This is a genomic window from Nonomuraea sp. NPDC051941 (assembly GCF_044593615.1).
In genome coordinates, this window is record NZ_JBIUCF010000007.1 from 1 (window position 1) to 56179 (window position 56179).

Genomic DNA, 56179 nt, shown 5'->3' on the forward strand with positions numbered 1-56179 from the left:
TTCGCCACCGCCGCCAAACTCGCCGCCTGGTCGGGACTGGCCCCGGGAAATCATGAGTCGGCCGGCAAACGCAAATCCGGACGACGTCGTCACGGCAACCAGCATCTGCAGCCGGTCCTGGTCGAGGCCGCCTGGTCGGCGGTGCGACATACCGGCTACCTGCGCTCGCTCTATCACCGGCATGTGATGAAGAACGGCGGCTACCGCAGCAGCGTGGCCAAGAAGAAGGCGGTCGTCACCGTCGCCCACGCCATGATGGTCATCATCTGGCACGTCCTGGCCACCGGCACGCCCTACCACGAGCTCGGCGAGGACTACTTCACCACCCGCAAAGACCCCGAGAAGGAAACCCGGCGGCTCATCGCCAAACTCGAAGCTCTCGGCCATAAGGTCACCCTCGAACCAGCGGCCGCCTGACGCCTGCCTCGCCACTAAACCCTGACCGACGATCACCGGCCAGGGTTCGCTGCCGCCTGCTTGGCTGAGGTGGATTCACGTGTCAGCCGGACGGCGCGTACGGCGGGAAGAGCCGCTCGGCGGACGCGCCCGGCGAGGCCACCTGGCCGTCGTCCAGCCGGGCGGGGCGGCGCAGGATCCAGCCACACACTCGACTGGCCCGCAGCAGCGTCACGCCGGACACCGTCAACACACTCCAGCGGAGCAGGCGCGCGTCGGGCACCGCGACCACCGCCGTTACCGGCACCGTCCAGCCCGCCGCGCGCAGCAGCTCGACGATGCGGCGCGCCTCGAACGCCGCCGCCTTCACCAGCGTGTCGGCCGGGCGTCGGCCGATCCACAACTGGCCTTGGCGGCCGGAGATGCGCGTGTTGCGGTGCCGCGTTTCGAGCTGATCACGATCACGCCGGCCCGACCGATGACCAGATGGTTACAGTATTCGCCCGCGCCCGCGGCAGCTGCCGGTCATGCGGCACCAGCCGCACGGACAAGGCCCGGCCGCGTGGTCGTCGCCGACCGCGTAGCGGTGATCGGCGGTGGCCTCGACACCGATGGTGAAGCATGACCTGATGCTCAGCGTTGGTTGATGTTTCGAGTCCTAGACTGGGCGATATAACCGACGCGTGGGGCGAGGATTTCATGGAAATGCACCGCATCGGAAGAATAGTGCGTAGTGTGGGTATTTCGACCGTTCGGTATGGACTTGTGATCAACCTTCTGGAGATCGGGCGAATAAAATTTGAAGACTACGAGGTAGAAAATATTCGTCCCCTCGTAACCTCAAGCCCTCCGCTCTCGTGGCTTATCGCCAGATTGGGGGAGAAGAAGGTCGCTAGGTTGATCGGCGTCACTGAAATCGTTCTGGGCTCGCTGATCGGAGCAAAACCTCTTGCGCCGAGAGCGTCAGCCCTCGGCAGCCTCGCCGCCGTCGGCATGTTCGCCACCACTCTCAGCTTCCTGGCTACGATGCCCGAGGCGTGGCAAGAGACCCCCGGGGAACCGAAGCTCTCCCTCGCGGGGCAGTTCCTGGTGAAGGACGTCGTGCTCCTCGGAGCCTCCTTGCTGACGGCCGCGGACGCCCTGCAAGCCGCCGGTGGCGCGGGCTCGTAGGACGGACCCAGCCATGAGGATGTGCTGGTCATGCCGCCCGGCCGTCCTCACGCCCCAGAATTCTCGGAGCGGCTTCGAACACGGTGACCTGTGAACCGAACCTGCGGAAGATTGAGGCGAACTCGATGCTCTGGTATCCGCCGCCCACATCAGCCGGGACGGGTCGGCCGAGTGGCTGTGCTTCCCCCGGTTCGACGGGCCGTCCGTCTTCGCCCGCCTGCTGGACGACGAGGCCGGGCACTGGGCGATCCGCCCGACCGTCCCGTATGAGACGACGCGCCGCTACCTACCCCAGACGATGGTGCTGGAGACCACCTTCCGCACCGGGCGCGGCACGGTCGTTCTCACCGACGCCCTGCTCACCGGCCCGGACGACGGCGGCCACCGGCTTGGCGTCGGTGTGCCGCACCTGCTCGCCCGACGGGTGTCCGGCGTCGGCGGCGAGGTGCCGATGGAGGTGGAATACCGGCCCCGGCCGGAGTACGGCCTGATGTACCCGATCCTGTCCGTCGTCGACGGCGGCGTGACCGCCCGCGGCGGCGCCGAGTCGCTCGTGCTGACCACGCCGGTCCCCCTCGGCATCGGCGACTGCAGCGGATACGGCGTGTTCACGGTGCGAGAGGGCGAAACACGGCACTTCGGGATGCACCGCTCGACGCTGCAGGAGACTCCCGCGCGGGTGTGGGACCAGGCGGAACTGGCGGCCCGGCTGGACGACACGATCGTCGCCTGGCAGTCGTGGTCCAGCCTCCACCAGGCCTACGACGGTCCGTGGCGCGACCAGGTGCACCACAGCGGGCGGGTGCTGCAGGCGCTGTCCTTCCAGCCCAGCGGCGCGATCGTCGCGGCCGCCACGACATCGCTGCCCGAATGGGCCGGCGGCGAGCGCAACTGGGACTACCGGTACACGTGGGTACGGGATGCGTCACTGACCATGGGCGCCCTGTGGGTCGCGGCCTGCCCCGACGAGGCGAGCGACTTCATCGCCTTCCTCACCACCGCCGCCCCATCCCTGGGCAAGGACCGCGCGCTGCAGATCATGTTCAGCGTCCGCGGCGAGCACGACCTGAGCGAGCGCACCCTTCCGCACCCGCGCGGCTGGCGCGGCAGCCGACCGGTACGCGTCGGAAACGACGCGTGGAACCAGCGGCAGATCGACGTGTACGGCGAGCTGCTCGATGCGGCCGTGCGCCTCGAACGGCAGATCGGCGACATCGACGACGACGTCCGGCGCTTCCTCCTCGTCTGTGCCGACACCGCGGCCGAGCGCTGGATGGAAAAGGACCAGGGCATCTGGGAGACACGGGGGGAGCCGCGGCACTTCCTGTACTCCAAGCTCATGTGCTGGGTGGCGCTGGACCGCGGCATCGCCCTCGCCGGCCTCCTACGGGCGCAGGAGCGTGTCGAGTCCTGGCGGCGGACCCGCGCCGAGATCCGCGAAACCCTGCTGCGCGAGGGCTGGAACGACCGGGTGGGTGCGTTCACGCAGGCCTTCGGCTCCGACGAGCTGGACGCCAGCGTCCTCATGGTGCCGATCACCGGCTTCCTTCCCGCGGGTGACCCGCGAGTGCCTTCCACGATCGACGCCGTCGCGGACCGGCTCACCGACGACCAGGGCCTGGTCTACCGCTACCGCACCGCGGACGGTATCGACGGCCTCGCTGGTGAGGAGGGCACCTTCCTGTTGTGCTCGTTCTGGCTGGCGCGGGCGCTCGCCATGTCCGGGCAGGTCGGCCAGGCCAGGGAGACATTCGAGCGAGCCGCCGCGTACGCCAACGACGTGGGTCTGCTGTCGGAGCAGGTCGACCCCGGGAGCGGCGAGCTGCTCGGCAACTTCCCGCAGGCGTTCAGCCACATCGGGCTCATCAACACCGCCTGGGCCATCGACGAAGCCGAACGAACCGCACGGGCCGGCGGGGCGGCCGGTGCGAGCAGCGGGAACGGCGATGGCCGGATGGCGTGAGATCACCGCCGAGTTCGTCGGCACGGCGCTCCTGCTCCTGCTCGTCGTCAGCGCGATCGTCGCAGGCTTCGCGCCCGGCTCGCCGCTCGTCGATACGGTGCCGAACGAGGACCTGCGGAGGCTCCTGACGGGCGTCCTGACCGCCACCGCGGCGGCGGGGATCATCTACTCGCCACTTGGCCGGATCAGCGGCGGCCACCTGAATCCCTCGGTCACGACCGCGTTCTGGGTGCTGGACAAGATGACGTCAGGTTCGGCGCTGAAGTACGTCTCAGCGCAGGTGGCGGGCGCGATCACCGGTGCGCTGGCGGCGCTTCTGGTGTGGGACGGCGCGGCGGCCAGCGTGCGGGTCGGCGCGACTGTACCCAGGCTCGGCGGCGCGGCCACCGCGCTGGTCGCCGAGGCCGTGATGACGTTCCTGCTCCTCACGCTGATCCTCACCTTCGTCGACCGCCCGCGCCTGATGCCGTACACCGCGGCCGCCGCGTCATCGCTCGTGGCCGTACTGGTGTTCACCGAGGGGCCGGTGTCCGGCACCAGCCTGAACCCCGCCCGCAGCATCGGCCCCGCGCTGGTCGGCGCCACCTGGACGGGACTGTGGGTATACCTCGTGGCACCGACACTCGGCGCGGTGACCGCGGCGCTGCTGCACCGGCGCCTGTGGGGGGCCGTGGCCTGCGCGAAGCTCATGCACGACCAGGCCTACCCATGCCGCTTCCTGAACTGCGCCTACACCTCACCCGACGACCGCATCCGGCGGCCCGTCCGCACCCGCATCGGCCGGTGGCGACCGGGCGCCCGTCACCCTCGCTCACGGAGGGAGCACCGAAGGTGAAGGCGATCGCCGTATATCCCGGGAAGGCAGACAGCGCCCACATCACGGACGTACCCAGGCCGGCCGCAGCGCCGTTCTTCCTCGTCGCCGCGCTGGCGCCGGGCATGCCGAGCGCGGACACGACGGGATCGTGAATGTGACCACGATGGTCGCCGGTTCGGCGTCGCCGGGATAGGCCTGTACGGGGCGAGCAAGGCCGCGCCGGAGCTGCTCACCAAGTCCTGGGCCGCCGAGTACGGGCCACGTGGCGTAACGCGTCAACACGGTCAGCCCCGGGCCTACCCGTACGGAGGGCACCCCCGCGAGCTCTGACATGCCCATGAGGGTCGCCGCCGTCCTCACCTTACCCACCAGGCAGCACAAAATAAAGGACTATTTCGTCCATATGCGAGAGAAGCTGCTCAGGAGCCCTCATCGGCGGCGTAGGCGCGGATATGGTCGATCGCCATGTCCAGGGAGAGCTTCATGGGGCCCGGGTCGCGGGCCGTCTGAGCGAGCAGATAGCCGCCCTGCACGGCGGCCATCATCCCGGTAGCCAGCCCCGCGGGATCCGCGTCCGGCCGCAGGGCGCCGGAGTCTCGAGCTCTCTCCAGGCCGGCTCGGAGCAGCCCCTCCCACTCCTCGAAGTGCTGGGCGAGTGTCTTGCGGATCCCCTCGTCCTGGTCGGCGAGCTCGCTCGCCAGCGAGCCCAGGGGGCAACCGTACGCGCCCTCACGTAGGGCGACGCGTTCGACCAGCGCGTCCCGCCATCGCTCCAATCCCCGCACGGACTTCAAACGCGTGAGGTATTGCTGGTGCCACTCCAGAACCTCGGAGGCTTGCAGCGCGACGACATCACGCATCAGGGCATCCTTGTCAGGATAGTGACGATACAGCTGTGACTTGCTCGCCCCGCTGGCTGTCCGGACATCGTCGAGGGTTGTTGCGGCCACGCCACGGACATACATCATGTCCGTGGCCGCTCTCAGGATGCGGTTGCGCGTGGCCCGCCCACGCTCGGTCAGCCGAGCATCGTTCTTGTCCCGCGCCTGATCCGCCACGGGATCCAGCCTAGTGCGAGCGAATCCTAAAAACTCCAATTATGGACTTCAAGGTTCTTTTTGGAAAAGCTCTACAGAGAACGACCGCAGGTGATCTCCGGCAGACGGGCCAATCCGCGGGGCGGATAACGAGAGGAGCTCGTGGTCGGCGTGTTCCTCGGCTACATCTCCACTCGTGGCCGGGCTGTGCTCGATCGGGAGCTCTATCTGCCCAGGGAATCGTGGATCGCGTCACCGGAGCGCCGCGCGGCCGCACGCGTCCCCGAACAGGTCGACTTCGCCACCAAACCTCAGCTCCTACGGGCCATGATCGAACGGGCGCTCGCCGCCGGCGTGCTGTTCGGCTGGGTGACCGCCCATGAAGCCTACGGCCACAAGTGTGTACTTGTGCGGGCCAACGGTTCAGGATGTGCCGCATGTCCGGACATCTGAGGTCAGCGGTCGCATTTGATCAACTATGGCGTTGGCTTGAGATCGGGCACGGACTCGATGTGACGCTTGTGCGCAATGTCACCGACCTGGACGACAAGATCCTGGCCGCAAGCAAGGTGGCTCGCATCCCGTGGTGGGCATGGGCGTACCGGAACGAGAGAGCGTTCGCACACGCCTACCAGACAATCGGCGTCCGCGCTCCAACGTACGAGCCGCGAGCTACTGGCCACATCGCTGACATGCTCGAGTTCATCGGCAGACTCGTCGACGCGGGCTTTCCGGACCTGACCCTTCTACCCGAACCTGAGATCGCAGTCACAGCGAGTTCTCAGGAACCCGGGACCAAAACGATTCTCTGCGATGTTACTTCCAGTGACGCCGTAGCCAGCGACGTCAGAAGAGGAGATATCGTGTCGCACGACTACAGCAAGACTCCGGAGGCGCTGAGCCGCCTCGCCGACAGCCAGTTCCGCGTCACTCAGAAGGACGGGACGGAGCCGGCGTTCCACAACGAGTACTGGAACAACCATGAGCCGGGGATCTACGTGGATGTGGTCTCCGGGCAGCCTCTGTTCTCGTCGACCGACAAGTACGACAGCGGTACCGGATGGCCGAGCTTCACCAAGCCGATCGTGGCGGACGCTGTTCGCTCGGAGACGGACAGGTCGTTCGGGATGACTCGCACGGAGGTGCGGTCCACCGGAGCTGACAGTCACCTCGGGCACGTGTTCGATGACGGTCCTGCCGATGCCGGGGGCCAGAGGTACTGCATGAACTCGGCGGCGCTGCGCTTCGTCCCGGTCTCCGAGCTCGAGACGCAGGGCTACGGTGAGTACCGCTCGCTGTTCGAGACGGCCGACACCACCAGCACAGAGGAGCACGCATCATGACCAGCGGAATTCATGACACCGGACAGATCACCCGCGAACCGGGTACCGAGACGGCCATCCTGGCCGGCGGGTGTTTCTGGGGCATGGAGGACCTCATTCGTCGGCAGCCAGGCGTGCTGGACACGCGCGTCGGATACACCGGCGGAGACAACGATCACGCCACGTATCGCAACCACCCCGGCCACGCCGAGGCGGTCGAGATCGTCTTCGATCCGGCGCAGACGACCTACCGTGACATCCTGGCGTTCTTCTTCCAGATCCATGACCCGTCGACGTTGAACCGTCAGGGCAACGACATCGGCACGAGCTACCGCTCGGCGATCTTCCCGCTCACCCCCGAACAGGAGAAGGTTGCACGTGACACGATCGCCGATGTCGATGGGTCGGGCCTGTGGCCGGGTAAGGCCGTGACGACGATCGAGCCCGCAGGGCCGTTCTGGGAGGCCGAACCCGAGCACCAGGACTACCTGATCGCGTACCCGAACGGCTACACGTGCCACTTCCCGCGTCCGGACTGGGTACTGCCCAGGCGCGCTGCGACCTCAGCCTGAGGGCTCTATTGCGAGGGCGCGTTCACCACTGAGGTGATGAGCGCGCCCTCACCGGTTCCGTCACGAACGGCGTCGATCGTGTGCCCGATGGTGGTGTCGTCTCCGAGGCTGGCCACGGTCCCTAGAATGACGAGTCAGTCCTTTCCGCGTTCAGCGCTTGCCCGCCGGAAGTATCAGGTCGAGACGGAAGCCGTCCGGCAACCGCTCCGCGTGGACCGCACAATATCGTTCGGATGCAGAGCGACGCCGACGTGCCTGGCACCCTTGGGGCTGGCATGGGATCTCACGGAATTCGACGAAGAGCTCACCCGCTTGGCTGGTTGGCAGCCTGATCCCGCACAGCGGCTCTACCGCGAGCAGGACTGTTAGTGTCAGGCTGTCCGCGATGTGAAGGAGAGCTTGCAACGCCTCGACAGAAAACGCGAAATTGACCACGCGGATGGAGACAAAGGGCAGGTCTCTTCCATCAAACCAGGACGACGCTGACCAGATGGGAAGAAGTAGTAGGCGCCATATTGTGCGCGCAGGACGCCGACCGACTCCGGCTGGGCGAAAGGCTCACGCGGGCTGGGCCGCACGACCAAGAAAGACCTCGGCGCCTTCTACGACGAGTACATCGCCCTGTTCCTGCGCTACAGCCGTAAGGCCGAAGAGGCCCGCCCGACGCCCGCCCCGTCTACGTCCGTTTCTTCACCCTGCCCGTGGACGAGGAGCGAGGTCGGCTTCGACCACCGCTCGACGGCACTCTCCCCAACCTGATCCGGCGTCGCTACGCTCTGGTTCGATCAAGTGGAGGAAAGGCGGTCATGACCAGGACCTGTACATTTTGCGGCATCGTTGCTGGGGAGATCCCCGCGGAGATCGTCTACTCCGACGAGCACGTGGTCGCCTTCCTTGACATCTCGCAGGCGACTCGCGGTCACACCTTGGTCGTCCCCCGCGAGCACTGTCGCGACCTGACCGACATCGGTCCGGACCGCGCGGGCCTGCTGATGCGGGGTGCTGTGCACACGGCCGCCCTGCTGCGGCGCGCGCTGGAACCGGGCGGGATGAACATCTGGCACGCCACCGGCCCTACGGCCTGGCAGACCGTGTTCCACTTCCACCTTCACCTGCTTCCCCGCTACACCCCCGAGGATCTCAGGCAGGCATGGACGCATCGGGAACTGCCGCTGTCGTCGCTGTCGCCACTGGCCGATCACATCAGAACCGCCGCTGTGTCCTGAAGCGACGTCATTCCGGGCGTCGTCCGCGTGGTTTGCCCCACGTTGACGGCGCAGGGGATGACAGTTGGAATCAGCGACGACCTTGATCCGAGCATGCAGCTCGCGCCGCGAAGATCATTGAGTTGCGTACGGGTTGGAGCACGTGTGGCTGGCTATTCTAGCCGCACACGATCCAACGCCGGGCTGATTCCCGCCACAATCCACACCGGCCCACACCCGAAGACGATCACACCCCGCGATCACCCAGCATTGGAATGCGCAAGGCGTGAATGCCTACGAATCACTGTGATGACGTCGATGATTCTCGGCGTTTCGCGGTTGATCAGATGTGCCCTCGTTGTGTCCTTCAGCTAGAGGCCTGGATGGCGTCGCCACTCGGCCGTTTACAAGAGAAGCATACGAAGAGAGGCAGCGGTCTTGCGGCCTGATCGATCCACCGCGGTGATCACGAGAATCGTTGATGCTGGCAGTGGCTTCCTAGTACGGCAGCCGCCATTCGTTAGTTGAGCTGGATATATGCGGTGCTCAGGCGGGCTCGGTGATGAAACCAGCGGGCGCGGGCTTGATGGCGGCGTCGCCAGGCCGACCAGTGGGCGGCGTGTTCCAGCGTCGGTGTGCGGCCGGTGACGGCGTTGAACAGTCGCTTGACCTCGGCAACCGTCAACGGAATCAGGCCAGGGTCGGCGGGCGGTGCTTCGTCGGGATGAGTGGGGCGGTTGACCTGGGTGTCGGTTCCGTGCCGGGCTGCAGCGGCGGTGACCGCGCAGACGGCCAGGGCGGCCATGACCAGCACGAGGTGTCGCAGCAGTGCCTGGTGGAGGCGGACCTGGGACTGGTCCAGGCCGAACAGGTCCTTGCCGGCTTGGAAGCTTTCCTCCACCGGCCATCTCAGTCCGGCGGCGGAGACGAGCCGGGCCAGGGTGACCGGCTGGCCGGCGGGCACGAAGCAGAAGTGAAAGGCCACCTCGCCGGTGGTGCGGTGCTTGCGGACCAGCAGGAAGTGGGCAGGGCTGGCGGTGGCGATCCACGCCCAGGCGTAAGTGCGTTCGCCCTTGGAGCCGGCCCCGGCTGAGCGGATGGTCCACCGGCGTTTCTGCCGCAGGTGCTTGGCCACGGCCTGGGCGCAGGTCAGGCAGGTGCCGCCGCCGAGGGTGAGGGTGAAGGTGGCGCGGATGCGCAGCACGTAGGCCTGACCGCGTTCTTCCAGGAAGGTGCGCAGCTTGGTGCAGGCGCCGTAGACCTCGTCCCCGGTCACGAAGTCCAGGCGCACGTTGTCGGCGTAGGCCTCGCGCAGCAGGTCGATGGCCAGTTCGCCCTTGGTGGCGAAGGTGAGATCCAGCGGCAGGCCGGTGGTGATCGCGGTGACCGGGTCGCTGATCTGCTCGGCGGGGATCCATTGCCGGGCGCCGATCAGCGCGTGCCCCGCCCTGGCACGCACGTAGGCGAGGTAGACGGTGTTGACGCCGTTGTCGATGCCGCCCGCGCAGCCCATGTGCTGGCGTTTCACGCCCGCCGTGGCTACGCCTTTCTTCTCCTGGCCGGACTCGTCCAGCACGCCGACGGTCAGGCTGCCCGATCGGGCGGCGGCATCGAGTCGGGCGACGGCGAAGCGGCGGACGGTGCTCATCGCGCCCGCGGTGTCCCACCGGGCGTGATTCAGCAGGCGCTGGGTGGCGTCCGGGCGGCGGTCACCGATCCACTCGGCGATCGTCCAGCCGTTGCGCCTAGGCAGCTCGGACATGACGGCTCGGACGTACTTGGCAGCCTGCAGCCGCGGTTCGATCCTGGGGAACCTCGGGGCCAGCGCGGTCATGAGGTCGTCGAGGTTCCGTTGCACACGCCTGGCCTCTACGATGAGGGCAGCAGCCGCTTTGGATCTTGTTCTCGTCACACAGACATGATCACGAGCGGCTGCTCTCGTTGTACGGGAATCCCATCAGAAGAGGGCATCGACCAGCCGCGTTTCATCCCAGCTCACACAGCGAATGGCGGCTGCCGTACTAGTCAAGGGAATACGCCTGCGTGTCTGCTACCGATCCGCATGGATCATCCATCCGAATACCGGGCCTGTGGATAAATGGATAGTCAGCAAAATGCAGGCTGTCGGGAACATGGTTGTGGTGGGCAACTCTGCGGCCACCAAGAAGAAATATAACTACCTTCTCAAGCATTCTCAAATCACTATCCAAACGGCGGGATGTGCCCGCAAGATCGGTGCTTCGGTTACGTGGGGTTGGGGCGCTAGAGCCACAACGGGCGGCCTTGCCGACGGGGATGACTGTAGCCAGGACGAATTTCAGGCCGGCGAGGGCCAGCCAGCCAATTATGCTGACGAGGACATCGTGATGGACTGCACCACGTGGACCTGCGTCTCCATCAAGGCGTACAAGCATAAAGTGAGGGCCAAGGCAATCGTCGCATACAGCAAGACTGACAAGCGACAAAAGTCCAATCGCGCCGAATCGGACTGGCGCTCGTACAAGGGCGGATACAATATTGTGTGACCTGTTGCTAGACTGTGATCAGGTCAAGTAGGCATGCAAGGGCTTGAGCAATATGGCGCTCAAGCCCTTGCATGGTCCCGCATCATTCAAGGAGCTCGATATTGGCGTGGGGCATGCCCTAGATATGTCCGTGGGACATTCCTAAGCGTGCTTAGGTAAGGCTGTCAATGGGCCAATGCGATCACGAGAGTTGATGTAGGTGTGAGACCGACAGGCCGCTTTCGCTCGGCCGGGGGCCTTCGAGACCTAAACTAGGAACCTGGATGTGTGTATAGGTCGCCTCGGCCTTCGGTATGGGATTGGATGCTGCAAAATGTGGCCGTGACATCGCGTTGAGTGAGGCGGCCAGGCTATCGGCTATAGAGAAGTCCGGCTGCTCTTCTGTCGAAGCTGATAACGAGGCCGAGCTGCTATTGTGAAGGCTTAACTCTGTCGAGGGATGGCCATCGGCTTCACAAGGTCCCATCGGGTTAGTATGCTCATGACCCATGTACGGACGAAACCTATTCTTGGTAGCTGGGACTGTAACCCTCTTTTACGTGATCGTTGGATCATTAGAGGCCGGCGACACCGATATGGGAAGATTCGTAGCCCTGGCATTAGTTGGCGTCGGGTTCATGGGCGGTGCGATAGCGATGGCGATTGGCGTGCGCAAGCAGATCCCGCACGTTCCGGAAAATGTAGAGGCTCGACATGATGGAGATATCACCGCATGACACCTGGCGTGAGGTGGTGAAGTTCACCTCGCCTCCGGACGCCGAAGCACGCCTACAGTTCGTCCGCGAGAAGCCTGCAGAGTAGAACGGGATTGGTGCAGGGCATGCCCGCGGGGTTGGCTGGGCTGCCCTGGGCCGACAACAATTCCCGTTCGCTGTGACGAGCTGGCCCAGCCCTGTCGTTCACCGGCCAAGTCCTGCCATACTGGCCAGCTTGAGAGTCTGATCGAGGGATTCATCGCAGGTGATCGGACGGGAAGGGAGTCACGGCGGAGAGCTCCGAGGTAGACGGAGCGTGCTCCTTGCCAGACTCCCGGCGCATGCTGTAGGGCTGCAGAGTACTCATGACCTGGGAAAATCCCGTCATGATCATCCCGACCATATCCCTGGATCATGGTCCTACGGCTGCGTACGGGCGCCCTCGGCTGCCTATCAAGGTCCACCAAGCAAAGGATCTGCGGCGGAGAAGCCGCAGGTCAGAGGGTGAAAAGCCTGATCGAGAAAAGTGCCCCCGGCAGGATTCGAACCTGCGGCACCCGCTTAGGAGAGCGGGAGTCGTTTGGAGTCCAGTATGTCTAGTAATGCGTGCTCAATCGCTGGATGTGGACGGCCACGATCTTGTCCAGGCGGGCGGCCACCCCGGTCCAGGCAAGCGGCTATGAGATCTCCAGGTTGGCGGACATGAACGGTTCTGCCGGGTGGTCAGGTCAGGGGTATGACGCCCTTGCCAGTGAGGGCTTCGGCCAGGTGGTGGGATTCACCGCTGGTCTTGACCATGTGTGCGTGGCGCATGAGGCGGTGGCGGTGGTCTTGGGGATGATCGTGTTGAACTCGGAGGGATGGATGTTGATGGTGATGGCGAGAGGTGGTGTTCGTAGGCGGCGTCGATCGGGTGGTAGAAGGCTTCGATTGTCTTATGGCTGAGCGGGAGCAGGCCGATGTCGTCGACCGCGAGGAGGTCGGATCGGCAGAGCTTGGCGATGGTGCGGGTGACGGAACGTCGGTCTTGGCTCGGCCGATGGTGACGGCCGCAACGACCCCGGGCACTCCAGGGCACCTGTTATCGGGATCGGGCGATCCTCGTGCGCTTCCGCGCTTTAAGCGCCACGTTTTCAGCAGCCTTCGATGATCGTTTAATCTTTTGGGGTGGCGGACATATCTCAAGATCTCGCATTGCCCACTGCCCTGGCCGAGGTGGCTCAGGTTGGCTTCGAGTGGGAGTGGGATGAGGAGGCCGACGAGGCTCGCGGCTGTGACTTCGAGCTATACGTTCAGTTCGAAGAGCCCGATCGGACGGCGTGGTGGTTCCAGCTGTGGACCGGCAACCAAGAGGTCGATGGTAGCGAGTTCCGCTTCTTCGGCGCCACCGGGACGGGTGACTACACCGGCTTCTGGCTGGTACGGCCTGATGTGGCGATCACCGACCAGCCCGTTGTCTACATCGGTTCCGAGGGTGAGCGCGGTGTGATTGCCCGGGATCTTGGTGATCTCCTCTGGCTGTTCGCCGCTGGTCTGGGCCCCGCGGAGGCATTCAGTGATCCCGACTTGCCTGCGGAGCCGAATGAGGCCTTCCATGCGATCGCTGAGCGACACGCACCCGGCCGCCGCCGTGCCCCCGCCCAGATCGTGGCTGCCGCACGAGCAGAGTTCCCGCATTTCTCGGAACTCGTCGATGCGATGTGCCGCTGAGTACGACTCGCTTGGCCTTGGTTCGGAGTAGGGATCAGGGCCGGTGGACACGTCGCTGCCCCGTTCGTCAGGACTTCTTGATCGCGGGGGCGGCCCGCCTGGTCGTGCGCTCCGAGTCACGAAAGCTCATCGCCGCCCTCGCTTGCTCCTACGAAGGGATGATTCCTTACCTATTCTCGGGACAGCGTCGAGGCAGGCCCTTTCTCCACAGGGCTGGATGAGGTGGCGGCCGGGGTCGTCAAGGTCGATCCCTTCGCGTCGGCGGGATCCGGGAAGCTCGTGAGCGCCGCAGGAAATCGGAGCGAGTGACATCCTGGTCGACAGCGTGGGCGCGGCCCTTGAACGGTGGCCTGAGCGTCATCCTCGTACGGGTGCTGGCCAAGGGGTGACCAGCCTGCTCCGCCGGGCCTCTGGAGGCTTCCTTGCCCTAACCGAGGGTGTCCGACGATGCCAGATTCGGTGCGGGCTCAAGCGTCCGCTGGTCTGGTCGTGAGCCGGTGGACGCCGAACAGGACGTAGCCCAGCACCACGAAGGCGGCCAGTGCCGCGGCTGCCAGCGACGCGACTGTCGGCCAGCCCAGTCGTTCAACGTTCAGGAACGGGTAGACGTAGCGGCGGGGCAGGTTGGGGGCGGCGAGCAGCACGAAGGCGCCGTACAGGAGCGGGTAGCCCAGCCAGGCGAACGGGGCGGCCCAGCGCACCCGGCGCGACCGGTCGAAGGCGGCCCAGTCGACCAGCGCCATGACGGGTGTCACGTAGTGCAGCAGGAAGTTGCCCAGCCCGCGCACGCTGCCGCCGTCGAGCAGCGCCAGTGGGTTCGCGAGGTCGCGCGAGATGTAGTTCACCAGGCATGTGACCAGCAGGTATAAGGTCACCGCGCCTTTGACGTCGGGGGAGGCCGACCGGCTGCGGTAGGAGATCAGCCGCCAGCCGTAGTAGAGCGCGAGCATGACGTTGCTCTGCACTGTGAAGTACGCCCAGGGGCGACCGATTGACGTCGCCAGGCATGCCAGGCCCGCCACGGTCGCCGTGAGCAGCAGGATCCGCCACGCTGTCATCCCGTCTTCGTCCTCCGTGGCCAGAGCGTGTGCGCGGTCCGGGTTGTTGCGGAGCCCACCGTGTACCGGAAGGGCTTGGGCGGGTTGAACGTGCTGTCCAGCAGTGGTCGCAGCGTGGCCGGGATATCGCTGAGCTGGGTGAACTCGATCATCCAGCCAGTGCCGGCCGCCACCCAGGGTTTCGCTTTGGGAAGGAGGGGCGGCGTCACCAGCGTGTAGATCAGCGCAGTGCAGGGGGCGTTGCCCGCGTACTTTGATGCGATGAGAGCGGGCAGGCGGGGCATCAGATCACGTTAGCGCTCAGAGCGATTGCGGGACACCTCCGCTCGCCTGCTCATAAGGGTGTCGCTGTCGAGTTGGTGGGCGTGGGCGTGCTACGTGCAGCGCCGCCTGCGTTCTCTGCCCTCGCCTGATTCTCGAGGTCGGCTATCTGCTGGTCTGGCAGAAGCTGACGGCGTTGCTGACCGCCCTGCCCATCGTGACACCCATCACCAAAGCCCCGCGCGACGCCGACGCGCCGACTGTTTGAGATGCCGACATGGCGAACTGGACCGGCCGGCGGCGGTGTCGCTGCCGGCCGTGAACGGCAGGCCCGCCGCCGTGGTGCTGACCGGGCGCCAAGACTACGCCCCGTCGACCGGCTGGTGCGGCTGGTGGAACGGGGTGCGGGGATTGTGCCGCTGGGATGAGCGGTGGGCGGATGAGAGAGGGAGACGCGGGCCGGGGGTCGGGTGTTCGTGGCGACGGTGCCGGCGTGCGTGCCTGGGGCCTAATCGGCTGAGGGGATACGGGACATCATGCGTTCCATGCCGTTGACCCAGTTGTCGCGCAGGGCCTGTGCGGCCTTGGGGAGGTCTCCGGCGATGAGGAGCTCGGCCACCAGGCGGTGCTCGGTCGCCTCCCGTTCGAGCGGAGTGTCGTCGCCCGCCAGCAGGTGGGCGTAGCGGCGCATCCCCGCCTTGACGCTGGTGATGAGGTCGAGCAGGCGCTCGTTGCGGCAGCCGCTCAGCAGCAGGTCGTGCCACTCGTCGTCGTGACGCTCTATCTCCTGCTGCTCCGCGATCCGGTCGGGGAACGCCTGGGCCATCGTCAGCAGCTCGGGCGCGATGCGGCGCAGGTGGTCGGGGTCGGAGCAGTCGAGTGCGAGCGACTCCAGCGCCGCGACGATCTCGCACAGCTCCCGGAACTCCTTGCGGCTCACCGGCGCGAACCTGAAGCCGCGGCCCTGGTTGCTCTCCAGCACGCCCTCGCCCGCGAGGGTGATGAGGGCCTCGCGCAGGGGGGTGCGGCTGACGCCCAGCTCCGCGGCCAGCGCGGCCTCGTTGACGTCGGTGCCCGCGACGAAGTCGCCCCGATCGAGCCTGGTCAGCAGCTCTTCCCTGATCTGCTCGCGAAGCGGTCGCCGCTCGATGGGCATGAGGCTCCTTCGGTTTTCGGCCGGGCCAAGCTTACCGCTTGACGCGATACAAAATACTGCACTATGAATTCTGAATACAAAATATCACGAGGAGGGAGCGGGAGTGAGCCTGACGCGCGTGCCGGGGCTGCTGTTCGGTGGCGACTACAACCCCGAGCAGTGGCCCGAGGAGGTCTGGGCCGAGGACATGCGGCTCATGGCCGAGGCCGGGGTGACCATGGTCACCGTCGCGGTCTTCTCATGGTCGCGGCTGGAGCCGCGGCCCGGCGCGTACGACTTCGGCTGGCTCGACCGCGTCCTGGACCTGCTGCATGAGCACGGCATCGCGGCCGACCTCGCCACCGCGACCGCGACCCCGCCGCCGTGGCTGGTCCGTGAGCACCCGGAGGTCATGCCGGTCGACGCGCAGGGGGTGCGGCTGGAGTTCGGCTCGCGCCAGGGTTACTGCCCCAGCTCGCCGGTCTTCCGCGAGCACGCCGTGCGGCTGGCCACCGCCATGGCCGAGCGGTACGGCGGCCACCCTGCCCTGGCCATGTGGCACGTCGGCAACGAGTACGCCGACCATACGCTGGAGTGCTTCTGCCCGGAGTCGGCCCGGCACTTCCGCGCCTGGCTGGAGGCCCGCCACGGCACGATCGAGTCGCTGAACGCCGCCTGGGGCACGTCCTGCTGGGGCCAGCACTACACCGCGTTCGGTCAGGTCGAGCCGCCGCGCAAGGCGCCAGGGCCGATCAACCCGGCTCAGCTCCTCGACTGGCGCCGGTTCTGCAGCGACGCGCTCCTGGAGCTGTTCACGGCCGAGCGTGACGTGCTGCGCGTGATGACCCCGGACGTTCCCGTCACCACGAACTTCATGAGCATCCTGCACGGCCTCGACTACTGGGCATGGGCCGAGGCCGAGGACCTGGTGAGCGACGACGCCTACCCCGACCCGGCCGACCCGGAGTCGCACGTGGCGGTCGCGCTCAGTTACGACCTGATGCGCTCGCTCAAACGGCGCCCCTGGCTGCTGCTGGAGTCGGCGCCGTCGGCGGTGTCGTGGCGCGAGGTGAACGTCCCCAAACCGCCCGGCATGATGCGGCTGCACAGCCTTCAGGCGCTGGCGCACGGCGCCGACGGCGTGATGTTCTTCCAGTGGCGTCAGGCCAGGTACGGCCCGGAGAAGTTCCACTCGGCACTCCTCCCGCACGGCGGCACGCGCACGCGCGGCTGGCAGGACACCCTCCGCCTCGGCTCCGACCTGCGGCGACTCGCGGAGGTCGCGGGCACGGACACGCAGGCCGAGGTGGCACTCGTGCTCGGCTGGGACAGCTGGTGGGGCCTGGAGGCGCCGGAGTCGATGCCGTCCGACCGGCTCAAGCTCAAGGACCTGCTGCTCGCCTGGTACGCGCCCCTGCACGCCCGCGGCATCACGGTCGATCTCGCGCCGCCGGACCGCGACCTGTCCGGCTACCGCGTGGTGATCGTCCCGAACCTCTACCTGTGCACACCCGAGCAGGCCGGGAGGCTGGCGTCGGTCACCGGAGAGCTGGTGATCGGCCCGTTCAGCGGTGTCGTGGACGTCACCGACCGCGTCCATGACGGCGGCGCGCCCGGCCCGCTGCGCGACCTGCTCGGCGTCGCGATCGACGAGTTCTGGCCCCTCGCCGATGGTGCGACCCAGCGGGTGCGGTACGCGGGGGGCGCCGGCGGCGTGGCCAGGACCTGGACGGAGTGGGTGCGCCTCGGCAGCGACGACCGACACGGTGACGGCCCCGCGGTGGTGCTGGCCGCGTACGAGGGCGGTGATCTCGACGGCCTGCCCGCGATCACCCGCAGGGGCAACGTCACCTACGTCAGCTGCCTGCTCGACGACACGACCCCCGTGCTCGACCAGGTGCTCGGCGGCGTCGCGGCCGTCGAGGTGCCCGCGGGCGTGGAGGCGGTCCGCCGCGGGCGCCACCTCTTCCTGCTCAACCACACGACCACCCCGCAGCGGGTCACCCTGCCGTACCCCGGCACGGACCTGCTCACCCAGACCGGCCTGCGCGGCGACATCGAGCTCGCCGCGCGCGACGCCGTAGTGCTCAGGATCGAAGGAGACACGTGACGCACCCGTACATCCCGAACGCCGAACCCGGCGTGCGGGCCGAGATGCTCGCCGCGATCGGCGCGTCGAGCGTCGAGGACTTCTACGCCGACATCCCCTCCGAGCTGCGCCTGGCCCGGCCGCTCGACCTGCCCGCGCCGTTCACGGCCGAGCACGACCTGGTACGCCACATGAAGGGCTTGCTGGACCGCGTCACCGACACGGAGCAGGCGCTGAGCTTCCTCGGCCACGGCTGCTACCCGCACCACGTCCCGGCCGTGTGCGACGAGGTGAACGGGAGGAGCGAGTTCCTCACCGCGTACGCGGGGGAGCCGTACGAGGACCACGGCCGTTTCCAGGCCCTGTTCGAGTACGTCAGCATGATGGGCGAACTGCTGGAGATGGACGTCGTCAACGTCCCGACCTACGACGGCTTCCAGGCGGCCGGCACCGCCCTGCGCATGGCGTGCCGCTACACCGAGCGCTCGAAGGTCTGCGTCAGCGCCGCCATCACCGCCGACAAACTGAGCAAGCTGCGCGACTTCCTCGCCCCGGACGTCGAGATCGTCCTGGCCGAGGTGGGGGAGGGCGGCGAGATCGCGGTCGAGGCGTTCGACGACTCCTACGCCGCGATCTACCTGGAGACCCCGAACGTCTACGGCGTCGTGGAGACCCGCGGTCGCGAGCTGGCGGACCTGGCCCACGCGCACGGCGCGCTGCTCGTGGTCGGCGCCGACCCGATCTCCCTCGGTGTGCTCGCCCCGCCCGCGTCCTACGGCGCGGACATCGTCTGCGGCGACATCCAGTCGCTCGGCATGCACCAGAGCTACGGCGGCGGCCACGCCGGCTACATCGCCACGCATGACCACGAGCCACTGGTCGCGGAGTTCCCGTCCCGGCTGTTCGGCATCGCGCCGACGAAGGTGCCCGGCGAGTACGGCTTCGGCGACGTCTACTACGACCGCACCTCCTTCGCGCACCGCGAGGAGGGCAAGGAATGGGTCGGCACCGCCGCCGCCCTCTGGGGCATCACGGCCGGGGTCTACCTGGCGCTCATGGGCCCCCAGGGCATGCGCGACCTGGGCGAGACGATCCTGGCCCGCACCCGCTACGCCATGGACGCCCTGGCCGCGTCGGTCACGGTGCGGCACCGCGACGCGATCCACTTCCGCGAGTTCGCCATCGAGGTGCCGTCCAGCGCGGCCCTGCTCGACGGGCTGCGCGAGCGCGGCATCTACGGCGGTGTCCCGCTCGACGACCGCACGGTCCTGGTCTGTGTGACCGAACGCCACTCCATCGCAAACATCGACCGGCTCGCCGCAGCCGTACAGGAGACGCTGTGAACACCACGGAGTCCTTCGCCGAGCTCCCCGTCGCGCCGAAGCCGCCGCTGCGCCGCTTCCACCAGGCGCGCTGGGACGAGCCGATCATCTTCGAGCTGTCGGCGCCCGGCCGCCGCGGCCTCGCCGTGCCCGAGCCCGGCGCGCCCCGCGTCGAGCTGCCGGACTCCGTGGGCCGCGCGCAGCCGCCGAAGCTGCCCGAGATGTCCCAGCTGCACGTGCTGCGGCACTACCTGCGGCTGTCGCAGGAGAACCTGGGCGTCGACCTCAACATCGACGTCGGGCAGGGCACCTGCACGATGAAGTACAGCCCCAAGGTCAACGACAGGTTCGCCGCCGCCATCGCCGAGCTGCACCCGCTCCAGCACGAGGACACCGTGCAAGGCGTGCTGGAGATCTACTGGCGGCTCGAACGCATGCTGGCGGAGATCTCCGGCATGGCGCGGGTCTCGCTCCAGCCGGGCTCCGGATCGGCGGCCATCTACGCCAACATCGCCATGATCCGCGCGTACCACGCGGCCCGCGGCGAGGCGGGTCGCGACCAGGTGATCACCACGATGTTCTCCCACCCGTCGAACGCGGCCTGCGCCAAGACCGCGGGCTACGAGGTCATCACCCTGATGCCGGACGCCGACGGCCTGCCCGACATCGAGGCGCTGCGCGCCGCAGTCGGCCCGCGCACCGCCGCACTGATGATCACCAACCCGGAGGACACCGGTATCTTCAACCCCCGGATCAGGGAGTTCGTGGACCTGGTGCACGAGGCGGGCGGCCTGGCCTGCTACGACCAGGCCAACGCCAACGGCATCCTCGGCATCACCCGCGCCCGCGACGCCGGATTCGACCTGTGCCACTTCAACCTGCACAAGACGTTCTCCACGCCGCACGCCTGCGGCGGCCCAGCGGCGGGGGCGTGCGGTGTCTCCGAGGACCTGGCGCCGTTCCTGCCCGGCCCGATCGTCGCCATCGACGGCGAGTCCTACCGCCTGGAGACGCCGCCCGCCTCCATCGGCAAGGTGCGGCCGTTCCTCGGCGTCACCCCGAACATCGTGCGCGCCTACGCCTGGATCATGGCGCTCGGCGCCGAGGGCCTGCGGCAGGTCGCCGAGACGGCCGTGCTCAACAACAACTACCTGATGCACAAGATCCTGCAGATCCCGGGCGCGTCCGCGCCGTGGGACCGGCGCAGGGTCGAGCAGGTGCGCTACTCGTGGCAGGAGCTGTCTGAGCAGACCGGGGTGCACTCGGAGGAGATCGGCGTCAGAGCGGCCGACTTCGGGGTGCACTACTGGACCAGCCACCACCCGTACGTGGTGCCCGAGCCGTTCACGCTGGAGCCCACGGAGTCGTACTCGAGGGAGGACCTCGACGAGTACGCGCTCATCCTGGCGCACGTGGCCGACGAGGCGCGGCGGGATCCCGAGTTCGTCAAGGGCGCGCCGTACAACCAGTCCGTCCACAAGATCGACATGACGTCGCTCGACGACCCCAAGGAGTGGGCGCCCACCTGGCGCGCCTACGTCCGCAAGCACCTGTCATGACGGGCGCGGCGGTGGTCGGGCTGGTCGTCAACCCGGTCGCCGGGCTCGGCGGCGCGGCCGGGCTCAAAGGCAGCGACGGCGTGGAGGTGCAGCGCGCGGCCCTGGCCATGGGCGCGACGCCCCGGGCCGGCGAGCGGGCGGCGCGGGCCGTCCGCACGCTGACGGCCCGCCGTCCCGGGACACGGGTCCTGACCGTGCCGGGCCGGATGGGCGAGGACAGCGTGCGCGCCTCCGGGGCCCCGTACGACCTGGTCCGGCCGCCGTCCGGCGGGTCCGCCGGGACGAGCGCGGAGGACACGCGGCGCGCCGTGGCCGCCCTGGCGGGGGTGGATCTGCTGCTGTTCGCGGGTGGCGACGGGACGGCGCGCGACGTGCTCGACGCGGTCCGCGCGCTCGGCGGCCAGGCGCCGCCCGTGCTGGGCGTCCCGGCCGGGGTGAAGGTGTACTCCGGCTGTTTCGCCGTCAGCCCGGCCGCCGCCGGATTCGTCGCGGCGGAGTTCGACCCGGCGCGTACGGCCGAGGCCGAGGTGGTGGATCTCGACGAGGACGCCTACCGCCGCGGCCTGGTCAGCCCCCGGTTGTACGGCAGCCTGCGCGTCCCCGCCGCCCGCGCCGCGCTGTCGGGGCGCAAGTCCGGATCGTCAGGCGTGGAGCCCGCCACCGCCGAGGGGGTCGCACGGGAGGTCGTGGCCAGAATGCGGCCCGGCGTCCGATACGTCCTCGGGCCTGGCGCCACCACGCGGGCCGTCGGCCGCGCGCTGGGCCTCGCCACCACGCTGCTCGGCGTGGACGTGGTCGAACGCCTCCACGAGGGCGGCCGCCTGGTGGCGGCGGATGTCGCGGAGGCCGAGCTGTTCGGCCTGGTCAGCGGCAGGGAGTCGGCGCTGGTTCTGTCGGTCATCGGCGGGCAGGGGTTCGTGCTGGGACGCGGGAACCAGCAGGTGTCGCCCCGGGTGCTCGACGCGGTGCTCGATGGGGGCGACTCCGGACGGCTCCTCGTCCTGGCCACCCAGCAGAAGCTCGCGTCGCTGAAAGGACGGCCGCTGCTGGCCGACAGCGGTGACGAGGACCTCGACAAGAAGCTCGGCGGGCACGTCCAGGTGATCACTGGATACCGCGAAAGCACGATTTATCGCATTTGTGCGGCAAGTGAGGAGTTCGACGGATGAAGACGCTCGACGGAAAGGTCGCGATCGTCACGGGCGGCGCCTCGGGCATCGGGCGGGCCACCGCCCTGCTCTTCGCCAGGGAGGGTGCCCGGGTGGTGGTCGCCGACATCGACGCGGCCGGCGCGGACGCCACCGTGGCGCGGATCGCCGAGGAGGCGGGAGACGCGATCGCGGTGCAGGCCGACGTCTCCGACCCCGAGGACTGCCGGCGCGTCGTCGGCGCCGCCGTCGAGACCTTCGGCGGCCTGCACGTCCTGTTCAACAACGCGGGCATCATCCGCCGCACCACCGCGCTCGACCTCGACGTCGAGGAGTGGGACCGCGTCATGGCGGTCAACGTCCGCTCGGTCTTCCTCATGTGCAAGCACGCCATCCCCGCGATGACCGACGGCGGCTCGATCGTGAACACGGGCTCCGGATGGGGCCTCAAGGGCGGCGGCAACGCCATCTCGTACTGCGCCTCCAAGGCCGCCGTGGTGAACATGACCCGCGCGCTCGCCATCGACCACGCCAAGGCCGGCATCCGGGTCAACTCCGTCAACCCCGGCGACACCGACACGCCCATGCTGCGCGACGAGGCCCGCCAGCTCGGCGAGGACTGGGCCGCCTTCCGGTCCGACGCGGCGGACCGGCCGATGGGCCGCGCGGGCACCCCGGACGAGATCGCCCAGGCCGTGCTCTTCCTGGCCGGTGACGCGGCCAGCTACATCACCGGCTCCGCCCTCGTCGTCGACGGCGGCGGGCTCGCCTGACCCACACCCCCCCACGCAACCCCCGTAAGGAGCCGACCATGAACCGTGCCCTGGCAGTCCTGGGCATCCTCGCCGTCGCGACGACCGCGTGCAGCGGCAGCGGCGGCGGGAACGTCCCAGGCATGAGCAGCGGATCCGGCCCGGCCACCGTCCGCTGGTCCACCTGGGGATCGGCCGAGGACATCAAGCTCTACGAGAAGTTCACCGAGGACTTCGAGAAGCGCCACCCCGACATCAAGCTCAAGCTGGAGCCGGTCGCCAAGTACGAGGACTACCACCCCAAGCTGCTGGCCCAGCTCACCAGCAAGACCGCCCCCGACGTGTTCTTCGTGGGCGACGACAACATCGGCAAGTTCGTCTCCGCCGGGGTGCTGACCCCGCTCAACGACAACCTGGCCGGCCCTTCCTCCAAGAGCAAGCCCGAGGAGTTCTTCGAGGGCATCTACGGCGGCGCCAGGAAGGACGGCCAGATCTACGGCGTCCCCAACGACACCAACCCCGAGGTGCTCTGGTTCGACAAGAAGGCGCTCAAGGACGCCGGGATCACCGAGGACCCCGCCGCGCTCAACGAGGCCGGGCGGTGGACCATGGCCACGTACCTCGACATGAACGCCAAGCTCAAGGCGGCGGGCAAGGCCGGGTCGATCTTCTGGAACTGGTACGGCTCCACGTACTCCATGATCAACGGCTTCGGCGGGAAGGTCTGGGACGGCGGCAAGTTCGTCGCCACCACCGATCCCAAGGCACGCCAGGCCCTGCAGGCCCTGGCCAAGGGCTACCAGGACAAGACCTTCCTCAGCGCCGACCTGCTGCCCGACAGCAACGGCCCGAGCACGCAGTTCCTCAAGCACAAGGCCGGCTTCTACGCCGGAGGCCGGTGGATGATCGACTCCCTGAAGAAGGGCGGCGAGCTGGACGACTACGACATCGTGCCGTTCCCCTCGCAGACCGGCCAGCCGATGCCCGGCGCGGTGGCCGCCTCCTACCTGGCGCTCAACAAGGACACCAAGCTGCCCGAGCAGGCGTTCACCTTCCTCACCGAGTTCGTCGGCAAGGAGGGCCAGCTCATCAGGCTCAAGGACGGCGGCGCCGTGCCGTCCGTGAAGGGCGCCGAGCAGATCGTCCTCGCCGACGGCTACCCCGCCCACGCCCAGACCTTCCTCGACGTGCGTGACACGGGCTTCGCGAACTACCCCGAGGAGGTCGCCGTGCCCGGCCTCACCGCCGACATCAACGAGCACCTGATGAAGGTGTGGACCGGCAAGGTCGGCTTCGACGAGGGCATGACCCAGCTCCAGAAGCTCGTCGACGGCAAGCTGGGCTAGCCGTGACCGTCCTCGCACGGGCCCGGCCCCGCACGCTCCACCGGGCGCGGCCCGTCCGCAACCGCGACGGCTGGTGGGCCGCGTTCTTCCTCGCGCCGCAGGTCGCCGCGCTGCTGGTGTTCCTCGTCTTCCCGCTCGGCTTCGCGGTCGTGCTGGCGTTCATGCGCTGGGACGGGCTCGGGCAGAAGGAATGGGTCGGCTTCGACAACTTCGCCGCCCAGCTCTCCGATCCCGAGTTCGGGCTGGCGGTGTGGAACACGGTCAAGCTGGCGCTGCTGACCGTGCCGTTCGGGCTCGTCTTCGCGCTGCTCATCGCGGTCGCGCTGAACAACGTCAAAGGCGGCGGCTTCTACCGGGTGCTGTACTTCCTCCCGGTGGTCACGAGCTCGGTGGCCGTCGCGCTGATGTGGCAGATCATCCTGGCCGGCAACGACTACGGCGTGCTGAACTCGTCGCTCGAGCGCTGGTTCGGCATCAGCGCCCCCGACTGGCTCGGCGACCCCGGCTGGGTGATCGTGGCCATCGCCGTCGTGACGATCTGGTCGTCGCTCGGCCTGAACGTGGTGATCTTCCTGGCCGGGCTCCAGACGATCCCGCCGCAGATCGTCGAGGCCGCCCGCGTGGACGGCGCGGGCAGCCTGCGGATCTTCCGCTCGGTCACGCTGCCGCTGCTCTCGCCGACGATCTTCTTCTCCACCGTCGTCGCGGTGATCAGCTCGTTCCAGGCCTTCGACCAGATCTACGTGCTGGTGGACCCGGAGGACAACGAGGGCGCGAGGACGATCGTCTACCAGGTCTACGAGCTGGGCTTCAAGGACTTCCAGTTCGGCATGAGCAGCGCCGCCGCGCTGATCCTCCTGGTCCTGACGCTGCTCGTGACGCTCGTCCAGTTCGCGGCGCAGAAGCGCCTCGTCCACTACGACTCGTGAGGGGGCCGGGATGCGACCCAGGCAGGTAGCCCTGCACGCCGGGCTCACCCTCGGCGGGCTGGCGATGCTGTTCCCGTTCGTCTGGATGCTGCTGACGTCGTTCAAGGGCGTGCGGCAGATGCTGAACAACCCGCTCGACTGGCTGCCCGACCCGTGGCGCTGGGAGAACTACCCCGACGCGCTCGGCGCGGTGCCGTTCGGCACCGCGTACTGGAACAGCTTCTACATCGCCGCGCTGAACGTCACGCTCACGCTGCTGACCTCGGCCATGGCCGCCTACGCCTTCGCCCGGATCAGGTTTCGCGGCTCCGGCGTGCTGTTCGTGGTGTTCCTGGCCACCCAGATGGTGCCCGCGCAGGTGACGGTCGTGCCGCTCTACCTGATGCTGGCCAGGTTCGGCTGGATCGACTCGCATCTGTCGCTCATCGTGCCGAGCATCGCGAACCCGTTCGCGGTGTTCCTGCTGCGCCAGTTCATCAGGGCCGTGCCGGTGGAGCTGGAGGAGGCCGCCAGGATCGACGGGGCGGGCCGCTGGCGCTGCTTCTGGAACGTCGTGCTGCCGAACATCCGCCCCGGCCTCGGCGCGCTCGGCATCATCGCCTTCCTCGCGTCCTGGAACTCCTTCTTCTTCCCCCTGATCTTCCTGAACTCGCCCGAGCTGGCCACGGTGCCGCTGCTGCTCAGCCAGTTCTCCGGCCAGCGCACGGCTGTGGACTACGGGCTCATCCTGGCCGCCTCCGCGATCGCCGTCGTGCCGACGCTCATCGCGTTCCTCATCGGCCAGCGGAAGATCATCAACTCGATGGCCGCTTCCGGCCTGGGAGGTCGCTGATGCCGGACCTACGCGAACGCCCGTTCACCGACCGCGGCTCGCGGCTGCTGGTGATGGCGGCGGACGACGGCTCGCTCTGGATCGCCAGAGCCCTGTACGAGACCAGGCTCGCCGACACGAAGGTGCTCACCGGCCTGCGGATCCTTTCGGGGAGCGGCGAACTGCCGGTGCTGCGGGTGCTGCCGGACCGCGTGGAGTTCGCGGGCGGCGTGGCCATGGCCTTCGCGGACCCGGACACCCTCGTCCTGACCGGCGCGGGCGCGCGGGCCGTGTGGGACGGCGGCGAGGCCGACATCGACGGCTGCGTCACCCTCGTCGGCCCGGATCGCGCGAGGCACGACGCGGCGGCGGTGCTCGACGCGGCCGCCGCACGGTGGCGCGACTGGTTCGCCCGCATGCCCGCCGTGCGTGCGGACCTGCGCGAACGAGCGGAGGACGCGTGGTGGACGCTGGCGGTGAACCTGGTACGGATCCAGGGCCGAGAGTCCCTCGTCCCCTCCAAGAACGGCTACGTCGGCCTGTGGAACTGGGACTCCTACTTCCACGCCATCGCGCTCAGGCACGCCGACCCCGCCCTGGCCAGGGAGCAGATCCGCATCCTGCTCGACCACCAGCGCCCCGACGGCCTGATCCCCGACGTCGTACACGACCACGGCGCGCTGGCCGAGACCACGGACCTGCCCCGCTCCGATCTGGCCAGGCTGGCCGAGCATGTCGGGGGCGGGCCGATCGGGGACGCCGTCCCCGTCACCAAACCGCCGCTCACCGCCTGGGCGGTGTGGAAGATCCACGAGGTGGACCCCGACCCCGCCTTCCTCGCCGAGGTGTACGAGCCGCTGGCCCGCTCCCAGGAGTGGTGGTTCACCCGCTCCGATCCGGACGGTGACGGGTTGGCCGAGTACCTGCACCCGTACTCGTCCGGCCTGGACGACAGCCCCATCTGGGACGGCGGCCCCCGCGCCGAGCCGCCCGACCTGAACGCCTACCTCACCCTCCAGTACGACCGCCTGGGCGACATCGCACAGGCGCTCGGCAAGGACGCCGCGCCGTGGCGGGCCAGGGCGCAGGCCCTGGTGGACCGGATGATCGCGCGCCGGTGGAACGGCACGAGGTTCGCCACCCTGGTCGGCGGTCGCGAGGTGGACGTGCGCACCCCGCTGGAGCTGATGCCGCTCTTCACCGGGAGGCTCCCCGCGGGGATCGCGGACCGGCTCGTCGCCGGCCTGCGCTCGCCGAGCTTCTGGGCCGAGCGCCCGGTGCCGACCGTCGCCTTCGACGACCCGAGATTCGACCCCGAGGCCATGTGGCGCGGACCTGTCTGGCTGAACGTCAACTATCTGCTCATCGACGGTCTGCGCCGCTCGGGGCATCAGGAGACGGCCGCCGAGCTGCGCGAGCGCACGCTGGCCATGGTCCGCGACGGTGGCGGCCTCCACGAGTACTGGAACCCGCTGACCGGCCGTCGCGCGGGCCGCGCGACGACCGCCTTCGGCTGGTCCGCCGCCCTCTTCCTGGACCTCGCCCAGGAGGGCTGATTTGATGGATCTTTGTTCACCGGGCCAGCTCGGGAGGATCCGTGGTGAGCAAGAAGGAGCGAGACGATCCGGACGACTTCGGAGGGATCGGTTTCGGCCGCATGGCCTTCCTCCTGGCCGTCGTGGCCTTGGGACGCCCCTGGGAGACGCTCAAGGAGCTCTTCGGGTTGATCCGTCGGCTGGGGCGTCGGGTGCTCAGGCTCGTACTGGCTCCCTTCCGGCTGGTTGCCTTGATCGTGTGGTCGCGTACGGCGGATCGACGCCCCACCTTCGAGGATCACCTGCACCGTGAGGACAGAGATCTCTCGTGACGATCAGCCGGCGGCGAAGTCCTGCGTCCAGTAGATCTGCCCCTGCGCGTCCTTGGCCGCGCCCACCCCGATGAGGGTGTACGAGCAGTTCATGATGTTCTTCCGGTGGCCGTCGCTGTTCATCCAGCCCTTGACCACCTCGGCCGCCGACCGCTGCCCCATGGCGATGTTCTCGGCCAGGGTCGAGCCGGTGAAGCCGGTCGCACGAATGCGGTCGACCATGTCGCGGCCGTCCTGGGAGTCGTGGTCGAAGTAGTTGTTCTTCGCCATGTCGGCCGAGTGCCCGAACGCCGCCCTGCGTAGCCGCGCGTCGTGTTTGAGGGGGTCGCAGCCGCCCTTGACCCGCTCGGCGTTGGTCAGCCGGACGACCTCCTTCTCCACTGCCGTGCCGACGGAGGTGGCGGTCTTCTTCGTCTCGGAAACCGGCGGCGCCGTATCCCGCGTCGTGGGGGTGGGAGTGGGAGTGGGGGTGGCGCAGGTCAGCTGTACGGCCTTGGACTTGGCGGTGCCGCCGCGGTAGTCGGTGGCGACCGCGTAGTACGTGCCCGGCTTGCAGGGCAGCTTCAGGGTGATGCGGTCCTTCCTGGCGGCGCCGCTCTTGACGACCGGATCGTCGCCGGGGACGGCGCGCATGACTCGGATGCGCAGCAGCGCCGGGCGCACACAGCCGCGGCGGACGGCCGAGGTCTGGATCCTGAGCGCGGAGATGCCCGGCCTGGCCACGCTCACGCGGCACTTGTCCGATTCGGAGGTCGGCTCGGGAGTCGCCTCCTCGGTCTGCGTCGGCGGGGTGGTCGGCGCGGTCATCTCGGGCGCCGCTCCGGCCGCCCCGCCGGTGGACGGGGCGCAAGCGGCGAGGCCGGCGACGACGGCGAGTACCCCAAGGGGTCGACGCATGAGGATTTCCTCCGGTGGAGGGAGACGCTGGTGGTCCCGCATTCTGCCTGATCCATTACCGACTTGTCATGACAATCCGGACATTTCGCCCTGTGAGTAATCTCAACCACCGGCGCCGATCAGCGTGCCGGGCGGGCCGCCTCCATCGCCGCGGCCACGGACGCGGCCGCACGCCCGATGGCCTTCGTCCCGGGCCGCGGGCCGCTGTAGCTGAGCGTGGCGGTGACGTTGGACATGCGGAACACCATGTTGGCCACGTACGTGCCGTTCGCCCGGTAGACGGACGCGAACGACTCCTCGCCGACCACCGGAGTCCGGGCGAACGCGATGTCCGGATGTTCGTCCCGCAGATCCTGAAAGGTCTGCTTGATGCCGACGAAGTTGGCCTTGGCCCCCTTGAGGGTGTCGACCCGGTAGAGGGAGACGGTCGCGTAGGAGCCGTTGGCGCCGAAGTACTGGCAGATCTTCCGGTCGAGATTGTCGCTCTGAAGCTTGCTGCCGAGCAGCGTGCGGACCTGCGCGGCGGTCAGCACCTTGCAGGAGTGCAGGCCGGTGCCGAAGAGCGGTTTCCCGGCCGGTGAGGACGACACGGGTTTGGACTGCGTTGTGGTGCCGCCGGCCGGCGTCGGCTCGGCGCCCGTACTCTCTCCGGGACGGGTCAGCCCCCAGATCACCGCACCCGCCGTCAGGGAGAGCGCGAGAGCCAGCGCGCCGCCCACGACGGCGAACCGGCGCCACGTGGGTGCGGGCCGCCGCCGGGACGTGGGGCGGGTGTCCGCGGGAACCTCGCCCTGGGCCACCGCCTGCAACCACGCCGCCGCCTGCGCGGGGCCGCAGCGTTGCCGGGGATCCTTCACCAGCAGCGCGGCGAGGACGGGCGTGAGCGAACCGGCCCGTTGCGGGGGAGCGGGCTCGTGCAGCAGCACGGCCGCCATCACGGCCGCCCCATTGGGGCCGGTGTAGGCGGTTCTGCCCTCCACCGCCGTGTACAGGGTGGCTCCCAGCGACCACAGGTCGGCCTCCGGGCCGTCGGCCTCGCCACGCAACCGCTCCGGCGCGATGTAGCCGGGCGAGCCGTTAAGCAGGCCGGTCTGCGTCAGCGCGGCGTCCCCCGCCACGGTGGCGATGCCGAAGTCGGTCAGCAGCACCCGACCGTCCTGGGTGAGCAGAACATTGCCCGGTTTGACGTCGCGGTGCAGGACTCCCATCGCGTGCGCGGCGGCCAGCGCGTCGAGCACGTGCCGCCCGACCCAGGCGGCCTGGGCGGGTGGCAGCGGCCCGTCCTCGCGTACGATCCGGTCGAGGGAACGGCCGTTGACCAGCTCCATCACGATCCACGGCCGACCGCTGTCCATGACGACGTCGTGCACCGTGACGATCGACGGATGCGAACGCAGCCGCGCCGCGGCCCGCGCCTCACGCAGGGTCCGCTCGGTCAGCTCGGCCCGGGACGCCTCGTCCAGATCGGCGGGCAGCCGTACTTCCTTGACGGCGACCTGCTGCCGCAGCAGTTCGTCCACGGCCAGCCACACCGTGCCCATGCCGCCCTGGCCGAGCTGCGACATCAGCGAATAGCGGCCTGCCAGCATCATCGTCATGCCGTCGCCATGCGGCAGGACGCGTCATCGTCGCATAAGTGGGCCTTCCGCGGTCTGGACCCGGTGGGCGCGTGTTTCTCCACTGGCTGTTCCTCCAGAGATGAGGTGTCGCATGGGTCGGCCGTACGAGCCGACTCCTGTGTCCAGGAGCCGGGCCTGCGGCGAAGCCCGTGGTGGGAAGGGCACAACGTAGCATGCGCGACGTGGCTTCTCCTTCCGCATGCCTTCCGTCCTGGACATCCTCCCGTTCGACGAACCCCCGATCCCGGATGTTCGTCAAACGGGAGGCCCATTCGCGTCCGGTCAGCTCATCGGACGGCGATTCCACCGGGCGGTCAGCTCGGTCAGGCTGCCACATCCCGTCTTCTCGAGGACGCGGGTGAGATGTTTCTCGACCGCGCTCTCGCTGACGTTCAGCCGCCGCGCGATGTGCTTGTGGCCCAGCCCGAGCACCACCAGTTCGGCCACGTCGCGCTCACCCGAGGTGAGGTCCCTCCCGCACGGAGGCCTGTACGAGGTTCGCGTCGAAGTACGGGATCAGCAACGGGCCCAGCGTGGCCGCCATCAGCAGGTCGCTCGGCTCGATAGCGCGTCGATCACCGTCGAACGGCACCCCCAGCGTGCTGACCGCGCCCGTGGCCGGGGACCTGACGACGATCTTCAGCATGTCGTCGATGCCGTTGCGGCGCAGGAACGTGTCGGCGAAGTCCCGCTCCGGCTCGCTCGCCCGCAGGCGGAGCCGTCCGAGGGTCGCCACACCGTGGCGGCTCAGGCAGGCGATCCCGTCGCGCGAGGCGAACGGATTGTTCCAGCGCCAGCGCTCGACGTATTCCTCCACGAAGTCCGGCCGGAACATGGTGAGGTACTGCTCCTCGCCGTCGCTTCCCAGCGCCAGATATGCGGGGTTCTCGGCCACGAACGCATCGATCCACCCGAGATGTACGGCCACAGCCTCGGCCAGCACCGGATAGAGCTCACCCTTCCGGGCCCCGGCCACTTGCTCGAGCACCTTGATGAGCCTTCGGTATGCCTGCTGTTCCACGGATCCGCCATCGCACTCGTTGATCGCTTCAGGGGAGCAGCCGGTATGGCGGGCTGCGGCGTTCTCGCCTGCTCAAGGATTCCGTAACGGGCGGCCGTTCATCTATTAGTTGGCCAAGGAATTCGCTTCAAAAGCCCATGTCACAGGGCACTTCCCGGTCGCGGGTGATGACAGATCCGACAAATGCCTCAATCTCGTCCGGCCGCCCTCGTCCCATCAACGAGGGCTCGTGCAAGGCAGTCGTCCCAGCGAGTTGGCGCCGATATACAGCTCTCTTTCCTCGGGGAGCAGTGTACGTCCGACCGTGGCGCAGGCGGCTTGCAGCATTTTGTCCTCGCCATACTCCCAAACCACCAGCCGCGCGCTTCTCTCCGGGCTGGGCTCCGTCACCGCGACAAGCCTTCTTCCCCGGCTCAAGAAGGCAAGCGCCGTCCTGACCTGACGTTGTTCCAGAGGCGCCTCTATCTTTCCGATATCCGATCCGGTATTGAGATCGGTCAAGACAATCGCTCCGTCCGAGCGCAGGCGGGCGACTGTTCCCGTCCGGCTGGCCCAGACCCCGTTCACGTAGTGCCCATTTTCGGGGAGCACCCGGATCAGCTTGGTCGTACGGGCGTCCCTGATCTCCAGATCGCCGGTCAGTCGTTGGATGAGGAGACGCCCCTGAGCGAAGGCGACACCCGCCATGGTGTCGCCCCGGACGATCAGTTCCTGGCCGGTAGCCATGTCGATGACGCGCAGAACATCCTGGTACGCTCCCGCCGTGGAACCTTCAACGGCCACTGTCATCGTCTGCGGGTCTATGTGAGCGGGCCCGCCGTAGTCACCCTCCTGGCTGAGGTTCTTCTGGCGGTCAGCAGATCGCGGGACTGCTCGGACGACGCGGCCCGTGCCGGGATCGATGAGGACGATGTCGCCTGAGTCATGAACGATGACGATGCCGCGCCCGTCCGATGTCCACGCCGCTCCGAGAATGGATTCCTGGCGCGTGTCCCAAACGCCGGCGATCGGCCAATCGGGAGCGTGCGTACGAATCTCGATTTTGCCGTTGTACTTGATCAGGAGGAGTCTCTTTCCGTCAGGACTCCATGCCGCGTGGGCATACGATCCTTTGATCTGCCTGCTTGAGAACGGAACGTTGCCGACGCCGGCGAGAATCGTCTGGCCCGATTCGCTGGTCACCAGAACGTCGTCCTCGCCCTCTCGCACCGCGAGAGCAGGTCCGCTGCACGCCATGCAGGACCACTTCAACGGGATGGGCATGCGTTGACTCAGGCGGGTCACCTGATTGAGCTCCCATATCGCCAGGGTTCGCCCTGAGGCGGACACCAGGCGATCCGAGCTGCCACCCAGGAAGGCGAGTCCCGCGTCGTCGATGGAACTGCTTCCCGTCAGGACCTCCAGGTTGGACGGCTCGGTTTTAGACGTGGTCGAGACATGAATTCTTCCGGTGTCGGCCACGGCCAGTCGCCTGCCGTCGGCGCTGATCGCGATCGCATTGGGGCTGGCTCCTGATGTGGCCCCGGCCAGGTCGCCGTTGGGGAGGTTCGATGTCGCGTCGGTTCGCCAGATCGGCGCCCGGGTCTGGCCCCACGCCGCTGCGAAGTGCCGGCCCCGCGGGGAGATGGCCGTCACCGACGGCGTGTCGGCGGGTACCCAACCGTGAGCGGAAGAACGGATGGTCACTGCCGGTAGTGACCGTCGGTCCCACTCGGTCAGGCCGTTATGGATGACCGCCTCGTCGTCCTCGGCGAAGACGATTTCGCTGGACCTGGACAAGTAGAGCTCGGACCTGGCCGTATGCGATCGGCCGAATTTCTCGTCGTGTACAACCACCCGTGACGAATAGACGGATGTGTCGCTCCCGGAGTAGGCGACGACAACGTATCGGTGCGTGGGACTGACGCCGACTGCGGCGGGCCGGAACCCGTCCGGCCCCGGAACGTTCCGAGCGCCGGTCTCCCTCCGCCACAGTCGCACCGCCGCCCCGTCCGTGAAGACGACCGTGTTGCCGATGGCGTCCACGCCGACGTCCGTGATCGGTCTGCTGAGCCGGCCGATGGCCTGGCCGACGGTCGTGCTGAGATCCCAGAGCTGTACGTTGCCGTCCTGCGCGCCGGTCACCAGGAAGCGGCCGTCGGCCGAAGAACCCAATGCCGTCACGCGCGATGAGGCGTAGAGATACTTGCTGAGATGCGGGCTGGAGGTGGTCGCCTGGAAGAGCGCGTCCTTCGTCTGAGGGTTCTGATCCAGTTCGTAGGCGGCCACCGCCAGGAGTTGGGCCGTGTCCAGGCGCGTCGTCAGCAGCGCCTCCGCTTTGGCGGCCAGCTGCCGGGCCAGATTGACCCGATCACGTGCCGCGACGTTGTTCCGCTGGTCGACGGCCACGACAGCGGCGGTGCTGGCCAGGAGCGAGAGCACGGCGAGGAAGACGACCATGGTGGTACGCCGCCTGGCGGTCCTGCGTTCCTGGGCCAAGGAGGCCGTCAGGAACGCCTTGACGACGGGGGCCAGATCGTCTGGAGCTGCCCTTGCCGCCCATCTGTTGGCGACAGCCAGGCGGCTGCCCCGATAGAGCCTCGACGAGTCGCGGAACTCTCGCTGCCACGCGGTCGCGGCCTCCTCCAGCTCTTGCTGGACGAGCTGCCCGGCGCGATCGCGGTCGATCCAACGCCGCAACTGCGGCCAGCTCCGCAGCAACGCCTCGTGCGTGATCTCCACGGCGTCGTGGTGCTGCGTGAGCAGCCGAGCCTCGGTGAACACGTCCACCACGATCGCGGCCAATCCGGGGTCGGCGCTGGTGCCGATCAGGTCCGTTCGGGACAGCCGCCGCCTGGAGTCATCCGTTCCGTTCCCGATCCTGGTCAGCCGCAGGAACAGCGAGCGCGCCATACGCTTCCCGGCCGCGTCCAGACTGTTGTAGGCACGATCGGCCGTCGTGGCGATGGCGTGCTGGATCCCGCCTGCGACCTCGTAGCCCCGCACTGTGAGAGTGGCGCCATTGCGCTGCTGCCAGCAGGCTCTCAGAGCGTGAGCCAGGAGGGGCAGCCTGCCCGCCTGATACCCGCCGAGCCCGTCGCCGTCCGCCCCCAGGTCACGCAGGAGCAGTTGCAGCAGGCCAGGTTCGACGTCCATTCCGACGTCCTGGGCGGGAAAGACGATGGCCTCACTGACTTCCTCAACCGTCATCGCGCCGACCACCAAGGGAGCGTCCTGCAAGGCCGTCTTGATGGCAGGGAAGTCGGCACACGCGGCGTAGAAGTCCGCCCGTACGCCGAGCACGACCAGCGCCGGTCCGTCGGCGCGCGGAGCGGCGATCCGGCTCAGCAGTTCGACGAAGGTGCGTCGCTGTTCGACGTCGCCGCAGAGCGTGAACAGCTCTTCGAACTGGTCCACCACCAGGACCAGGCCGTTGTCGCCGGCGAGCCGGTCGTCCAGCAGGGTGACGCACGATTGAGGGTTGCCGACCAACTCTTCGACCGAAGGAGGTTGCGCGAGGAGCGGCGCGAGGTGCGTGGCAAGCGCGTGTACAGGTCTGGCGGTGGGGGTGAAAAGGATCTTCGCCCATTCGGCCGAGCCCGGCAACGCCCCGTCCTCCAGCCTGGGCAGCAGGCCCGCTCTCAGGAGCGACGATTTCCCCGCTCCTGAGGAAGCCACGATCATCTGTGGCCCGCCCGTTCGCTGACGTCGATCGAGGCGATCGATCAGGTCGGCGGTGAGGCGGTCGCGGCCGAAGAACCATCGAGCGTGTTCTCGGGTGAACGGAGCCAGGCCCGGATAAGGGCACTCGCTGACGACGGATCCTGGCTCCGTACGGGTGCGTGCCCCGTCTCCGTAGTGGAAGTGCTGGTCTCGACCCGCTTGGTAGACCTTGCCCTGTCCGCTGGCGTGTGCTCGCAGTTGAACGTCCTCGCGATGCGCGGGCGCATCCGGCGGCACCTGGTCCGGGGAGTCCATGGGTGACCGCCTCTCTCGAAGTGGGGCATCACGCTAACGGTAGAGTCGCCGTACGAAATGTGCGCCGCCGGCCCGAAATGGCTGCAGGTAATTGCCATATTCATGGCGACCGATAATAAATCGGGAAAATGCGTCTCATGCGTCGCCAAAGCGAAACTCCCTCTCCTCTCGGCTGCCTTGTGGATACTCTCTAGCGTGCGGATCGAGCGGTCGGCGGGTGAGGGAGACTGCGTGCTGGACCAGCGGAATCATCAAGGGAAGTTCGCCGAGGACTATGTGAGGGTGCTCGCTTCGGCCGCGGGCCTTCTCGTCTACAAGGACGATCTCGACCATGATGGCATCGACCTGGGATTTCGATATGCCGGACGAACGGGGTACATCTCCTCGCCCGCTATCGAGGTACAGGTCAAGTCGTGGTCGAAGCCGCTGAGCAAGGGCCCGGATCTGCAGTTTCGCGGGCTTGACGAGGTGCAGTACAACAAGCTCGTCGCCGGTCCGTTTCTCGTTCCCCGTTACCTTTTCCTCGTCGTGGTCCCACCGGAGAGTGACCGATACGCACGCGTGGAGACCGAGGGGCTGACGTTGAGCCGGCTCTGCTACTACCGCGGGTTCGAGGGGGAGCAGCCCATCGCCTCTCCCAGCGCCAAACGGCAGGTCCCCATCCAGGTGCCGTTGGGGAACGTTCTCACGGTCCGCGCGTTACGCGAGCTCGTCGGAGCGCCCACGGGACCGCTCGCCTGATGAGGAACGTGTCAGTCGCCGATGTCAGCAGTTATCTGGCCGCTACCGGCTGGGTTCGCCAGCCGGAGGGCTGGAGGGGCGCGGCTGTCTGGGTGCATGAGGGCGATCACGAGATCCTGGTGCCCGGAGCGGACTATCTGGCCGACGGACCGCGGCGTCTCAAAGAGACCCTTTCGCTGCTGGCGAGGGTGGAGGGCCGCTCTGTCGAGGACATCGCATCCGACATCAGCTCGCCCATGGCCGATGTCCAGTGGTATCGCGCACCGATCGTCCCCATGGATGGGGAGTTCGGGCTGGTGGACGCGGTCACAGCCCTCAACAGCGCGCACGCCGCCCTGAGCGCGGCGGCGCGTGCCGCTCTGGACGGACCTCGGCCGGTGTTCGACGGCACGGCCCCCAAAGCAGTGCGTGACCTGCTCGCCCGCGTCTGGATCGGACCGATCGTGCCGTCGGCGGACCTCCTCACGGTACGCATCCCATTGGACGGGGAGAATTCCGGCGATCCTCCGCTGGCGCGCCGCACCTTGACCCTGCTGCAGCGCGCCACGCTGCTCCTGCGCGAAGCCAGCGCCGAGGTACGCAGAACCGGCGACATCAGCGTCTTCGACGACACGGTCCGGGACGGCGTGTCGGCCGACCTGTGCGTCGCGCTCGCGCGATTCGCCGGCACCGATCCCGGGACCCGGTTCGAGGTCGGCTTCCGCTGGGCCCGCGCGCTGCCCTCCGAGGTGCCCGCGCGGACGGTGGTCTTCGAGGCCGAGACCGGGACCCTGTTGCGCCGCGTCGCCCACAGGCTGCGGCGCCTCCACCGCGAGAGCGCCTCTGTCACAGGCCTCATCGGCACGCTCTTCGACAACGGCGGTGAGGACCGGTTCCGTGTCCACGTACGCGGCGAGGTGGCCATCGGGGACGGCGAGCCACGCGGCTCCATATGGGTGCGCCTGCCCGACGAGGCGGCCTACGACGTGGCCGTCGAAGCGCACCGCAACCGGACCCTCGTGCGTGCGGCCGGCACGCTCAAGGACGTCAACGGCCGCCGGGAACTCATAGCGACCAGCTTCCACACCGTTGTGGACGATCGATCCGAGGAGAGCTGATCATGAAGAACACCGCCTTCGGAACCCGGGAGCGGGCCTTGCTCCTGGGGCTGATGACGCTCGGCGGGACGGCGTCCAATCCGGAGCTGCGAGCCCATGTCGGGGACACGCTCGACGGAGAGCCCCGGCGCCGGGTGAACAAGCTCGGTCTCGTCACAAGCGAGAAGCCGGGCAGGTCCTACCACCACACGCTCACCGAGGACGGTTGGGCCTGGTGCGTGACAGAGCTGGAAGGCTCGGCTCCGGAACGCGGAGGATCGCTCGGCCGCACCCTTTACGGCGTCCTCCGCATGATCAAGGGTTACCTCGACGCCGCGGATCTGAGCCTGGCCGAGTTCGTCGTCAAGGCCCGCGAAGGCGGGGCCCCGGCTCCGGACGATCCGACCAAGGCGATCCGCGACGCCTACTGGCACCTGGCTCGCGAACCACAGGACTGGGTGCTCCTGACACATCTGCGCGCACAGTTGGGAGATGTCCCCCGGGAGGAGGTCGACGAGGCGCTGCGGCAACTGGAACGACTTCCGGACGTCCATCTCGTACCGGAGGCGGACCAGAAGACCCTGACCGACGAGGACAGGGAATCGGCCGTCGTCGTAGGCGGTGTGAGCAAGCATCTGCTGGCGATCGAGGCGCGATGAACGAGACCGAGGAACGGGCACTACGCGCGATCTCCAGGGTCCTCAACTGGGCGACCACGGCCGAGCATGCCTGGAACCCGCCACCCTTCCACATCGACGGGATGCATCCGCGGGCGGAACAGCTGATCCTCGACGGTATCGACGAGGCGTCCGCGGCCTCCCGGACCAGCCCGCTCGGCGTCGTGATCCAGGGTGAGGGAGGCGCCGGCAAGACTCACCTTCTCGGCTGGGTCAGAGGCAAGATCGCGCAGGCCGGCGGCTATTTCTTTCTCGTGGACTTCAGCGCCGGAGACGACTTCTGGCATCGGACCATGAGCGCGATGGTCGAGGACCTCGGCCGTTCGGCCGCGGGCCCGGACGCCCCGAGCCAGGCGATGGTGGCCCTGCGTGCCCTGGTCGTTCTCGCGGGAGCCGATGGCCGGATCGGGGCAGCCGCCGAGCGCGGGACGGGCATCACCCGCGAAGACCTCGACGCTCTGGTGAACGGTCTGGTGGCCCAGAACAGGCAGTTGCTACGGTGCCGCGACACCATCCGAGCGCTCGCCCTCTACGCCGTCGCCTCGGGCCCGGCCCTCGACGTCGCCCACGATCACCTGATGTCGACCGAGGAGGCCGAGGAAGGCGACCGCGCAGCCTGGGGACTGAGCAAAGGAGTCAAGAAACCGCATGACATCGCGGTCGAGCTGTCGATGATCCTCGCGCTGACCGGCCCCAGCGTCATCGCGGTGGATCAGATCGACGCGCTCCTCGAACACTCCCGCGCGGCCGGCACCCCGGACTCCGTCGCGCCGTCACCCGATGCCAAGCCACGCAAGGACGTGATCGACGAGGTCGCGAGCGGGCTCATGGCCCTGGTGCACGCCACCCAGAGAACGTTGTGCCTGGTGGCCTGCCTGCCCTCGTCGTGGAATCTGATCAGGAACCGGGCCATCGGCACGGCGCAGGACAGGTTCCGGCCTTCCTTGATCCTCACCACGATCGCGAGCGCGGACATTGCCCGGAACCTGGTTGAGCGAAGGTTCGCCGTGGCCTTCACGCATGCGGGCTTCACCCCTCCCTTTCCCGCCTGGCCCATCGCCCCTGCCGCGTTCGCGACAGCGCCGGGCCATACGCCGAGGACACTGCTCCGTCTCATCAGCGCACATGTCGCGACCTGTCGGGCGGAAGGTGAAGTACGTCCGCTGGAACGTTTCGATCGAGCCGAGCCGGTTCCCGCGGTGACGCCTGTTGCCGAGACCGCTCCCGCTGTGCCGGAGACGAACCTGGCCCGGCTCGACGCGCGGTTCGCCGACTTGTACGGACGGGCCGACGTATCCAACGCATTCGATCCGGAACACGAGGACGAACTCGCCCCTTCCTTGCTCACCGCAGGTCTCAACGCCTGGATCACCGAGCAGGACAAAGCGGGCGAGGCCTTCTCCGTCGATCCGCCGCCGGGCCGCCGGCCCAGCCTGCACGCGAGGTTGCGGCAGGCGCTGGACCCCAACTCCGAGGAGCAGCGCCACTGGACATTCCGGATGATCGGCGCGTCGCACCACATCGCAGCACTCAAACGGCTGAACGACGGCATCGCGGCGTCCGGCCTGGGGCCGGAGATGCCCGACCGGTGTTTCGTCGTGCTGCGGAATCTCGCATGGTCGGACGGGCCGGCCACGCAAGCCTGCCTGACACAGCTCAAGGAATGGGGCGGGCTGTCACTTGCCGTACGGGGTGACGACCTGCGCGTCTTCGAGGCGTTGCGGCAGATGGCGGCCGATGAGGACCCGGAGTTCGAGACCTGGCTGCGTGCGCGCCGTCCGGCCGGCGGCACCGAGTTGCTCAGCAGCCTGTTCGGCGCGCTGACATTCCCTGTTCCAGTACCGCCTCAGCCGTCGACGGCGGGATCCGAACGCCCGGCGAGGACCGTTCCGGAGGTCACGGGCGACCGCACCGCGGTCATCCCGGTCGGCAGGCGTCTGGACACCGGCGCCGATCTGGAACTGAAGCTGAGCCTCCTCACCCGCCACACGGCCGTGTTCGCCGGATCCGGCTCCGGCAAGACCGTGTTCCTGCGGCGGCTCATCGAGGAGTGCGCGCTGCACGGTGTGTCGTCGATAGTGCTCGACTCCAACAACGACCTAGCCCGGCTGGGCGATCCCTGGCCCAGCCCTCCTCCTGGTTGGAGCGACGAGGACGCGGACAAAGCAGCGCGCTACTTCGCCGAGACCGAGGTCGTGATCTGGACCCCGGGCCGTTCCCGTGGACGCCCGCTGACTTTCCAGCCGCTCCCCGATTTCGCGCCCGTGCTCGATGATCGTGATGAGCTGGACTCCGCCCTCGGCCTGGCCGTCGAAGCGCTCGCCTCCCGGGCGAACGTGGACGGGGCAAGCGCCAAGGCCCGCAAGGGGAAGGCCATCCTCCGCCAGGCGTTGGGTCACTTCGCCCGCTCGGGCGGCGGCGACTTCACCGCATTCCTCGGCCTTCTCGCCACCCTGCCGCTGGAGGTCAGCCAGATCGACCGCGCGGACCAGATCGCCGCCGAACTGGGGCAGCTCCTCACCGCCGCGACGATCAGCGATCCGCTCTTCGCGGGCAGCGGTGAGCCGGCCGACCCTGAGCAGTTGCTCAGCCCGTCCGGGGGCAAGCGGGCCCGCGTCTCCGTCATCAGCTTCATCGGTCTCAGTGACCAGGCGAGACCAGGGTTCGTCAATCAGCTCCAGATGGCCCTGTTCTCCTGGATCAAACGGAATCCGGCGCGCGGCCGCCCTCTCAACGGCCTGTACGTGATGGACGAGGCGCAGGCCCTCGTACCGGCGACACCGAAGACCGAAGCGCTGGCCAGCACGCTGACCTTGGCCTCACAGGCCCGCAAGTACGGCCTCGGCCTCGTCTTCGCCACCCAGACACCCCGCGGTCTGCACAACCACATCGCGGGGAACGCCACGACCCAGTTCATCGGGAGGATCAACAGCCCCACGCAGATCGACGTGGTCAAGGGGCTGGCGCGGGCCCGCGGAGGCCACGCCGACCGGGTCGGACGGCTGGATACCGGGCAGTTCTACGCCGCGAGCGACGGCATATCCGAGGTGCTCATCCGAGGAAGCCAGTGCCTGAGCCATCATCCCTCGGATCCACTCACCGAGCAGGAGATCATCGAGCGGGCATCCGGCTGACGCCGGACCGGCGCATGGCGCGGTGCTGGTCGTCAGACGCGCAGCAGGCCGTGGGAGAGCTGGTCGGCGGCCCAGTCCTCCCACTGCGCCGTGGTCCACCCGCATTCCCGCCTCATCACCAGAAACAGATCCGGCGACAGGATCCCGACGGTGACGTCGGTGGCTCGGTGCTCGGTCAGGTCGGGCCGCAGGGCCTGCAGGCGGCCCAGGATGGCGACGACCTGCCCGTGGGCGGTGTGCCGCTGCTCGCTGTTGGCAGTCCATTGGGCGGCCATGTCAGGGTCGCCGGCCGCCGCGTCGCGGACCACCGCCAGGACGGGGGCGACCCGGTCGAGGATGACCCCGCTCTGGTGCACCCATCCTTGTACGACCTCCCTCGGGTCCCGTGCCGCTTGCAAAGCGGCGAACCAGGGTCGTTGGAGGAGCGGAACGGGCTCGTCGTCCCCGGCGGAGGCGACGTCGACCACGTGCTTGAGCAGCTGGCTCTTGGTCCCGTAATGGAAGTACACCGTTTGCACCGACACCTCGGCCGCGTCGGCGACCAGCTGGAAGGTCGTTCCGGCGTAGCCCCGCACGACGAACAGCCCTTGGGCGGCGTTCACGATCCGGCTTCTGGTCTGTGCCGAGCGCCGCTTCGGAGTCTTGACGTCTTCCACCGATTTAGAGTACCACTTTAGAGTATGACCTTAGAGTGGCACTACAAAAGGGGTGAGGCATGGTGCTCTTAGGCGGGTTCCACCACGTCAAGCTGCCCGTCTCCAGCGTGCACAAGAGCCTGGAGTGGTACCGGCGCGTGCTCGGACTCGAGGTGGCGATCGAGTTCGTCGAGGACGGCGTGCTGCGTGGCGTGGCGCTGGCCGATACGGACCAGACGCTCATGATCGCGCTGCGTGAGGAGCCCGAGCGGGCCGCCGGGTTGAGCGGGTTCGATCCGGTCGCGTTGGCCGTGCCGACCCTGCAGGCGCTCCACGCCTGGTCCGATCACCTGGACGCGCTCAGTGTGGAGCACTCCGGCATCGCCGAAGGCAGCGTGGGATGGCTGATCGGCGGCATCATCGACCCCGACGGCATCGAGATCCGGCTCTACACCCAGCAGAGGCGGCCATGAGCGCGCTCCACCTGCCGGCCGGGGCCGGTGCCACCCATCGGTTCCTCGGCACCACGATGACCGTGAAGGCGGGGGAGTCGGAGACCGGCAAGGCCCTGACCCTGATCGAGCAGGAGTGCCCGCCGTACTTCGCCACTCCCTGGCATGTGCACCAGCACGACGACGAGGCGTTCTATGTGCTGTCGGGAACCGTCCAGCTGTACTGCGGCGACCAGACCTGGCAGGCCGGAGCCGGCGCCTTCGTCCTGCTGCCACGCCACCTGCCCCACGCCTTCGCCAACCGCCAGGACTCTCCGCTACGCCTGCTCCAACTGACCTGGCCGGCCGGCTTCGAACATTTCGCCGCCGACATCGCCGCCCGTGACACCGACCCTGGCCTGCTGGCCGAGGTGGCCGCCCGCCACGGCTACCAGATCATCGGTCCACCACCGGACACCACCCCGTGATCTGCCCGCGGCCCCGGCTCGCCGCCGCCGGCTACCAGAGCCGGTTCGAAGAACTCAAGGCCAAGGGCTTCTACCCGATCAACATCAACGCCGAACTGGGCCGTTACGCCGCCATCTGGACCAAGTGACACGCGGGTTTCGGCGCCAGAACCGAGGCGCCTGCCACGCATCCGTCAGCGGCCGGTGGATCCGTCGATCTGCTCGCGGAGGATGTCGGCGTGGCCGGCGTGCCGGCCGGTTTCCTCGATCATGTGCACCAGGACCCATCGCATCGATGGCGCCGGCCCCGGACGTGGGGGTCGCGGGGCGGGAAGGGCCAGGTCTGGGCAGGCGTCGATGACCTGGTTCGCTCGCTCGACGGTCTTGCGGTAGTCGGCGAGCACGCCGTCGACGGTGTCTTCCGCGGACGGTCGCATGGTGGCGCGCCAGTCGCCGACGTCCTCGCCGAGGAAGTAGAACCGTTCGACGAACGCCAGATGCTTGAGCAGCCCGAGAAGGTTGGTGCCCGAGGGCACTCCGCCGGTTCGGACCTGCGGTTCGGGTGCGCCCGCGACCTTGTCCGCGACCGCGTCGCGCAGGTAGTCGAGGAAGCCCCGCAGGGTGGCCTTCTCGTCGGCACCGGTCCGCGGAGGCGTGGTGTCCTTGGATCGCTGCGCGCGGCTTGCCGGCATCGAGTCGCTCCGTTTCGACGTGACGTCGTGTGGTGTGGTTCGGGCGGTCATCCGGCGGTTCGCTGGATGAGCAGGATGTGGTCGATGACGGTGGCCGTCTGGCCGGCGGGTCCGGTCGCCTCGCGGTGGGGCATGTCGGCGCGCAGGACGGTCCAGTGCGCGGGGTCGAGATCGAGTTCGGCGGCGATCTCGGTGGGTGTGGGGTGGTGGAGGTCGGGGTCCTGGTTCCACGACCAGGGCGCGGTGGAGCCGTGGTCGACGATCAGCAGCAGCCCGCCGGGGCGCAGGGCTTGCCCGGCGGTGCGCAGGACCTGGCTTCGGAGCAGCGGGAACGGGGTGTGGAAGTACTGGGCGGAGACGAGATCGAACCGACCGGCCGGGAAGCTTCGGGCCAGATCGTGCTGTTCGGTGGCGACCCGGTCGGCGATGCCGAGTTCGCGGGCGCGTTCCCGGACCCGTTCGACGGCGGTGACGGAGATGTCCACGGCGGTGACGTGCCAGCTCTGCCGGGCGAGCCAGATGGCGTCGCCGCCGGCGCCGCAGCCCAGATCCAGGGCGGCGCCGGGGCGCAGCGGCGCGGCGGTCTCGGCCAGCAGCGGGTTGACGCGCGCGTCCCAGGTACGGCGGGCGCGGTAGTGCCGCTCCCAGAACAGCTCGGCGTCCTGGTCGCTCGAGACGTCGGTGGTGGGGTGGCGGTGTCGGGTGGTGTCCACGTGAGTTGCCCTTCGTCGGCCGGCGTGATCCGGAAGCGCCGGTGGTGTACCGGCAGCATCGCCGCCGTCATCGCGGACTTGCAAGAAAAGTTGCGGATCCGCATTATCGGTGCCATGGACACCTCCGAAGACGTTCTGGCCGGAGTCGGGCCGCGCCTGCGTGCTCTGCGCCGGGTGCGGGGCACCACGCTGGCGGCGCTGGCGAACGAGACCGGCCTCACCGCGAGCACGCTGTCCCGTCTCGAGAACGGCAAGCTCCGCCCCACGCTGGAGCAGCTGCTGCCGCTGGCCCGGGCGCACGACGTACCGCTCGACGATCTCGTCGCGGCGCCGCCCACCGGTGACCCGCGCATCCACCTGCGGCCGGTGCGGCGATCCGGGCTGGTGATGGTGCCGTTGACCAGGCGCGCCGGCGGTGTCCAGGCCTACAAGGTGATCTATCCGCCCGCCGGCCGATCGGCCACGATGAAGCTGCAGACCCACGAGGGATATGAGTGGTTCTACGTCCTCAACGGACAGGTCAGGTTCGTGCTCGGGGAGCAGGAGTTCCTGGTCGGCGTGGGCGAGGCCGTGGAGTTCGACACCCGCATCCCGCACTGGATCGGCAGTGCCGACGAGCGGCCCGCGGAGCTGCTCACCCTGTTCGGCGCGCAAGGAGAGCGCGCCCATCTGGCGCCGTCCAGGCACTGACCGTCGCAGCCCTCGGCCGGCCGGTTACCCACCAGCCACCTGCGAGGTGACGCGCTCGATGGCCTGAACGGCGACATCGGGCTGGTCGAGGTAGATGTAGTGCCCGCTGCCGGTGGCCGTGCTCAGCTTGCTGCCGCTGGACACCGCGAGCCACTTGCGCTGGCCCGCGGACCACGCCTGCTCCAGGCGCTGTCCGTACGTGGGGATGGCCGCGAGGTACTGCTTCCCATGCTGGATCACCTCCACCGGGATGTTCCCGGCGGAGCGGACCTTCCCGTCGGTGATGACGAGCTTCTCCGGGTTCTGACCCTGGAATATCGCGAGGTTCTGCGCGCGCACCTCGGCCGCCGGACCCTTGGCGGACTCGGGGATCGCCTTCGTGATGTCGTCCACCATCGTGGGCGACGTGGTGTCCAGCAGGACCAGCCCTTTGACCCTGTCCTGATGGTCGGGGACGTACCTGGCGGCGATCAGCCCGCCCAGCGAGTGCCCCGCCAGGACGACCGGGCCGTCACCGGCGACCCGGTCGAGCACCCCGGTGAGGATCTTCCCGGTGCCGGCGAAGTCCTGAGGGCCATCCGGCTGGTCGCTCGCGCCCGCGCCGAGCCGGTCGTAGGAACAGACCCGGTTCTTCTTGCCCAGCGTCTTCTGGAGGGCGGCCATCTTGTCCAGCCCGTCACCCCCTCCGTGCATCAGTATGATGACCGGCCTGCCTTTCGCCGGGTCGCCCGAACAGGACACGTTCACCGACCGGCCCGCGACATCGATCTTCTTGGTTCCGGAGATCGGGCCGGCATCGGCTTTCTGCGTCGTGGGGGCGAGCGGGTCCCAGTTGTCCAGCGAGTCGCCGGCGCAGCCGGCGACCGCCGCGCCGACCACGGTGCTGCACAGCGCGGCCACAACGGCGGTCTTGTATGTGCGGAGCATGATGTCCTCCAGCGAGAGACGTCTTCACACGGCGGCTGAGGCGCCGTGCCACGTCGTAACGCTATGGAGTCGACGGTCCCGGAATCGTCACCACATGGTGGACATTCGCAGGTAGCTCGCAAGGGGGACACGTGGGCGACGGTGTGACCGCTAGGCTCGTCCGATGATCGATCTCCGCCGGGTCCAGGGCCTGTGGCAGCGGTGTGACGTCACGGTACGGGATTTACCGTTCGCGCTGCTGCTGACCGTCGCGTCACTCCTGCCGGAGTTCCAAGGCCACGGGACGCAGATCGGCGACCTGCCGCCCCGCCCCTACGACGCGCTGGCCGTCGTCGTGATCGCTCTCGAGTGTCTCCCGCTCACCGTGCGCCGGCGGTGGCCGGCCGCCGGTCTCGTCCTGGTGTCGCTCGGCTTCGCCCTCGACCAGCTCTTCGCCTATCACGCGCTGGCCGGAACCGCGCTGCCCATCGCGCTCATCAGCGCGGGCGCCCATCTGGAACGTGGCCGGCGCGTCACCGTGATCCTGCTCTCCGCCGCGTACCCGCCGCTGATGTTCGCGCTCGACCGGCTCGGCTCGAACGAGACGCCGGCCGACATCGCGCTGTTCTACCTGGCGCTGGTCCTCGCGTGGGGCATCGGGACCTGGCTGCGCTCCACCCGGGCCGCCGAGGCCGAACGCCGCCGCCACGTCGCCGAGGCCACCCGCGCCGCCGAACGCACCCGCATCGCCCGCGAACTCCACGACGTCGTGACCCACCACGTGACGGCGATGGTCGTACAGGCCGAGGCGGCACGCTACCTGACCGCCGCACCCGACCGCCTCGACGCGACCCTGACCGCCGTCACCGACACCGGCCGGCGGGCCATCAGCGATCTGCGGCACCTGCTCGACCTGCTCAAGGCCGACCACGACACCGATGCCGGTACGCCGTCCGCCGGCGATCTGCACACGCTCGTGGAGCAGACGCGTCAGGCCGGGCAGCCGGTGACGTTCACCGAGGAGGGGGAGCCCGCGGAGTCGGCAGGCAGCGCGGAGTTCGTGGCCTATAGGGTCGTGCAGGAAGCTCTGACAAATGCCCTCAAGTACGCCCACGGCAGCCACACCGAGGTTCGCGTGGGCTACGGCGAGAAGGAGATCACCGTGGAGGTCGGCACCGACGGCTCCGGCTCCCGCACCCGCTCTCCCGGCGGGAGCGGGCGGGGCCTGGCCGGGCTCCGCGACCGGGTCGACGCCCTGGGCGGCGAGTTCAGCGCCGGCCAGCGCGCGGGCGGCGGCTTCGACGTACGGGCCCGCATCCCCGCCGGGAGCGCGTCGTGACCGCGCCGATCCGGGTCCTGGTCTGCGACGACCAGGCGCTGATCCGCACCGGGTTCGCGACGATCATCGATGCGCAGCCCGACCTGGAGGTGGTGGGCGAGTGCGGGGACGGCCGCGCCGCGGTCGACCTCGCCCGCCGGCTGGACCCGGACATCGTGGTGATGGACGTACGGATGCCGGTGCTCGACGGCATCGGGGCGACCCGCCTGCTGGCCGGCGCCGGGGTGGCCGATCCCGTCAAGGTGCTCGTGGTGACGACGTTCAACCTGGACGAGTACGTGTACGAGGCGCTGCGCGCGGGAGCCAGCGGGTTCCTGCTCAAGGACGCCCCGCCGGCACAGCTGCTGCACGGCATCCGCACCGTCGCGACCGGCGCCGCGCTGCTGGCACCCGAGGTGACACGGCAGCTCGTCGGCAGGTACGCGTCGCGGATCCGCCCCGCCGAGGACACGCCGGACGACGCCGCGCTGACCCCACGCGAGCTGGAGGTGCTGCGCCTCATCGCCGACGGCCTGTCCAACAGCGAGGTGGCCGCGACGCTGGTGATCAGCCAGGAGACCGTCAAGACGTACGTGTCGCGCATCCTCACCAAGCTCGACCTGCGTGACCGCGTGCAGGCGGTGGTCTACGCCTACCGCAGGGGCTTGGTGACCTGAGCCCCGGTCAGTCGTCGATCGTGTGGTTCCGGCGCTGGACGTACAGGCGGTTGCCCTTCGGCCCCGTCCATTCCACCCGTACGACCCCGGGCACCGCCGTGTCGCCGACGCGCGACGGGTCGGACCAGTAGCCGAATCTGGGGTTGCGGAAGAACGTCGCCCACAGCTTGCCGCCGTGGTCCACGAAGAAGTTGTTGTGGCCGGCACCGACACCCACGGTCCACCGCTTCGAGTACGGTCCCTCGAACGTGTCCGAGACGGCGACGACCGCGTCGTAGTGGTACTGCGTGCGACCGGCGCCGGGCGGGTCGTAGGCGTACCGGGTGCTGCCGTCGGCATTGGTCGAGGATCGGTTCCAGGCGGCCTGGAGCAGGAAGTACTTGCCGCCGTGCTTGAACACGTACGCGCCTTCGAGATACGGCTCGGGCGCGTAGGGCACCTGCTGGAAGCTCGGGAGGTTGGTGGTCGGGACGATGTCCTCCATGTCGTCCCGGAACTTCGCGTACAGGTGGTTGTGCAGCACCAGCCAGGCGTCATCGCCCTCGGTGTAGAGGCTGCCGTCGATGTGGTGGTAGGCGCCGGGCAGGATGAAGCTGGGCCCGCCGATGAAGGAGTCGCCGAAGGGCTTGTCGTAGTTGCCCTGGACCAGCCGGTACGGGCCCTCAACCCCGCCCTCGCTCACCAGCATGAACGAGCCGACCTTCTTCGAGTGGTCGCCCATGCAGGCGACGATGTACCACTTGCCGCGGAAGTAGTGCACTTCGGGGGCCCAGACGTCGCCGCGCTTGCCGAACTGGTCGTCGTTCCAGTACTCCTGCCACGGAGCGACCACTGTGCGTCCGGGCCGGTTCTCGTCGGCGAACTCGGGCGACCAGACCTTGCCCTTCTCGGCGCCTGGGCGGATGCCCGTGGTGTCGGCCAGCCTCCACGGCCCGCGCAGGGACGGGGAGGTCCACACGAAGATGCCGTCGTTCCACGGGGCGGGCCCCGCGGTCCCTGGCGCCCGGGTGGTGCCGGTGGCGACGTAGACGGGACGGCCCTTCACCACGAAGCAGTTGACGTAGGTGTCGCGCATCCAGACCCGGCCGAGCTCCTGGTCACGGGGGCGGAGTTCCAGCGCGAGGATGAAGGAGTTGTCCTCGCGCGGCCACAGGTCGAGCCGGGTGTCGGCGAGGCCGTAGGGCTCGAGGTCGGGCCAGTTCGACGGGTATCGCTTCAATGCGGCGTTCGTCGGCGTCGCCTGCGCGGCGGTCGCGGGCAGCGCCGCCGCTCCCAGAAGGCCGGCGGCGCCCGCCAGCAGGGACCGTCGGTCGACGTTCAACCCGTTGTCGGCATCAGTCATCACTCACGTCCTCCACGTCAGCGCCCATCCGATGGGCAGCTTGCGGAGAGTGTGCCTAGTCGTTCATATTTCGTCAATAACCCGGAAAAAATAGCCCGCGATCGCGCAGGTGAGGTCACAGGGAGAAGAACGCAGGTGACGCCGTTGTGGACAAAACAGTTTTACGGGCCTGTCGAATCGCCGGCGGCTGAACGTACCGTGCCCCCACCGGCCACCAGCGCGACGACCGTCTGGCCGGCGGCGGCCACGCACATCAACATGATCGGTGCTCGCCAGCCGGAGCTCACCGTGTGCAGCAGCCCGAAAACCACCGGCCCCGCGGCGGCCAGCAGGTAACCGATCGACTGCGCCATCGCCGACAACGCGCCCGCCACGCTCGCGTCCTGGGCGCGCAGGCTGATGAAGGCCAGCGCGAGCACGAGGCAGGCGCCGCCGCCCAACCCGAGGACGACACTCCACAGCAACGCCAGTCCCGGCGCCACGAAGAGTCCGAGATAGCCGAGGAGCATGACCGCCGAGCAGATCGTCGCCAGCGCGCGCTGGTTACGCGCCCGCCGCATCGCTCCGGGCACCGCCAGGCTGGTCAGCACCGCGACCGCCTGGAACAGGAACAGCAGCCATCCCGCGGTGGCCGCGCTCATGCCGTTGTCCTGGAAAACCTGGGGCAACCACGTCACGACGACATAGAAGCCCAGCGACTGCAGTCCCATGAACGCCGTGACCGCCCACGCCAGCCCGGAACCCCACGGCAACCGGTGTCCGCGAATCGCCTGCGCGGTACGCCGCGGAGCCCGCACCTGGGGAAGCCACAGCAGGACGGCCACCAGCGCGAACAGGACCCAGCAACCCAACGCGGTGTACCAACCGCCGGGGGCGACCTCACTGATCGGCACCGCCACCCCGGACGCCACCGCGGCGACGCCGCCCATCACGGTGGCATAGGCGCTGGTCAGCAGTCCCACCTTGGTGGGGAAATCGCGCTTTATGAGGCTCGGCAGCAGCACGTTGCCGACGGCGATGCCCGCCCCGATCAGCACGGTTCCGCCGAACAGACCGACCGCCGCCGGCACCCACCGGAGCGCGATCCCCAACGTCAGCACCACGAGCGCGGCACCGAGCAACTGCTCGGCTCCCCACCGCCCGGCCAGCCGGGGCACCAGTGGGGACAGCACCACGAACGTCAGCAACGGCAGCGTGTTCAGCAGGCCCGCCACGGCCGGGGCCAGGCCCAGATCGGCCTGCACCTGATCCAGCAACGGCCCGACGCCGGTCAAGCTCGCCCGCAGGTTCGCGGCCACCACGAGCAGCCCCCACACCAGCAACGCCTGACCGGAACGCCGCGTCGACGTACTCTCCATGCACCCCACGATCGAGCCGCACCGTGGCCGGCAGCCAGACCGAGCTCAGGCTAGCCCCAGAAGGGACACCCTCCGCGCTGTGCGATCGCCGGGCGGCCCGGTAGCGTGTCGACGTGGGGACGCCACTGGGGAATTTCATCCGGGCCAAGCGCGACAGCATCCAGCCGGAATCCCGTGGACTGCCGGACCGCGGCCGCCGCCGGTCACCGGGTCTGCGCCGGCTGGACCTCGCCACGTGGGCCGGCATCAGCGTCGAATACCTGACCCGCATCGAGCAGGGCCACGACCGCAATCCGTCGCCGGCGGTCATCAACGCCCTCGCCGACGCGCTGCGCCTCAGCCCTCCGGAGCGCAACCACCTGCGCTACCTCGCGAAGATCACCGGCGACGAATGCGCCGTCCACATCCGGCCCGTGCCACCTTCCCGGCACGTGCGACCGTCCGTCCTGCGGACACTCCGCCTCCTCGAACCCGGCGTCGCCATCGTGACCAACCGGCTGGGCGACGTCCTCGCCCACACCGGCGGCTACGAGCTGGTCACCAGCGGCACCGGACTGCTCGACGCCGCCCATCCGAACCTCAACCGCTACCTGTTCACCGACCCCCGCGCCCGGACGTTCTTCGTCGACTGGGACGACATCGCGGACGAGCAGGCCTTCGACCTGTGGCAGGCGCCATCCCTCGAGAACCTCGAGTGGCTCACCGCGGAGCTCACACCCATCGCCGGGCCCGACTTCACCCGCCGCCTGAAGCGTCATGTGGTGCCGCGACGTGGCGTTCTCCGGCTCAACCACCCGGCCGGGCACCAGCTTCGACTGCTTCGCGAGACGCTCGAACTGCCTGCGGAGGCCCAGCAACTCGTCGTCTTCCTCCCAGCCGACGACCAGACGGCCGAGGCCGTCGACCGACTCCGGCGCGGGTCCCACGGCCGGCTCCGGTCCATCTCGTGACACACCGCGAGCATTCGGATTCCCGTCAGCGCAGTACCGCGATCATGACGAGGCCCCCACCGCGCGTACCGCACCCGTGGTGGCGCCACAGCACGCTCTCCATGCCCGCCTCTACCCGCTCCGATCCTCACGCCGTTGCCACCATGCCCAAGCGGAGTCGGGCGTTGGTGAGGATCGGCGGAGGTAGTACAGGTCGACGGGTAGGACCAAGGCATACAGATGCGGTCTGGCCCACGGAGGTAAGCCGACGAGAGCCCGTTGAAGTCGCCGGCGGGGCGCCTCGCCCGTGCACTCATCGCACTCGCACCTGCGGAAGAGGCGATCAGCGGTCCCCACCAGGGCCGCCTCGTGCCAAGCCACCAGGGCCGCCGCCACCGCGCCCGGCCACATGCGCGTGTGTTCGAGGGTGATCACCGCGGCCATGGGACGACGGCCGAGCCCAGGAACATGATGGATCACAGCTCTGTGGGTCCCGCACGCCGATCCTCGCGTACGGACCTGGGAAGGGCGCCTACGCGGCATGGCCCTTTCTGGTCGATGACATGACCAGGATGATCGCACGCGACGAGCGTGACGATGTCTACGTGTGCGGTCCCAGCAGGTCCTGCAACGCGGCCGTCATCGCCGCGACGAGGTCACGTCGCGGATCGATGAGCCACTGGAGCTGGAGCCCGTCCCACAGGGCCACCAGGGACCCGGTGATGCCCCTCGGGTCCCTGGCGTTGGAGATGCGGCCCTCGTCCTGGTCCCGGCGGACGGCGATCGCGAGCAGGCCGATCGTCCTCTCGTACCTGTCGCGGAACCACTCATGCGCCGGATGGTCCGGCGCCGACGACTCCGCGGCCATGAGGGCGAGCAGTCGCAGCATCTCGGGCCGTTCGAGGTTACGGCGGACGTACTGCTCCCCGGACACGATCGGCGAAGACGCCCGCCGCCTCGACCCGACCCGTCCCAAGACCGCCGCCTTTCACCTGCGCGCCTGCCGGCGCCAGGACGAGTGAGTCCCTGACGATCCCGGCTCCGGCCGGGCGCACTCCTGCCGGATATTGAGAAGCGGCGTGGTGGCCATGAACTCGCAACATCAACAATGAGTGATGGATCAACTCATTGCGTTTATGGTCGGCGCCGATCTCGCATGGCGCACAAAGGCGTGAAGTCGGGCCGATATCCGCCAGGATGAATGCCGTCCCGTCGGCGAGTGAAGAGAAGGATAAGGTCTTCCAGCCGGGTCGGAGCGAAGGCGACGGTGGCTGCGCTGCGGAAATACAGAGCGATGCCTGAGATCGGTGTGAGCTCCGCCCGCCCTTCCTGCGGGTAGGGCGGACTCATCTTCACACAGCATCTAGAAAGCCGGTCAGGAAATCTGAAATTCCACATTCTGGCGAGATCGATCCGTGTGAAGCGCCAGAGCTCATGTTGTGCTTACCTTTGTCTGTGCCCGGTGATCTACTCGACCTCATTTTGCTGACCCTGCTCATCCTCTCCGGCGTCTCCGGTTATCGCCAGGGATTCATCGTCGGGGCCGCGAGCTTCGTCGGCTTCGTGGGCGGATGCGTGCTCGGGATCTACATCGCGCCACCTGTCGCGGGTCTGGTCGTGGACGGGGATGTCCCGGAATCCATGCTGGCGATCATCATCGTGTTCCTGACCGCGATGATCTTCCAGTTCGGTACGTCCACTGTCGGCGCGGTGATCCGCTCCTACCTGCGGCACGAGCCGGGCAGGATGCTGGACGCGCTGGGCGGCACACTCGTCTCCGGTTTATCGGTGCTGGTCATCGCCTGGCTCGTCGGCAGTGTGCTGGTGTCCAGCTCATTGACCACCATCGTGGAGCAGATCCGCGGCTCACTGATCCTGGGGACGGTGGACCAGGCGATACCCCAGGCGGCACGTGACTGGCAGAAACCGTTCAAGCGGTTCATCGACCGATCCGATTTCCCGCCGGTGCTGGACGCGATCGCCGGCCAGCCGACCGTGAACGTCCCGCCGCCGGATGCGGAGGTGCTCGACAGCGCCGGCCTGCGAGCGGCGCGGACAGGCATCGTTCAGGTGCAGGGAGTGGCCCGCTCCTGCAACAAGCAGATCACCGGCACCGGATTCGTGTACGCGCCCGATCACATCATGACCAACGCGCATGTGGTCGCCGGGGTAGACAGCGAGTTGGTCGTCATCGATCACACCGGCCGATCGCACCCCGCTGTGGTGGTCCACTACGACCCCCAGCGGGACGTGGCGGTGCTGTATACGCTCAACCTCGGGTTGCCGTACCTGACCTTCGAGGCCGAGGCGGACAAGGGCGATGACGCCGTCATCGCCGGGTATCCCAAGAACCAGGGGTTCACCACACAGCCGGCCCGGGTCGCGGCACGGCAGCGGGCTCGCGTCCCCGACATCTACCGGGTCACCGAGGTGACGCGGGAGGTGTACCTCATCCGGGGCAAGGTCCAGCAAGGCAATTCGGGCGGCCCCCTGTTGAGCCCCGACGGCCGGGTGCTGGGCGTGGTCTTCGCCGCCGTCGTCAGCGCGGACGACACCGGGTACGTGCTCACCGCCTCCGAGGTCGCCTCCGACGCCCGCCGCGCCGCCGGCGCCACCCAGCCCGTCAGCACTCAGGCCTGCGACTGACGCGGGTTGTTCGGGACCTCCAGCCGTCCTGTACGGATGAGGTCGGCCAACTCGACCAGCACCTCGACGGTGGATGCCCGGGCGTTCCACCCGGGCGAGCGCGACGCCCCCATTCCGCGGTCGGCGCCTCCGCTGACACCGTACGAGGCGCGGGTTACCCGGCGTCGAGCTGGTGGTCGGCCCAGACGTAGGTTTCGGGGAGCAAATCGGTGATGAGGACCGTTCGGATGCGGTCGGCCTTGCCGACGATGACCTTGAGGGCGGGGAAGTAGTCGAGGAGGACCTGACGGCAGCGGCCGCACGGGGGGACGACGCCCCGGTCGCGATCGCCCACGGCGACGATGGTGTCCAGCTCGTAGGCGCCTTGGGCGGCTGCCGCGCCGATGAGGACCAGCTCGGCGCAGGGTCCTCCCGTGAAGTGGTAGGCGTTCACGGCGGTGATGATCCGGCCGTCCCGGGCACGGGCCGCGGCTGCCATGGTGTGGTTGTCACCCCGGCAGCGAGTGCGGGCGACGTGCGCCGCGGCCTCGATGAGTTCGTGGTCGACGTGGTGGGGCTGCGTGGTCATCTTCTCTGCTGTTCCAGGTCCTGAATGTGGCATTCATTACCGGCCCTTGGCTTCACAGGGCCCGTGGCGGGGGTAGTTCCTCCTTCATGGGGCGATCTTGGGCTCCAGGAGGAGGTTGACGATGTACGCAATGGTACGGCGGTACGAGGGGGTAACCGATCCCGCTGAGGCCGGGCGCCTGGTGAGTGAGGAGTTCGTGCCACTCATCCGCCCGATCCCCGGGTTCGTGGCCTATTTCTGGGTTGATGCCGGGGATGGGGTGATGCTTTCCACCAGCGTCTTCGAAGATCAGGCTGGAGCCGAAGCATCAACCAAGAGGGCCTCGGACTTCGTGCGGGAGCGCATGGTCTCCCTGCTTCCCAACCCTCCTCAGGTCACGGCCGGTGAGGTTGTGGCGTCCGGGTAGTGGGCCACCCGGATTGCCGCCGCGTCAACGTCCGTAGGGCCGGTGTCCCTGGGCTTCCCGGGGGCCGGGTGGCGACCGAGGACAGCATTCCGGAGCCTGGAACGCCCTCCGCCGCGCGGAGTGCCACTTCTGGCCTGGAGCCCGTGGCTCGTGTTCGTCACCGCCCCGGCGGCGGCCGGAGTGTGGCTCGGTGACAAGCAAGGCCGGGCCGGTGTCATGGGGCAGTTGGGCGTGCTGGGGATCGGGGTGGCCGTCACCGTGCCGGGCTGGTCCTGTTCGCACGCCTCGGTTGAACGGCAGCCCGGCTGCTCGGCTCCTTCACTCTTCAAGCCTGCTCAGGTTCTGGGGTTCGGCGACCCAGCCGGCGGTCAGGATGAGGCGGCTTCGGCGGTCGACCGTGAGGAATCCGAAGGGATGGCTGAAGTCGAGGTCGATGTGTCTGACGCGGTAGGGAGGTGGTGGGGCGATTCCGCCTCCGACGGCGCCGAGGGCGGTTACGGCGGCGGCCTCGAAGCCGGTGGCTTGGAAGGTGGCGACGGCGTCCTGCCGGGCCTGGGTGACGGCGAGCGGTTGGGCGCTGATGCCGGGGAAGTGCCCGCGGGTCACGTCGGTCACCGTTGCCAGGCCGAAGACTTCGGGCAGGTCCAGGAGGTCGTGCGTGGAGGCGATGGTGAAGCGCGGGACCGTGACGTTCAAGGCGTCGTCGGGGGCGCGGTCGCGGACGTGACGGACGGTCACTCCGGGACCCGGGCTGCCCGCAGGCAGGAGGCCGGCTGGGGTGGTGGGGTGGCGTCCGGCCAGTACGTCGATGCCGGCGGTGAGGACGTGGCCGGGTTTCATCGATTCGTCACCGAGAACGAGGTGGACGTCGATTCCGCCCGTGCCCATGACGCGGAGCATGGTCAGCGGGCCGGCGGGGGTGTCGGCGACTCTGGCGCGGTCGAGTACGCGGGTCCTGCGGCGTAGGACGTGGATCTCACGTCCGGCCCACGGGCCGTCCTCGAACAGGTCGATGCCGTCGGTGAACGGGCGTAGCCAGGTGGTGCGGACGGTCAGCGCCATGGCCAGGACGAGGAGCACGCGGTCGGTCAGCTGGAGGGGCATGGCGGGAATGAGCCCGCCGGTCTGCTCCTTGGCCCAGGCGTCGAGCCGGAGCTGGTCCGCGGCAGGGTCCGAGGTCAGCTCGCCGTACATGCCTTCGGGAAGCGTCGCGATCCAGGCCGGATGCAGTGGCACGTCCGGCCGCGACCACAGGCCCAGTGCCGACCGGATCGCCGTGGACCTGTCCATGATCGACAGTACGGCTCGGGCCGCCTGGGACGCGGTGGCGGCGTCCATCCCGACGGCATCCTGCAGTTCTGTACGGCCTCGTCCCTCGGCGGCCGATGCCAGGTGGGCCAATAGTGGCCAGGCCCCTGCGCCGGCCATCACGACCGATCCACCCGAACAGGTCTGCACCCACCGGGCGGTTAATGCGTTCACCGCGGTCGCCGAGTCTTGCTGCCAGTTCATGGAGGTGACCGTACAGGGATCAAACTCCCGTTCCGAAGGGAGACCTTAAGAGATCCGTAAGGTGATTCCGCGAGGCTA

Annotated in this window: 56 protein-coding genes and 1 pseudogene; 36 read left to right on the forward strand and 21 right to left on the reverse strand. The window is 68.4% G+C overall.

Annotated elements, in window-relative coordinates:
* Positions 1–417, forward strand: a 417-nt coding sequence (locus tag ACIHFD_RS14300) for a transposase (RefSeq protein ID WP_397367216.1), incomplete at its 5' end; no start/stop codon positions are given.
* An 82-nt stretch (positions 418–499) separates the two neighbouring features.
* Here the strand turns inward: ACIHFD_RS14300 and ACIHFD_RS14305 are convergent.
* Entirely contained in the window at positions 500–799 is a 300-nt protein-coding gene (locus ACIHFD_RS14305; RefSeq protein WP_397367217.1) for a hypothetical protein, read from the reverse strand.
* 302 nt (positions 800–1101) lie between these two features.
* On the opposite strand from ACIHFD_RS14305, the gene ACIHFD_RS14310 reads away from it, so the two are divergent.
* The gene (locus ACIHFD_RS14310; protein WP_397367218.1) at positions 1102–1566 is read left to right on the forward strand and encodes a YkgB family protein; all 465 of its coding nucleotides are present in this window, start codon (positions 1102–1104) and stop codon (positions 1564–1566) included.
* 28 nt (positions 1567–1594) lie between these two features.
* Here ACIHFD_RS14310 and ACIHFD_RS14315 read toward each other — a convergent pair whose 3' ends face one another.
* The gene (locus tag ACIHFD_RS14315) at positions 1595–1807 is read right to left on the reverse strand and encodes an NAD-binding protein (RefSeq protein WP_397367219.1); all 213 of its coding nucleotides are present in this window, start codon (positions 1805–1807) and stop codon (positions 1595–1597) included.
* Between ACIHFD_RS14315 and ACIHFD_RS14320 the strand changes: the two genes are divergently transcribed.
* Genes ACIHFD_RS14320 through ACIHFD_RS14330 form a run of 3 tightly spaced genes read left to right on the forward strand, consistent with a single transcriptional unit; the run spans position 1715 to position 4498 of the window.
* Entirely contained in the window at positions 1715–3529 is a 1815-nt protein-coding gene (locus ACIHFD_RS14320; RefSeq protein WP_397367468.1) for a glycoside hydrolase family 15 protein, read from the forward strand. The two genes, ACIHFD_RS14315 and ACIHFD_RS14320, sit on opposite strands and share 93 nt — an antisense overlap.
* On the forward strand, positions 3513–4364 hold the full coding sequence (locus tag ACIHFD_RS14325) for an MIP/aquaporin family protein (protein WP_397367220.1): 852 nt from the start codon (positions 3513–3515) through the stop codon (positions 4362–4364). Before ACIHFD_RS14320 ends, ACIHFD_RS14325 begins: the two co-directional genes overlap by 17 nt.
* A complete protein-coding gene (locus ACIHFD_RS14330; RefSeq protein ID WP_397367221.1) occupies positions 4361–4498 on the forward strand; it encodes a hypothetical protein in 138 nt (45 codons plus the stop codon). Before ACIHFD_RS14325 ends, ACIHFD_RS14330 begins: the two co-directional genes overlap by 4 nt.
* Before the next feature lie 267 nt (positions 4499–4765).
* Here ACIHFD_RS14330 and ACIHFD_RS14335 read toward each other — a convergent pair whose 3' ends face one another.
* Positions 4766–5404 (reverse strand): TetR/AcrR family transcriptional regulator, encoded by a 639-nt coding sequence (locus tag ACIHFD_RS14335; RefSeq protein ID WP_397367222.1) that lies wholly within the window; start codon positions 5402–5404, stop codon positions 4766–4768.
* A 141-nt stretch (positions 5405–5545) separates the two neighbouring features.
* Between ACIHFD_RS14335 and ACIHFD_RS14340 the strand changes: the two genes are divergently transcribed.
* The 5 genes and pseudogenes from ACIHFD_RS14340 to ACIHFD_RS14360 all read left to right on the forward strand — a co-directional run bounded on the left by ACIHFD_RS14340 (position 5546) and on the right by ACIHFD_RS14360 (position 8503).
* A complete protein-coding gene (locus tag ACIHFD_RS14340) occupies positions 5546–5836 on the forward strand; it encodes a transposase (RefSeq protein ID WP_397367223.1) in 291 nt (96 codons plus the stop codon).
* Positions 5821–6054, forward strand: a pseudogene (locus ACIHFD_RS14345) (cysteine--tRNA ligase); the annotation flags it as partial. The gene ACIHFD_RS14340 and the pseudogene ACIHFD_RS14345, both read left to right, overlap by 16 nt.
* A 192-nt stretch (positions 6055–6246) precedes the next feature.
* A complete protein-coding gene (gene msrB, locus ACIHFD_RS14350; protein ID WP_397367469.1) occupies positions 6247–6726 on the forward strand; it encodes a peptide-methionine (R)-S-oxide reductase MsrB in 480 nt (159 codons plus the stop codon).
* Positions 6723–7277 carry a peptide-methionine (S)-S-oxide reductase MsrA gene (gene msrA, locus ACIHFD_RS14355; protein ID WP_397367224.1) on the forward strand — a complete coding sequence of 185 codons (555 nt, stop codon included), beginning with the start codon at positions 6723–6725 and terminating at the stop codon, positions 7275–7277. The genes msrB and msrA overlap by 4 nt, the downstream gene beginning before the upstream one ends.
* 806 nt (positions 7278–8083) lie before the next feature.
* Positions 8084–8503: an HIT family protein gene (locus ACIHFD_RS14360; RefSeq protein ID WP_397367225.1), complete on the forward strand. Its 420-nt coding sequence runs from the start codon at positions 8084–8086 to the stop codon at positions 8501–8503.
* Between the two features lie 499 nt (positions 8504–9002).
* On the opposite strand, the gene ACIHFD_RS14365 is transcribed toward ACIHFD_RS14360, so the two are convergent.
* Entirely contained in the window at positions 9003–10340 is a 1338-nt protein-coding gene (locus tag ACIHFD_RS14365) for an IS701 family transposase (protein ID WP_397367226.1), read from the reverse strand.
* Between the two features lie 256 nt (positions 10341–10596).
* On the opposite strand from ACIHFD_RS14365, the gene ACIHFD_RS14370 reads away from it, so the two are divergent.
* The 3 genes from ACIHFD_RS14370 (at position 10597) to ACIHFD_RS14380 (ending at position 13412) form a co-directional block, all read left to right on the forward strand.
* Positions 10597–11007 carry a hypothetical protein gene (locus ACIHFD_RS14370; protein WP_397367227.1) on the forward strand — a complete coding sequence of 137 codons (411 nt, stop codon included), beginning with the start codon at positions 10597–10599 and terminating at the stop codon, positions 11005–11007.
* A 488-nt stretch (positions 11008–11495) separates the two neighbouring features.
* A complete protein-coding gene (locus ACIHFD_RS14375) occupies positions 11496–11723 on the forward strand; it encodes a hypothetical protein (RefSeq protein ID WP_397367229.1) in 228 nt (75 codons plus the stop codon).
* Positions 11724–12896: 1173 nt separating this feature from the next.
* Positions 12897–13412 carry an SMI1/KNR4 family protein gene (locus tag ACIHFD_RS14380; RefSeq protein ID WP_397367230.1) on the forward strand — a complete coding sequence of 172 codons (516 nt, stop codon included), beginning with the start codon at positions 12897–12899 and terminating at the stop codon, positions 13410–13412.
* Between the two features lie 467 nt (positions 13413–13879).
* Here ACIHFD_RS14380 and ACIHFD_RS14385 read toward each other — a convergent pair whose 3' ends face one another.
* From ACIHFD_RS14385 to ACIHFD_RS14395, 3 genes are all read right to left on the reverse strand, one after another.
* The gene (locus ACIHFD_RS14385; RefSeq protein ID WP_397367231.1) at positions 13880–14470 is read right to left on the reverse strand and encodes a Pr6Pr family membrane protein; all 591 of its coding nucleotides are present in this window, start codon (positions 14468–14470) and stop codon (positions 13880–13882) included.
* Positions 14467–14754 (reverse strand): hypothetical protein, encoded by a 288-nt coding sequence (locus ACIHFD_RS14390; protein ID WP_397367232.1) that lies wholly within the window; start codon positions 14752–14754, stop codon positions 14467–14469. Before ACIHFD_RS14390 ends, ACIHFD_RS14385 begins: the two co-directional genes overlap by 4 nt.
* 485 nt (positions 14755–15239) lie before the next feature.
* Positions 15240–15887 (reverse strand): GntR family transcriptional regulator, encoded by a 648-nt coding sequence (locus tag ACIHFD_RS14395; RefSeq protein ID WP_350731884.1) that lies wholly within the window; start codon positions 15885–15887, stop codon positions 15240–15242.
* Between the two features lie 103 nt (positions 15888–15990).
* On the opposite strand from ACIHFD_RS14395, the gene ACIHFD_RS14400 reads away from it, so the two are divergent.
* Genes ACIHFD_RS14400 through ACIHFD_RS14445 form a run of 10 tightly spaced genes read left to right on the forward strand, consistent with a single transcriptional unit; the run spans position 15991 to position 27689 of the window.
* Positions 15991–17976, forward strand: coding sequence for a beta-galactosidase (locus ACIHFD_RS14400; protein ID WP_397367233.1), 1986 nt, complete (start codon positions 15991–15993; stop codon positions 17974–17976).
* Positions 17973–19298, forward strand: a complete 1326-nt coding sequence (gene gcvPA, locus ACIHFD_RS14405; RefSeq protein ID WP_397367234.1) for an aminomethyl-transferring glycine dehydrogenase subunit GcvPA — start codon at positions 17973–17975, stop codon at positions 19296–19298. The genes ACIHFD_RS14400 and gcvPA overlap by 4 nt, the downstream gene beginning before the upstream one ends.
* Positions 19295–20836 carry an aminomethyl-transferring glycine dehydrogenase subunit GcvPB gene (gcvPB, locus tag ACIHFD_RS14410; protein ID WP_397367235.1) on the forward strand — a complete coding sequence of 514 codons (1542 nt, stop codon included), beginning with the start codon at positions 19295–19297 and terminating at the stop codon, positions 20834–20836. Before gcvPA ends, gcvPB begins: the two co-directional genes overlap by 4 nt.
* Positions 20833–22005: an ATP-NAD kinase family protein gene (locus ACIHFD_RS14415; protein ID WP_397367236.1), complete on the forward strand. Its 1173-nt coding sequence runs from the start codon at positions 20833–20835 to the stop codon at positions 22003–22005. Before gcvPB ends, ACIHFD_RS14415 begins: the two co-directional genes overlap by 4 nt.
* Positions 22002–22757 carry an SDR family NAD(P)-dependent oxidoreductase gene (locus ACIHFD_RS14420; protein ID WP_397367238.1) on the forward strand — a complete coding sequence of 252 codons (756 nt, stop codon included), beginning with the start codon at positions 22002–22004 and terminating at the stop codon, positions 22755–22757. The genes ACIHFD_RS14415 and ACIHFD_RS14420 overlap by 4 nt, the downstream gene beginning before the upstream one ends.
* A gap of 38 nt (positions 22758–22795) precedes the next feature.
* The gene (locus ACIHFD_RS14425) at positions 22796–24082 is read left to right on the forward strand and encodes an ABC transporter substrate-binding protein (RefSeq protein ID WP_397367239.1); all 1287 of its coding nucleotides are present in this window, start codon (positions 22796–22798) and stop codon (positions 24080–24082) included.
* A 2-nt stretch (positions 24083–24084) separates the two neighbouring features.
* On the forward strand, positions 24085–25011 hold the full coding sequence (locus ACIHFD_RS14430) for a carbohydrate ABC transporter permease (RefSeq protein ID WP_397367240.1): 927 nt from the start codon (positions 24085–24087) through the stop codon (positions 25009–25011).
* A gap of 10 nt (positions 25012–25021) precedes the next feature.
* Positions 25022–25843 (forward strand): carbohydrate ABC transporter permease, encoded by an 822-nt coding sequence (locus tag ACIHFD_RS14435; RefSeq protein ID WP_350731869.1) that lies wholly within the window; start codon positions 25022–25024, stop codon positions 25841–25843.
* Complete coding sequence (locus tag ACIHFD_RS14440) at positions 25843–27378, forward strand: amylo-alpha-1,6-glucosidase (protein WP_397367241.1); 1536 nt, start codon at positions 25843–25845, stop codon at positions 27376–27378. Before ACIHFD_RS14435 ends, ACIHFD_RS14440 begins: the two co-directional genes overlap by 1 nt.
* A gap of 44 nt (positions 27379–27422) precedes the next feature.
* A complete protein-coding gene (locus ACIHFD_RS14445) occupies positions 27423–27689 on the forward strand; it encodes a hypothetical protein (RefSeq protein WP_397367242.1) in 267 nt (88 codons plus the stop codon).
* A gap of 3 nt (positions 27690–27692) precedes the next feature.
* Here the strand turns inward: ACIHFD_RS14445 and ACIHFD_RS14450 are convergent, their stop codons facing one another.
* The 5 genes from ACIHFD_RS14450 to ACIHFD_RS14470 all read right to left on the reverse strand — a co-directional run bounded on the left by ACIHFD_RS14450 (position 27693) and on the right by ACIHFD_RS14470 (position 35183).
* Positions 27693–28586, reverse strand: a complete 894-nt coding sequence (locus ACIHFD_RS14450) for a CAP domain-containing protein (RefSeq protein WP_397367243.1) — start codon at positions 28584–28586, stop codon at positions 27693–27695.
* A gap of 119 nt (positions 28587–28705) precedes the next feature.
* Positions 28706–30184 carry a protein kinase gene (locus ACIHFD_RS14455; protein WP_397367244.1) on the reverse strand — a complete coding sequence of 493 codons (1479 nt, stop codon included), beginning with the start codon at positions 30182–30184 and terminating at the stop codon, positions 28706–28708.
* A gap of 303 nt (positions 30185–30487) precedes the next feature.
* Positions 30488–30652: a LuxR C-terminal-related transcriptional regulator gene (locus tag ACIHFD_RS14460; RefSeq protein WP_397367245.1), complete on the reverse strand. Its 165-nt coding sequence runs from the start codon at positions 30650–30652 to the stop codon at positions 30488–30490.
* A gap of 7 nt (positions 30653–30659) precedes the next feature.
* The gene (locus ACIHFD_RS14465; protein WP_397367246.1) at positions 30660–31226 is read right to left on the reverse strand and encodes a hypothetical protein; all 567 of its coding nucleotides are present in this window, start codon (positions 31224–31226) and stop codon (positions 30660–30662) included.
* 216 nt (positions 31227–31442) lie between these two features.
* Positions 31443–35183, reverse strand: coding sequence for a hypothetical protein (locus ACIHFD_RS14470; protein WP_397367248.1), 3741 nt, complete (start codon positions 35181–35183; stop codon positions 31443–31445).
* A gap of 195 nt (positions 35184–35378) precedes the next feature.
* Here ACIHFD_RS14470 and ACIHFD_RS14475 point away from each other — a divergent pair, with 195 nt between their 5' ends.
* Genes ACIHFD_RS14475 through ACIHFD_RS14490 form a run of 4 tightly spaced genes read left to right on the forward strand, consistent with a single transcriptional unit; the run spans position 35379 to position 40811 of the window.
* Positions 35379–35924: a DUF4365 domain-containing protein gene (locus ACIHFD_RS14475; protein WP_397367249.1), complete on the forward strand. Its 546-nt coding sequence runs from the start codon at positions 35379–35381 to the stop codon at positions 35922–35924.
* Positions 35924–37021 (forward strand): hypothetical protein, encoded by a 1098-nt coding sequence (locus ACIHFD_RS14480; RefSeq protein ID WP_397367251.1) that lies wholly within the window; start codon positions 35924–35926, stop codon positions 37019–37021. Before ACIHFD_RS14475 ends, ACIHFD_RS14480 begins: the two co-directional genes overlap by 1 nt.
* Before the next feature lie 2 nt (positions 37022–37023).
* Positions 37024–37659, forward strand: coding sequence for a hypothetical protein (locus ACIHFD_RS14485; RefSeq protein WP_397367253.1), 636 nt, complete (start codon positions 37024–37026; stop codon positions 37657–37659).
* Complete coding sequence (locus ACIHFD_RS14490; protein ID WP_397367254.1) at positions 37656–40811, forward strand: ATP-binding protein; 3156 nt, start codon at positions 37656–37658, stop codon at positions 40809–40811. The genes ACIHFD_RS14485 and ACIHFD_RS14490 overlap by 4 nt, the downstream gene beginning before the upstream one ends.
* Before the next feature lie 32 nt (positions 40812–40843).
* Here the strand turns inward: ACIHFD_RS14490 and ACIHFD_RS14495 are convergent, their stop codons facing one another.
* On the reverse strand, positions 40844–41467 hold the full coding sequence (locus ACIHFD_RS14495) for a TetR/AcrR family transcriptional regulator (protein ID WP_397367256.1): 624 nt from the start codon (positions 41465–41467) through the stop codon (positions 40844–40846).
* A gap of 59 nt (positions 41468–41526) precedes the next feature.
* On the opposite strand from ACIHFD_RS14495, the gene ACIHFD_RS14500 reads away from it, so the two are divergent.
* Genes ACIHFD_RS14500 through ACIHFD_RS14510 form a run of 3 tightly spaced genes read left to right on the forward strand, consistent with a single transcriptional unit; the run spans position 41527 to position 42493 of the window.
* On the forward strand, positions 41527–41919 hold the full coding sequence (locus ACIHFD_RS14500) for a VOC family protein (RefSeq protein WP_350731858.1): 393 nt from the start codon (positions 41527–41529) through the stop codon (positions 41917–41919).
* Positions 41916–42365: a cupin domain-containing protein gene (locus ACIHFD_RS14505; protein WP_397367257.1), complete on the forward strand. Its 450-nt coding sequence runs from the start codon at positions 41916–41918 to the stop codon at positions 42363–42365. Before ACIHFD_RS14500 ends, ACIHFD_RS14505 begins: the two co-directional genes overlap by 4 nt.
* Complete coding sequence (locus ACIHFD_RS14510) at positions 42362–42493, forward strand: hypothetical protein (protein ID WP_397367258.1); 132 nt, start codon at positions 42362–42364, stop codon at positions 42491–42493. The genes ACIHFD_RS14505 and ACIHFD_RS14510 overlap by 4 nt, the downstream gene beginning before the upstream one ends.
* A gap of 45 nt (positions 42494–42538) precedes the next feature.
* Here ACIHFD_RS14510 and ACIHFD_RS14515 read toward each other — a convergent pair whose 3' ends face one another.
* Complete coding sequence (locus tag ACIHFD_RS14515; protein ID WP_397367259.1) at positions 42539–43036, reverse strand: DinB family protein; 498 nt, start codon at positions 43034–43036, stop codon at positions 42539–42541.
* Between the two features lie 47 nt (positions 43037–43083).
* Complete coding sequence (locus ACIHFD_RS14520; protein WP_397367260.1) at positions 43084–43749, reverse strand: class I SAM-dependent methyltransferase; 666 nt, start codon at positions 43747–43749, stop codon at positions 43084–43086.
* A 114-nt stretch (positions 43750–43863) separates the two neighbouring features.
* Here ACIHFD_RS14520 and ACIHFD_RS14525 point away from each other — a divergent pair, with 114 nt between their 5' ends.
* The gene (locus ACIHFD_RS14525) at positions 43864–44439 is read left to right on the forward strand and encodes a helix-turn-helix domain-containing protein (RefSeq protein ID WP_397367261.1); all 576 of its coding nucleotides are present in this window, start codon (positions 43864–43866) and stop codon (positions 44437–44439) included.
* 24 nt (positions 44440–44463) lie between these two features.
* Here the strand turns inward: ACIHFD_RS14525 and ACIHFD_RS14530 are convergent, their stop codons facing one another.
* Positions 44464–45366, reverse strand: a complete 903-nt coding sequence (locus ACIHFD_RS14530; protein ID WP_397367262.1) for an alpha/beta fold hydrolase — start codon at positions 45364–45366, stop codon at positions 44464–44466.
* A 163-nt stretch (positions 45367–45529) separates the two neighbouring features.
* Between ACIHFD_RS14530 and ACIHFD_RS14535 the strand changes: the two genes are divergently transcribed.
* A complete protein-coding gene (locus ACIHFD_RS14535) occupies positions 45530–46684 on the forward strand; it encodes a sensor histidine kinase (protein WP_397367263.1) in 1155 nt (384 codons plus the stop codon).
* Positions 46681–47340, forward strand: a complete 660-nt coding sequence (locus ACIHFD_RS14540; RefSeq protein WP_350731846.1) for a response regulator transcription factor — start codon at positions 46681–46683, stop codon at positions 47338–47340. Before ACIHFD_RS14535 ends, ACIHFD_RS14540 begins: the two co-directional genes overlap by 4 nt.
* A gap of 7 nt (positions 47341–47347) precedes the next feature.
* Here the strand turns inward: ACIHFD_RS14540 and ACIHFD_RS14545 are convergent, their stop codons facing one another.
* Positions 47348–48682, reverse strand: a complete 1335-nt coding sequence (locus ACIHFD_RS14545; protein WP_397367264.1) for a family 43 glycosylhydrolase — start codon at positions 48680–48682, stop codon at positions 47348–47350.
* Positions 48683–48843: 161 nt separating this feature from the next.
* Positions 48844–50040: a CynX/NimT family MFS transporter gene (locus tag ACIHFD_RS14550; RefSeq protein WP_397367265.1), complete on the reverse strand. Its 1197-nt coding sequence runs from the start codon at positions 50038–50040 to the stop codon at positions 48844–48846.
* A 113-nt stretch (positions 50041–50153) separates the two neighbouring features.
* Here ACIHFD_RS14550 and ACIHFD_RS14555 point away from each other — a divergent pair, with 113 nt between their 5' ends.
* Positions 50154–50990 carry a helix-turn-helix domain-containing protein gene (locus ACIHFD_RS14555; RefSeq protein ID WP_397367266.1) on the forward strand — a complete coding sequence of 279 codons (837 nt, stop codon included), beginning with the start codon at positions 50154–50156 and terminating at the stop codon, positions 50988–50990.
* Positions 50991–51570: 580 nt separating this feature from the next.
* On the opposite strand, the gene ACIHFD_RS14560 is transcribed toward ACIHFD_RS14555, so the two are convergent.
* Entirely contained in the window at positions 51571–51903 is a 333-nt protein-coding gene (locus ACIHFD_RS14560) for a TetR family transcriptional regulator C-terminal domain-containing protein (RefSeq protein WP_397367267.1), read from the reverse strand.
* Positions 51904–52424: 521 nt separating this feature from the next.
* Between ACIHFD_RS14560 and ACIHFD_RS14565 the strand changes: the two genes are divergently transcribed.
* Entirely contained in the window at positions 52425–53615 is a 1191-nt protein-coding gene (locus ACIHFD_RS14565; RefSeq protein WP_397367268.1) for a MarP family serine protease, read from the forward strand.
* Between the two features lie 154 nt (positions 53616–53769).
* Here the strand turns inward: ACIHFD_RS14565 and ACIHFD_RS14570 are convergent, their stop codons facing one another.
* Complete coding sequence (locus ACIHFD_RS14570; RefSeq protein WP_397367269.1) at positions 53770–54183, reverse strand: cytidine deaminase; 414 nt, start codon at positions 54181–54183, stop codon at positions 53770–53772.
* A 121-nt stretch (positions 54184–54304) separates the two neighbouring features.
* On the opposite strand from ACIHFD_RS14570, the gene ACIHFD_RS14575 reads away from it, so the two are divergent.
* A complete protein-coding gene (locus ACIHFD_RS14575) occupies positions 54305–54589 on the forward strand; it encodes a hypothetical protein (protein ID WP_397367271.1) in 285 nt (94 codons plus the stop codon).
* Positions 54590–54907: 318 nt separating this feature from the next.
* Here the strand turns inward: ACIHFD_RS14575 and ACIHFD_RS14580 are convergent, their stop codons facing one another.
* Complete coding sequence (locus ACIHFD_RS14580; protein WP_397367272.1) at positions 54908–56101, reverse strand: serpin family protein; 1194 nt, start codon at positions 56099–56101, stop codon at positions 54908–54910.
* Between the last annotated feature and the right edge of the window lie 78 nt (positions 56102–56179).

Excerpts from the sequence above, each read along its gene's own strand:
- ACIHFD_RS14310 (WP_397367218.1), top strand. The coding sequence starts at position 1,102 with ATGCACCGCATCGGAAGAATAGTGCGTAGTGTGGGTATTTCGACCGTT.
- ACIHFD_RS14325 (WP_397367220.1), top strand. The coding sequence starts at position 3,513 with ATGGCCGGATGGCGTGAGATCACCGCCGAGTTCGTCGGCACGGCGCTC.
- msrA (WP_397367224.1), top strand. The coding sequence starts at position 6,723 with ATGACCAGCGGAATTCATGACACCGGACAGATCACCCGCGAACCGGGT.
- ACIHFD_RS14360 (WP_397367225.1), top strand. The coding sequence starts at position 8,084 with ATGACCAGGACCTGTACATTTTGCGGCATCGTTGCTGGGGAGATCCCC.
- ACIHFD_RS14370 (WP_397367227.1), top strand. The coding sequence starts at position 10,597 with ATGCAGGCTGTCGGGAACATGGTTGTGGTGGGCAACTCTGCGGCCACC.
- ACIHFD_RS14375 (WP_397367229.1), top strand. The coding sequence starts at position 11,496 with ATGTACGGACGAAACCTATTCTTGGTAGCTGGGACTGTAACCCTCTTT.
- ACIHFD_RS14385 (WP_397367231.1), bottom strand. The coding sequence starts at position 14,470 with ATGACAGCGTGGCGGATCCTGCTGCTCACGGCGACCGTGGCGGGCCTG.
- ACIHFD_RS14390 (WP_397367232.1), bottom strand. The coding sequence starts at position 14,754 with ATGCCCCGCCTGCCCGCTCTCATCGCATCAAAGTACGCGGGCAACGCC.
- ACIHFD_RS14395 (WP_350731884.1), bottom strand. The coding sequence starts at position 15,887 with ATGCCCATCGAGCGGCGACCGCTTCGCGAGCAGATCAGGGAAGAGCTG.
- ACIHFD_RS14415 (WP_397367236.1), top strand. The coding sequence starts at position 20,833 with ATGACGGGCGCGGCGGTGGTCGGGCTGGTCGTCAACCCGGTCGCCGGG.
- ACIHFD_RS14420 (WP_397367238.1), top strand. The coding sequence starts at position 22,002 with ATGAAGACGCTCGACGGAAAGGTCGCGATCGTCACGGGCGGCGCCTCG.
- ACIHFD_RS14425 (WP_397367239.1), top strand. The coding sequence starts at position 22,796 with ATGAACCGTGCCCTGGCAGTCCTGGGCATCCTCGCCGTCGCGACGACC.
- ACIHFD_RS14435 (WP_350731869.1), top strand. The coding sequence starts at position 25,022 with ATGCGACCCAGGCAGGTAGCCCTGCACGCCGGGCTCACCCTCGGCGGG.
- ACIHFD_RS14440 (WP_397367241.1), top strand. The coding sequence starts at position 25,843 with ATGCCGGACCTACGCGAACGCCCGTTCACCGACCGCGGCTCGCGGCTG.
- ACIHFD_RS14450 (WP_397367243.1), bottom strand. The coding sequence starts at position 28,586 with ATGCGTCGACCCCTTGGGGTACTCGCCGTCGTCGCCGGCCTCGCCGCT.
- ACIHFD_RS14455 (WP_397367244.1), bottom strand. The coding sequence starts at position 30,184 with ATGACGATGATGCTGGCAGGCCGCTATTCGCTGATGTCGCAGCTCGGC.
- ACIHFD_RS14470 (WP_397367248.1), bottom strand. The coding sequence starts at position 35,183 with ATGGACTCCCCGGACCAGGTGCCGCCGGATGCGCCCGCGCATCGCGAG.
- ACIHFD_RS14480 (WP_397367251.1), top strand. The coding sequence starts at position 35,924 with ATGAGGAACGTGTCAGTCGCCGATGTCAGCAGTTATCTGGCCGCTACC.
- ACIHFD_RS14485 (WP_397367253.1), top strand. The coding sequence starts at position 37,024 with ATGAAGAACACCGCCTTCGGAACCCGGGAGCGGGCCTTGCTCCTGGGG.
- ACIHFD_RS14490 (WP_397367254.1), top strand. The coding sequence starts at position 37,656 with ATGAACGAGACCGAGGAACGGGCACTACGCGCGATCTCCAGGGTCCTC.
- ACIHFD_RS14500 (WP_350731858.1), top strand. The coding sequence starts at position 41,527 with ATGGTGCTCTTAGGCGGGTTCCACCACGTCAAGCTGCCCGTCTCCAGC.
- ACIHFD_RS14505 (WP_397367257.1), top strand. The coding sequence starts at position 41,916 with ATGAGCGCGCTCCACCTGCCGGCCGGGGCCGGTGCCACCCATCGGTTC.
- ACIHFD_RS14515 (WP_397367259.1), bottom strand. The coding sequence starts at position 43,036 with ATGCCGGCAAGCCGCGCGCAGCGATCCAAGGACACCACGCCTCCGCGG.
- ACIHFD_RS14525 (WP_397367261.1), top strand. The coding sequence starts at position 43,864 with ATGGACACCTCCGAAGACGTTCTGGCCGGAGTCGGGCCGCGCCTGCGT.
- ACIHFD_RS14530 (WP_397367262.1), bottom strand. The coding sequence starts at position 45,366 with ATGCTCCGCACATACAAGACCGCCGTTGTGGCCGCGCTGTGCAGCACC.
- ACIHFD_RS14535 (WP_397367263.1), top strand. The coding sequence starts at position 45,530 with ATGATCGATCTCCGCCGGGTCCAGGGCCTGTGGCAGCGGTGTGACGTC.
- ACIHFD_RS14545 (WP_397367264.1), bottom strand. The coding sequence starts at position 48,682 with ATGACTGATGCCGACAACGGGTTGAACGTCGACCGACGGTCCCTGCTG.
- ACIHFD_RS14550 (WP_397367265.1), bottom strand. The coding sequence starts at position 50,040 with ATGGAGAGTACGTCGACGCGGCGTTCCGGTCAGGCGTTGCTGGTGTGG.
- ACIHFD_RS14570 (WP_397367269.1), bottom strand. The coding sequence starts at position 54,183 with ATGACCACGCAGCCCCACCACGTCGACCACGAACTCATCGAGGCCGCG.
- ACIHFD_RS14575 (WP_397367271.1), top strand. The coding sequence starts at position 54,305 with ATGTACGCAATGGTACGGCGGTACGAGGGGGTAACCGATCCCGCTGAG.
- ACIHFD_RS14580 (WP_397367272.1), bottom strand. The coding sequence starts at position 56,101 with ATGAACTGGCAGCAAGACTCGGCGACCGCGGTGAACGCATTAACCGCC.